The following is a 57,671-nucleotide window of genomic DNA, read 5'->3' as shown; positions in this document are numbered from 1 at the left end:
AAACCAGCCCCTAAGAGGGGCTGGTTGCTTTCTTACCTGTTGCTTTTAAAGCGTTTCGCTTACGCGAGTTGCTTAGAAGCGTTGCGTGTAACGAACGTAAGTGATACGACCGAACGCGTTGTACAGGTTGAAGTTGTAGTCACGTGAACCACGTGCTGCAGCCGAGGTGCCGAACTGAGGCAGTTTCTCGAATGCGTTCTGAACACCAACGGTGAAGCGGCCATCCCACGGTGCATCATAAGATGCTTGTAAATCGTGAGTTGTCCAAGTACCGATGTGACCTGCACGTACTACACCATCAGGGTTGCTCGCATCAGAAGTAACAGTGTTGTACTGGTTACCGATGATGTTGATGTTCCACGCGAACGTGAAATCACTGAACATGTAGCTGTTGTTGATGTTGATACGCTGACGTGGAACACCTGGGTCGCGAACCAAGTTACGGCCGCCATCTAGGCTGTAGTCAAGCATATGTGACATGTACAGGTTGTTAACTAAGCGACCAGCTGAACCGAAGTCGAAGTTGGTGCGCAAGTTAATGTCGATACCTGAAGTATCCAAATCACCTTCGTTAACGAAACCACGAGTTACAGAAACGATGCGGTTTTGTGCATCGAAGTTTACTTCTGTACCTGGAGGTAAGGCTTCACCGGCACGTGCCAAGTTGATTAGCTGCTGTGAGCTGATAGCACGGATACGGTTTTCGATGTTGATGTTGTAGTAGTCAACTGTGAAGTTCAACCAATCGGTAGGCTGGTAAGCAACACCGAAAGAGTACTGAGTTGAATCTTCTGATTCTAGCTCAGGGTTTGCGATAACAAACGCGTTGATTTGACATACATCAGAAGTACCACCAGTAAACGCCTGACACGTGATCGGGTCATTTACGCTGTCAGCTGAGAATGAACGCTGCTGAGTCAGGATGTCTAGAGTCGGAGCACGGAAGCCCAGACCGTAAGAACCACGAATCAACAAGTTATCCATTGGCTGATAACGGAAGCTTACTTTTGGTGAGAAATCTGAACCGTAGTCAGAGTAGTCATCGAAACGACCTGCTAAAGACAGTTCTAGATCGTAAGTTACTGGTAACAAGAACTCGAAGTACGCAGCAGTTACGTCACGGCTACCACCAGCAGAAGAACCTGATGAACCACCAACTAGACCTGCAGCAGACTGTGAGTCATAGATGTCAGCATAAACTTCTTCACGGTGCTCAAGACCAACGAAACCTTGAATCATACCGCCGCCGATTTCCATTACGTCGAAGCCAGCAGAACCGTAGAACTCATTGATGTCGAAGCTAGAGATGCGTGAAGTAGTTACAACACCAGCGTCAAGAACGTTCTGAGGGTTATCAGAAGGGTTCTGAATGTCATAACCGAAGCGGCATGAATCTGGATCGAATGAACCGTCATCACAGTAGCCTGGGTTAAAGTTGTTTACGTTAGACCAAGCAGTTTGTGCTGCTAAGTAACCATTACCGATTTCGTAAGTTTTGTTACGAACACGACGCCATCCGAAGTCTAAATCAAGACCGAATGCACGACCTTCGAAACCAACTAAGAAGTCAAGGTTTTCGTTGTCTACGTCAGAGTCACGGTTACCCATGGCTGCGAAGCGGTGGTAGATAGCAACTGGTGCTAATGGACCAACAACGTCTGGGTTGTATACAACCGCGTTCGGGTTGTTTGGATCATAGAACCATGAATCTGGGTTCGTTGGGTTGTTGTATGAATCTGTAGGAGTTAACAGATTATCATAGAACACTGGGTGGTTGATGTCTGGGGCTGGTGCATAGCGACCGAAAGACGAAGTCTTCGCAACGCTTGCATTTGAGTAGAAAGACCAGTCATCGTTGATCTGATGATCAGCTTTAACGAATAAAGATTCGTTAGAAGTAGAAGCTTCGTTCGCGTTAGTCGCGTTGAAGTTATACAAACAGCGTGAGCCGTCAGCTGATTCAAAGAAGTTAGCATCATTACAACCGCCAGGGATTGCCGCAGTACGGCCATCACCGAAGTTGATGAAGTTGTTACCATAGGTAGAAGCACCTGGCTGTACCCAAGGGAACGCGTTTTCGAAGATGATTTCACGTTTGTTCCAAGAAACACCACCGATGATGCGTGTAGTATCGCTTGCAGAACCGAAAACAACTGAACCGTTTTCACGGTCGCCGCCTTCACGTGGAACGCTTACTTCAGCAGCACCAATCGTTGCTTCTACGCCGCTGAAATCGCGACGAGTAATTACGTTGATTACACCACCGATAGCGTCAGAACCGTATACCGCTGACGCACCGTCAGACAGGATTTCGATCCGCTCAACTGCACCCATAGGAATTGAGTTCAAATCCTGTGAAGAACCAGTTGAAGGAGACATCGTTAAACGACGGCCGTCAACAAGTACCAAGGTACGGCTAGAGCCAAGACCACGCATGTTGATCATTGACACGCCCTGCGCAGAAGAACCTGACTGCGGACGGAATGAACCAGCGCTGTTGAAAGTTGTGTTACGAAGTAGGTCGGCTACTGAAATCTCACCAGACAGTTCGATTGACTCACGGTCAATAACAGTAACTGGCAATGCGCCTTCCATGTCAGTACGCTGAATGCGCGAACCAGTAACCTGGATCCGCTCAACGCGTTCTGCACGCTCTTCTTCTTCTTGCTGCTCATCTTGAGCGACGGCTGCGCCAGTCACTGCAGTTGCAGCAGCACCAAACATTAGTGCTAAGCGGATAGACTTAGCCAGTTTATTATTGGTGTACATGTATTTTCTCCCTGGATCACTTTTTGTGATTTTTAGGTTTATTGCGCACAAAGGTTTCTTTGTACTTCTGGTAGGGACGCAAATTTACATCCCAATCGTTTCGATACTAATGCAAAAAAAACAGGGGGGCAACACCTTAAATGTACGAATTGTCACAATTTTGTGCACCGGATTGCGGCCTCACAAAGTGACCACGTTCCGTTTCAATTCCCCTGCGGATGTCAGAAATACAGCAGTTTTTATTATTTTTTCAACCACTTACTGCATGATTGCGATGTTTACTAGTGAGCCTTGATAGGTATTCTCAACTCGCTTGCAGACACCGACTTCCCTGCTCTGACGCTCCGAATATAGCAAACCGCATACAGGATGCAAGGGTTTACCCGCAAAAATTGTTAACGTATGTAAACAAATGTGACCAGTTTTGCCCGAAAGAGGCGTTGGTAAAGTGCGTAATCCTGTGCAATCACACAACTTTTGTCGGCGCGAACCACATACTTTCTGCAGTGCGGCGAGATCCGCCGCCTTACCTGACGTGCGGTTAGTTTCGGTACAATGCTTGTACTAAGGCCGTCAGTTGGGCTTGCACCACTTGATTCATATAATCGAATACAGGTGCATCTGGGGGCACTTGCGCCAGTTTATACGCATTGGCTTCAGCTTCTTTGAGGTAATCGTCCACATGCGAACTGCGGGTTTTAAACAACCCGGGTTCAAACCATGCTTCGGTGAGCTCAGGTGGGTGTCGTTGCGCCCGCTCACGCAGTCGTTCAAATACAGCTTCAGTTTTGGCAGTAGATTCGCTAATGCTGGCAAACATAATGTCTCTTCTTTTGTAACCAACCCAGTGCGTTGGGCTGTCTCGATATTGCTGTAACCAACGCAGTGCGTTGGCTACCCGGTATGGCGGCGCAAACTTTGTCGCACCGAGTCTGGTAACGGTGGCAGCGAGGCCTTCGGCAACAAGTAAGTTGCCAAATTCATAAAATCGGCAAAGATACGGTTCTTTTCTGTGGTGCGCTTCAAGTACTCATGGCCAGACGAGCCGCCGGTACCAATCTTCGATCCCAACATGCGTTGCACCATCATGGCATGGCGATAGCGCCAAATGGTTAAATTCTCATCTAAATCTACCAGCGAGTTGAGTACCTGATAGGGCAAGTTAAAGGCCGGTTCTTCTCGGTACATTTCAATAAACAACGCCGCTTGCAGGGCTTTCTGCGACAAGCGCACCCTGCCCTCGTCACGCATTACCTGATACCGTTTGGGATCAAACAAGGCCGCGAAATTCTCACGGGTATTCTCAAGTTCCGCTAACTCTTGGGCGCGCTCTTCATCGCTGAGCAAACCATTCGATTCAACAATGGCGCGGTCCCGCTCAATTTGCTCCTCGATTGCCCTTTCATAATGCTTCCAGAAGCTGAAATCTTGCGTTTCCAAAAAAGGCATACGGGCCAACCACGCATCAACCCGCTCAAACAAATCGGGCTGTTCTTCTAACGATTCCAAATACGCCCGGTCGCTATCATTAATGCGGTTGTAAAACGACGCCTGATCAAACGCGATACGTTTATCCCGTTTTACCCCTAGGCTAATCTCGATTTCTTTAAACTGGATACTCTGAAACCCAGAGGCAGGAACCAAATAATCTCTAAATTCAAGAAAGTCCTGGGCAGTCATGGTTTCCAGCACATCGATTTGATGATTCAGCAACTCTTGGATGGTCACAATGCGCTGCAAACGATGAACGACCGTCATTAAAGCTTCGTCAGGTAAGTGTTCCGCGCGGAATAGCCGTAAAATCGAGCGCATTTCATGAATAATTTGTTTAAACCACAGCTCGTAGGCTTGGTGAACAATAATAAACAGAGTTTCGTCGTGCGCTTCCGGCCCATACTCAGGGCTCACCGGCTTTTGAGCAGACAATAGTTTATCGAGGCCCAAATACGCCCCGTAATACACCGGCTCTTTATTTTTCTTCATAAAATCAATCTCTTTTCAACGCTAACGAAACAACGAGGGAGTTCATTTCTGTGCCTTAAAAGGCATCTTTACGTTTATGCTACGGAAAAACCCACGCGGGAACAACGCTTGTTTCCATTGTTCAGAAAAACAGCAGGCAAACTTGGGTCCCTTGTAATCAATCAAGCCATCAGGGATAATTCGCCGCGGTGGCCCCATTGGTCCCCTCGCAACACGAACCATCGAACCCGGTCAGGCCCGGAAGGGAGCAGCCGTAGGTGGGGTAGTGGGTGCCGAGGTGTGGCTGGTGGGGTCACCCCTTTCTGGCTTGTCAGAAATCCTTTATTGCGGCGTTATAATTGCTGCTCAATCGGTCACATACCATTTAGGTATGCTCCCTCAATCACATCAATTATGCCTCAACAATTACGCCCCAGGGGCGGAACTCTGTTTTGCTTTGTCTATGCTATTTGCCGTTCTGGCCTGACCAGTGTTATCGTTCCCTCACATCTATTTGAGGAATGGTTATATGTCACAACATGAATTTGTTTCAGTTTACGAGCAGGATAAAGTGATTCGTATTCATCTAAATCGCCCTGCCAAGAAAAATGCGCTTACCCAAGATATGTATCAGGTCATGACCGATGCGCTGCGTAACGCCAATGAGCGCGATGATATCGCTGCCGTTGTGATTAGTGGCGAAGGTGATTTGTTTTGCGCGGGCAACGATCTGGGTGATTTCTTGCGTCACGGCGAACTGAAATCGGACTCTCCAGTATTTCAATTCTTAAGCACCATCTCTCAGGTCGATGTCACTGTCGTTGCTGCGGTGCAAGGTGCCGCCATTGGCATCGGCACGACCCTGCTGTTGCACTGCGATCTCATTTACGCGGCCGAAGGCACCACCTTTGTGATGCCCTTTGTCGATATGGGACTCGTTCCTGAAGCAGGTTCAAGCCAGTTAATCCCGTTACTCTGCGGACACGCCAAAGCAGCCGAATTGCTATTACTCGGCGCGCCTTTTGATGCGAAAAAAGCGTATGAGTTAAATATTGTAAATCAGGTGGTTCCGGGAAGTGAATTGTTGAGCACGGTTGAACACGTGGCCTCAGAGCTTGCTAAAAAACCGATTCAGTCTCTGCGTTTATCGAAAAAGCTTCTCAAAGCTCAACCGGAAGCCATTAACGATCGCATTCAACGGGAGCTTAAGGATTTCTTAGTGGTGCTCGCCAGCGACGAAACCCAGCAGATTATCGCGGCCAAAGCCAAGCGTTAAAAAACCAGACGTTGAGGTCACATACTCTGGTGGTATGTGACCGATTGAGGGAGCATACCTTGATGGTATGTGACCGATTGAGCCGCGATTATAACGCAGCTATCGGAGCCTTCTGACAAGCTAGCTCCCTCTGACCACTTCACTCAAAGCGCCGGCAGAAGCTTCGAGAGCAAGGCATAATGGTGGCGATTGAGGGAGCATACCTTGATGGTATGTGACCGATTGAGCCGCGATTATAACGCGGCTATCGGAGCCTTCTGACAAGTTAGCTCCGTTCTTGCCAGGCTCTCTTGGAGCCTTCATACAACGGCAGAATCAAATCAAGAGCCGATTGGTCAGCACCCTGCTCTAGTTCCATTTGGTTGTTGCCTTTTGGGGTGACACGGTCGCCCCACACAATGAGGCCAGCGCCGCACGTTAAGCCACCGCCAAATACCGCAGAAATAATGCTATCGCCCGCTTTCACCATGCCCGTTTCTAGGGCTTCGCAATAAGCAATGGGTAGTGTCGCCGACGATGTGTTGCCGTATTTTTGAATATTAATCATGGTTTTCTCTTCCGGCACCTTGCACATCTTGGCCAGAAAATCGATCAGGCGCTTATTCGCTTGGTGTGGAATGAGTACATCAATATCATTCACGCTGAGGCCGGTTTCTTGAAACACCCCGTCAACTGCAGCACTCATTCCTTTTACCGCACGTTTAAAAATCTCCTGACCTTCAAAGTTAAAATCCATTACCCCATCAAAGTTGTAACGGTCAAAACTCATCCCAAAATCAAGCGAGAGCACATCGCGCGCATCCGCATCGCAGGAAATTTTAGAGCTGATCAAACCCACTGGCTTATCGCTTAATTCAAGCACCATGGCACCCGCGCCATCACCAAAGAGCACCGCGCTTTCACGCTTTGTCCAATCGAGGATGCGGGTTAAACGTTCAGCGCCGATAATCAACACTTTCTTATGCATGCCCATGCGAATCGTAGAGGTAGCGAAGTGCATGGCATAAAAGAAACTGCTGCAGGCTGCGTTTAAATCGAACGCAGCGGCATTTTTGGCACCGATATCTTGTTGCACTTTCGAGGCCACATTGGGAATGATTTCATCCGGGGTGCAGGTGCCCACAATGATGAGGTCAATTTCAGCCGGGTCAACATCTGCCGCAGCCAGCGCATTACGCGCAGCCACTGTCGCCATCGCCGAAGTGCCGACAGCACTCACACGACGCTCTTCAATTCCAGTTCGGGTACGGATCCACTCATCTGAGGTTTCCATAAAGGTCGCCAGATCATTGTTGGTCATAATTGCTGGCGGTACACATTTACCCCAACCGGTAATTTCTGCAAATTTCATTCCCACTACCTTTTCAATTCGTTTTCAGTGTTCCACTGCACTGAGGATGACTCATTCCTTATAATCGTATACCTTATTGGCCAATATCCAAAATACTCTTGGAAGGACCACGCCGTGAAAGCCACGCTGTATTCGATTAAACGCGTTTATTTTTGTGTGTTCGCAGGGCTTTGTTTAAGTGCCTGCACCAGTGCGCCCGCACCAACGCCACCTGCATTACAACTGAGCGTTCAATCATCAGTTGTACTTGCCACACCGCAGCCGATTCAGCTCACCGTGAGCGATCGACGGACACAAAATCATATTTTGCGCATAGAACATTCGTTAGACCATGCCGAGTTTGCCACGTCAACGCAACCGGTGGCTACTCTGATCAGTGAGGAATTGCAGCGAACATTGCCGATCGTCGGACAAGCCGACACCCATTTACACATCTATATCGAACAGGCCTTGGTGCGCGCAGTGCGCCGAGGCAACGAATATGAGCTGCAACATGAGGTTGTATTAAGTGCCGTTGTCACCCAAGGAAATAATGTGGTGCGCAGCGAAATGACCACAACCATGGGCCCGCAAACGGTGCGGCGGTTAGATTATGGTCGCATTGAGCGTGACATTAATCGCAATATTAATGCCACCCTGAGCGCACTTATGAAAGAATCGGAACTTCAGCAGTTTTTATTAGTCGGTTCTCCATAGCGTTGAAAACCTTAGCGCCTTGCCGCTTAGTCATTTTTTAAGTTTGATAGGAGCACACATCCATGACCCGTGTTTTTTCTTTTGTCATGATAACCCTTGTTACTTTGGGGCTTAGCATCGGTGCCACTGCTCATGCAGACGATGCCGATATCCAAAAAGATAATTTGTATCCGAAAGTCCGTTTTGTCACCAGCATGGGTGATATGGTGGTTGAACTTGATCGTTGGCGAGCGCCATATACCGTCGACCACTTCCTGCGCCACGTGGTGAGCGGAAGCTACAACGGCACCTTATTTAATCGCGTCATCGACGATTTCGTCGTACAGGGCGGTGGCTACACCACCGATTGGGAATCGCTGCCAGACGGTCCCACCGTTATTAATGAGTCCGGTAATGGCCTGCGCAACGAGTTTGGCACCATCGCCATGGCTCGGCAAAACGATCCCCACTCCGCCCGCCGTCAGTTCTATTTTAACGCCAAAGATAACGACAGCCTCAACCCTAGCGCGCGTCGCTGGGGTTATGCGGTATTTGGTCGCGTTATCGAAAATGCCGAACTTATCTACGAGATCGCCGCAGTTGAAACCCATACCCACGAAGAAACCGGTTTTCCCGATGTGCCTGTAGAGCCCGTCGAATTGATACGGGTTGAACTTCTGCCCGACGAGCAGTAATTCGTGGCCCGGTACACGGCTCCTGCAGGCGCGCCCAAAGGGTGGCTAGAAATCTTCGAGTTTTACAGCCAACGTCGCCTTGTCACCATATTTCTATTTGGCATCGCCAGCGGCTTTCCCTGGGTGATGATCGGCTCGGGATTAAATGCATGGCTCAATGAGTTAGGTTTTACCCGCTCCATGATTGGCTATTTTGGCGCCGTATTTGCCGTGTACTCCGTAAATTTCCTCTGGTCACCTATTGTCGATCGGGTGCGCGCACCTTTTTTAAGTGCTTGGCTAGGGCACCGACGCGGTTGGATTTTGCTGTGTCAGATAGGCATCATCGGCACCACTATTGCCATCGCCTCGGTTGATTTTCAAACTCAGTTACATTTAGCTGCCATTTTAGCCTTGGCCATCGCTGTATTTTCTTCCACCCAAGATATCGGCATCGACGCCTATCGTATTGATTCTATAGGCGAACATGAAGCCCATGTGCAAAGCGCTGGGGCTGCCATGGCCACCGCTGGGTGGTGGACCGGATTTGCCGGCCTCGGTGCCGTGCCCTTTTTGCTATCCGATTTCCCTGGGTGGGATTGGCCACATGTATACATGGTGCTCGCCGCTATGATGGCTTGCTTAACTCTCGGCGTCTGGCTTGCGCGGGAGCCAAAAACCCAGCGCAACGTGCAACAACAGGAATCTGAACTTCACTATCAACAAGCCGCCGCACGCAGCCCCGGTAAAACCTTGGCCATGACAAGCTTTGCCTTCGCCATGTTAATCGCGATTAGTTTGGCCATCACCGGACAAGTCAGTCACTTTAGCGCGTGGGTCACCGAAGTTACCGCCCTCACGTTGCCTAAAACCATTTGGTTTTTGTGGTTCGGTATTGTTTTGGCGTTTTTAACTGGGTTAGTCATGGCACTGGTTCGACTGCAGCGCGAATCAGAAAAAGCCAGCGCCGCGGAACTGCTCCCGGTTCAGCGTAAACATCGCATTGCCGCTTGGATCATCGTTACCCTTATCGAGCCGTTAGCTGAGTTCTTCCGCCGCAGTGGCCCGCGCTTTGCACTATCGGTGCTGCTGTTCGTCCTGCTATTTAAAATTGGCGAAGCGTTCTTGGGGCGCATGTCGATTGTGTTCTACCAAGAGGTTGGCTTCACCAATACCGATATTGGCCTGTATTCAAAATTGATGAACTGGTGGGTTACCATCGCCTTTGCCCTGATTGGCAGCTACGTGAATATGCGTTTTGGTATTCTTAAAGGCTTGTTTATCGGCGGCTCTGCCATGGCACTGAGTAACCTATTGTTCTCGGCGTTAGCCATTGTCGGCCCGAACAAAGCGCTATTTATTGCCGCCGTGGTCAGCGACGGCTTTACTTCAGCATGGTCTACCGTTGCCTTCGTTGCCCTGATCAGTCTGCTCTGTAACCGAGCCTTTACCGCCACCCAATATGCCTTAATGGCGTCCGTTGGCACCCTAGGACGCACCGTACTTGCCTCCTACAGCGGCGTTGTCGTCGATTGGCTCGACGGCAATTGGGCCCTTTTCTTCTTCCTCACCACCTTGATGGTCATCCCCAGCCTCCTGTTCCTATGGAGCATCCGCAAACCCATCCAGCGCCTCGAAGACGAAAACCACGCCCGCTCCCGCTAAACAGAGTTGCGCCCCTGGGGTGGAACTCTGTTTTGGTTTTGCGTTGGTTGGGGGGCTGGCGTACTATGAGAAGAGTCGGAAATGAGGTGTGAAATGGCAACGTGGGTGGTGGTTGGTTCGGGAGCGTTAGGCTCGTTATGGGCGCTGGGTTTGCAGCGCGCAGGGGCAACTGTAACTATCTACTCGCGTCATCTAGAAGATCACGCTGGATTAACTCTATCGCGCACTTTTGATGCCGAGAAAATAACGGGTGAGTTTCCCGTGATTAACAGCGCAAGCGATGCCCCTGAAGGCGCCATTTGGTTGGTGATGGTTAAGGCATGGCAACTAGCCCCCTTGCTCGAAACGCTGCAACTTCCAGTGAATACCCCTTTGATTGTCAGCCACAATGGCATGGGCGCTGCAGACGATATTTTGCAAGCGCAAGCGCCAGGAACTGTGTTCGATTTAGTGACCACGCACGGGGCTTGGCGGCAGCAACGTACGCACAGTTACCACGCGGGAACTGGACAGAGCTGGATTGGTCCGCGCCACGCGTCGGGTACCCCGCCGCCTTGGCTCGAGGAACTAGAGAAAGCGCTTCCACCGCTGCATTGGCAGCACGATATCGCACACAAACGCTGGCAAAAGCTAGCCATTAACTGCGCCATTAATCCGTTGGCGACCCTCGCCGATGCGGTCAACGGCGTTCTTCGCGATGACATCTACGCACCGCAGTTACGCGCCATCTGCGAAGAAATTGCTAATCTTAACCCAGCGTTAGACGCCGATGAGCTGCTGACGCAAGTTCGCGATGTCATCCGGCATACGGCCGGAAATCGCTGCAGCATGCTGCAAGATATAAGTGCCCAACGACGCACAGAAATTGATTATTTGAATGGATTTGTATGCCGTGAGGGTGAGCGCTTGAATGTGGCGACACGTGAAAACTGTCGCCTGTGGCAAGCCATTAGCGATTTAGAACAAGCCGATAAAAACCTATAAAAAAACCCGCCCTACACTCGGGGCGGGTTGTTCCATCGAACCGCTTATTTGTCTTCGATAAAATCGACAACTTCCAAACCAAACCCAGAAAGCGCCGAGTATTTCTTCGGTGAGCTGAGCAAGCGCATTTGATGCACACCTAAATCCGCCAAAATCTGCGAGCCTACACCCACATTGCGTGATTCGTTGCTCTGGGTCGCGCTTACATGCACTTCCCCTTTGTCTTCCTGCTCAAAAAAACGTACCTGATTAATTAAATCCCGCGGTGTTTGCTGCCGACCGAGCAACACAAACACACCGCCTTCTTCAGCTATTCTTCGCATAGCCCGATACAGCGGCCAACTGCGACGGCTAGCCCGCTCCGTCGCCAATAAATCATTAAAGGTATCTTGCAGATGAACCCGCACGTTGGTCGGTGTTGAGCCGTCAATCTCGCCACTTACCAGCGCAAAATGCACCTGGCCGTCTACCGTATCTTGATACGTCACCAAATCAAATTCACCGTAGGCGGTAGGCAGTTTGCATTGGCCCACACGCTCTACCGTGTGTTCGGTGAGCGAACGGTACTCGATTAAATCAGCAATAGTGCCAATTTTAATACCGTGCTCTGCGGCAAATTTCTCTAAATCCGGACGCCGCGCCATGGTGCCGTCTTCATTCAGAATCTCGACAATTACTGAGGCAGGCTCGTATCCGGCCAAGCGCGCTAAGTCGCAGCCTGCTTCCGTATGCCCAGCACGGTTTAACACGCCACCTTGGCGCGCCTTGAGTGGAAAAATGTGCCCCGGCATCACTAAATCTGTGGGTTTGGCGTCTTTAGCGACAGCTGCACGCACCGTGCGCGCCCGATCTGCCGCCGAAATACCCGTGGTCACCCCTTCTGCTGCTTCAATCGACACCGTGAAATTAGTCGCATAAGGTGAATTATTCTGTCCCACCATTAACGGTAAACGCAGCTGTTGGCAGCGATCTTCGGTAAGGGTTAAGCAAATCAAGCCGCGCCCAAAGCGCGCCATAAAATTAATCGCTTCCGGCGTTACACACTCTGCCGCCATAATGAGGTCGCCCTCATTCTCACGGTCTTCATCGTCCATCAGAATAACCATCTTGCCGGCTTTAATATCCGCAATAATCTCGGCAGTGGTGTTTAAGGTCGACATTTACGATTCCTCGTTAGCTTGGGCAGCATCGGGCTGCCGTAAAATTAGTTTCACATCGGGACCCACACGGGTCGCCTCAACTAGATCCCAGCTTAGCACGTCGTCCATGCGCGTGAATTCTGGGAGTTCCACCAAGCTCAATCCATCCGGCCCTAAAAATTTGGGCGCTTGGTATAAAATTAGTTCATCCACCAGATGCGCCTGCATCAGGCTGCCCGCCAAACGGGCGCCGCTTTCTACCCACAGGGTATGAATGTTGCGCTCGCCAATCTGGGCGAGTAATAGCGGCAAATCAATACGCCCTTGGCTATCGCTTTGGACCACCCATTCCTCCACATGCGCAGGCAGTTTCTGCCCCGAGGGCTGCAATCGCACCAAGCAAACCGGTTCACCATCATTAAGGATACGTGCATCACGCGGTACTTCGGCGCGCGCATCAAGCACAATGCGCAGGGGTTGCCGCACCGGCATATCACCATAACTATGATCGTCGGGGAACTGGTCAACGCGCACATTCAGTTGTGGGTTATCTTTCAGCACTGTGCGCGCACCAGTGAGAATCGCGCCCGCCTGAGCCCGACCCAGCTGCACATCCGCGCGCGCCGCTGGGCTAGTAATCCACTGGCTCTCGCCATTCGCCAAGGCAATCTTACCATCCATACTGGCCGCAAGCTTCACCACCACAAAGGGGCGATTGCGAGCAATGCGAGTGAAAAAACCACGATTGAGCGTGTAGGCTTCATCGCCACACAAGCCTACATCAACGGTAATGCCCGCCTCGCGCAGGCGTGCGATACCGCGCCCTGAAACCTCAGGGAAAGGATCCGTCATAGCCACCACAACCCGGGATACGCCAGCGGCAATTAGGGCATCCGCACAGGGCGGCGTGCGTCCATGATGGCTGCAGGGTTCGAGGGTAACGTACACGGTGGCACCGCTTGCTTGATCCGCCGCAGCTTTTAACGCATACACTTCCGCATGTGGCTCCCCCGCCCGGGCGTGGTAGCCTTCGCCCACGATTGCGTCCGGCCAGCGTTCGTCTTGAACGCGCTCAGGATGCACAATGACGCAGCCAACATTGGGATTGGGATGGGTGGTAAAGCGACCGTAGCTGGCCAAAACCAGCGCACGGCGCATGTAGAAATAGTCGGCAGCTGAAAAGTGGGGGTTAATCGTCAAGACGGGCGATCTCCTCGCCAAAGTCCCGAATATCCTCAAACGACCGATACACCGAGGCGAATCGAATATAAGCGACTTTATCAAGCTGCTTGAGCTGTTCCATCACTAAAGCGCCAATAAGCTTACTGGAAATTTCCCGCTCGCCCGTGGCACGCAGCTTAGACTTAATGCGGTTGATGGTTTTCTCCATCGCTTCCAAACTTACCGGACGCTTTTCCAAAGAACGGAGCAACCCAGCGCGCAACTTGTCTTCGTTAAATGGCTCACGAGCGCCATTGCTTTTAATCACCCGAGGCATGACCAACTCGGCACTTTCAAAGGTGGTAAAACGCTCTTTGCATGCATTACACTCGCGCCGGCGGCGCACAGACATGCCGTCCGCCACCAACCGCGAATCAATAACCTTAGTATCTTGTTCGTCACAAAATGGACAATGCATACACGCCCTTAATTACCGAGTTGCTCGCCGCTTACTTTTTGTAAACTGGGAAGCGAGCGCACAATGCCTTCACTTCGTCACGCACACGCGCTTCAACCGCCGGATCGCTTTCACCACCGTTGCTGGCAAAGCCATCGAGCACGTCACAAATCCAGTTCCCCACCTGCTCCGCTTCCGCTTCTTTAAAGCCCCGACGGGTAATCGCAGGCGTTCCAAGACGCAGACCTGAGGTGACAAACGGCGAACGCGGGTCATTCGGAACCGAATTCTTGTTCACCGTAATATAAGCACGCCCGAGCGCCGCATCGGCGTCTTTGCCGGTAATATCTTTCTTAATTAAATCAACCAAGAACAGGTGATTTTCAGTTCCGCCAGACACAATATCATAGCCGCGTTCTTGCATCACGCGCACCATGGCTTTGGCGTTCTTGAGTACCTGCTGCTGATAGGTTTTAAATTCAGGCTGCAGAGCTTCTTTAAAGGCCACCGCTTTTGCCGCGATCACGTGCATTAACGGGCCACCTTGATTACCCGGGAAAACCGCACTGTTTAATTTCTTATGCAGGTCGGCATCGTCTTTGCCACTCAAAATCAAGCCCGAGCGCGGACCAGCTAGGGTTTTATGGGTTGTGGTCGTAACCACATCAGCGATTGGCACTGGGTTTGGATACAAACCTGCCGCCACTAAGCCCGCGACGTGAGCCATATCCACCAACAAGTAAGCGCCTACTTCATCGGCAATATCACGGAACTGCTGCCAATCGACAATACCCGAATAGGCCGAGAAGCCGGCAATAATCATTTTTGGTTTGTGCTCATGGGCGAGCGTGCGCACCTGAGCGTAATCGATCTCACCGGTAGCTGCGTCTAAACCATACTGCACCGCATGATAGTTAATACCTGAAAAGTTGACGTGAGAGCCGTGTGTGAGATGGCCACCATGGGCCAAGCTCATACCTAGAATAGTGTCGCCCGCTTTACACAGAGCCATAAAAGCAGCGGTATTGGCTTGCGAGCCGGCATGGGGCTGCACGTTGGCATACTTGGCGCCGAATAATTCTTTCGCACGCTCGATGGCCAGATTCTCCGCCACATCTACATGCTCACAACCGCCATAGTAACGCTTACCCGGATAGCCTTCCGCATACTTGTTGGTAAGCTGAGAGCCTTGTGCTTCCAGCACTCGCGGACTTGTGTAGTTTTCTGAAGCGATCAGCTCAATGTGCTCTTCCTGCCGAACCACTTCAGCCTGCATGGCTTCCCACAGCTCCGGATCGAAACCGGCGATAGTCATCTCAGAACCAGACATGCGTACTCCTAGATAAGCAAAAAATAGAGGCGAAAATGTAGCGCTAATACTACCAAACAAGCGACCAAAACAGAACACAGTTTTACCCAACAACAATTCCACCCCAGGGGTACAACTCCAATTTCATCGACGAAACCATAATTGTGCCCCAGGGGCATAACTCTGTTTTCGTCCGACACCCGATCCCCCACAGCCCTTATCCCGCGCAGAAACAACAGTTCCACCCCTGGGGCATAACTCTGTTTTTGTCGGCGGTGTCGAAGTTCCACCCCTGGGGCACAACTCTGTTTTTGTCGGTGAAACCCTGAGTGTGCACAAGCTATGCAGTTTTGCATTTTTATTTTATGCTTGAGAAGTCAGCAACACACTGACTAACAACAACAATAAGGAGTTAACTCATGAGTGAAGTAACTGAAACGGTACCACCAAAAGCACCACCCGGTGGACAGATAGCGCCCATCAGCGTCGGTGATTGGTTTATTACGTTGATTATCACCGCCATCCCACTTATCGGCTTTATTATGCTGTTCGTGTGGGGCTTTGGCAGCAGCACCCATCCGAGTAAGGCCAACTGGGCAAAAGCGACTCTACTGCTCTTCGTCGTCGCCTTCGTTCTGTTCTTTATGTTCTCGTTTATTTTTGGCATTGCCTTCATGGCCAGCGGGTATTAACAGTTCTGCCCCAGGGGTGGAACTCTGTTTTTGTCCGTTGTGGGTTTCGCGGTAGGCGTTGTATGGCGCGGGGTTGGGAGTTGTACCCCTGGGGCGTAACTGTGTTTTTGTCAGTTGTGCCCCTGGGGTGGAACTCGGTTTTTGTCGGGTTAGCGCCAGTGGTAGGAGACGCCGATGCGGAATTGGCGACGGGGCTCGATAAAGCCAGGGCGTTGTTCGTAGCTTTTGTCGAGCATGTTGTCCATGCTCACGTAAAGTTGCCAATTGTAAGCGAGGCTTTGTTCCCAGCGGGCGTTAAGCAGCCAGTAGCCTGCAAAGCGTTCTCCCGTCCAGCTATCGGCTAAGCGCGAGCCGCTCATATAAACATCCGCTGACAGCACGCCCTCCGCAAATCCATAGCTTGCGGTAACGTTAGCAAAACGATGGGCCCGATACAGCAACGGCTCCCCCGTCTCTCTATCCAACGTGTTTTGCACCGTGGCATGGGCCCGCAAACGCCAAACCCCTTGTTGATGTTCCCAACGTCCGGTTAACCCTTGGCTTCGAGCCGACCCAATATTCACGGGCTGCCACAACCAAGGATCATCAGCACTCGGCTGCCACGCAATTAAATCGTTAAACTCATGACGAAACAGCTCAGCTTCCACGTGTCCCGCACCGGTATCATATTGCGCAAACGCCCGATACGAGCGCGAGCGCTCGGTGTTTAAATCTGGATTGCCCCCGGTCGGCCAATACAGATCATTAAAGGTGGGATGGCGGTATCCACTCGCCTGCCCCACGCCAAGGGTCCAGCGCGGTATCTGCACCCAAGCAAAATCCACATGATGAGAACCTTGCAACGAGAACCCCGTGGTATCTTCCACACGCCCACCAAGATTCACTTGCCAATCTGCATAATCCCACTGATATTGCAGCAAAGCGGCCGTGCTGCGGCGCCGCTCTTCTAACAAAGCGACATGACTCAAATCCACTTCTTCTTGTTGCCAATCAAGCCCCAACGACAAGAACTGATTTCCCGCCGCCAAGGTTTGCGTTTGTAACCAGGAAATATGCTGGCGTTCGGTTGCAAACACATCATTCACGCCCGACCATTCAGCATCACGTTGATCCACCGTGCGCATGCGCTCGCGAACCTCGCCGAATTGCCACTCATGGCGCAAACCCGGCCGCCATTGCACCGTCACCCCGCCCTGGGTGCCCTGCTGTCGCGTGCGATTTGCAGGGTGACAGACTTCCCGCTCAAAGGTATCGGCAGAAAAACATGGCTGATCATATTCAGCCACGCTCTGGTTTTGCAGGTAGCGCAAACTAAACGACACCCGTTCTGAGGCGGTAAAAGAATTATTAAACAACAGGTTAGTGGCCTGCGCCCCATCCATGTCTTGGCTGCCAAATTCCGTATCCTGGGTAAGATCATAGCCCTCAAACAAGCGCCGCGACACCGCCAAATGATGCCGACTCATAGAGGTCACATGGCTTGCCGAAGCCGACACTTCTCGATAGTTATGAGCCCCATGACGCACCCTAACTTCGCCGCCAGATTGACGCGCCCGGCGGGTAATAATGTTGACCACCCCGGCCATACTATTCGATCCATACAAGGACGAACGCGCGCCGCGCACAATTTCAATGCGCTCTACTTCGTCAGGATGAATATTCTGTAACGCAGCCGTTCCCAACGTCGGGCTAGTGAACGGCTGACCATCAAGGAGCACCAATACTTGGGCGCTGCTACTGCCTTGCATAAAAATGGAGGTTTGCCCGCCAAAAGCGCCACTGCTATAAACCTCAGCGCCAGCAATTTGTCGTAACAGGGGAAGAATGGAGCCCCCTTGCAAGCGCGCAACTTCATTGCGGGTAATCACTTGCACCGGCACCGGTTGCTCTGTCTGCGCTTGCGGAATCCGAGTTCCCACCACAGAAATACGCTCTAGCTCAGGCGCTGTCGAAACACTTGCGGCCAACAACATCGATAACCACATAAATCCCCCAAATAACGCAAACGACAGATACAAAAACGCTCGTTCCCAGCTTCGCAGGAACGAGCGCTACACCAATCTACTTGGTAATTTTCTTATATTTAATACGATGCGGTTCCATCGCATCAGCACCAAAGGTTTTCTTCATGTAGGCTTCGTAATCGGAGTAGTTACCTTCATAGAAGGTCACATTCCCTTCGTCACGATAATCAAGGATGTGAGTCGCCACCCGATCGAGGAACCAACGGTCATGCGAGATCACTAAGGCTGCACCCGGGAACTCCAACAAGGCTTCTTCCAAGGCCCGTAAGGTTTCCACGTCCAAGTCGTTGGTAGGCTCATCGAGTAGCAATAAGTTACCGCCCGCTTTTAGCAGCTTGGCTAAATGCACCCGGTTACGTTCACCACCCGAGAGCTCGCCAATACGCTTCTGCTGGTCGTTACCGCGGAAGTTAAAACGGCCCACATAAGCCCGGCTCGCTACCTCGTAGTTGCCGATCTTCATGATATCTAAGCCTTCGGAAATTTCTTCCCACACCGTTTTGCTATCATCCATGTGATCACGGAACTGCTCTACGGAGGCCAGCTCAACGGTTTCACCCACTTCAATGGTGCCTGAGTCGGGCTGCTCTTTGCCGCTAATCATGCGGAACAAAGTCGATTTACCGGCACCGTTCGGACCGATAATGCCGACAATGGCGCCCTTAGGCATGCTAAAGGTTAGGTTGTCGATAAGCACCCGCTCTCCGTAGCTCTTACGCAGATTGGTCACATCCAGCACCTTGTCGCCCAAACGCGGTCCAGGCGGAATAAACAGCTCGTTGGTTTCGTTCCGGGCCTGATAATCGTTCGATTGCAGCTCTTCAAAGCGTGACATGCGCGCCTTGCTCTTAGCCTGACGCCCTTTCGGATTCTGGCGAACCCACTCCAACTCTTTCTTAATCGACTTCTGACGCGCCGCTTCAGTGCGCTCTTCTTGTGCCAAGCGCGCTTCTTTTTGCTCCAACCATGACGAATAGTTGCCTTCCCACGGAATACCATAGCCGCGGTCAAGCTCAAGAATCCAACCCGCCACGTTGTCGAGGAAGTAACGGTCATGGGTGATCGCCACTACGGTGCCTTCGTAATCGTGCAAGAAGCGCTCTAACCACGCCACTGATTCGGCGTCCAAATGGTTGGTCGGCTCATCCAGCAAGAGCATATCTGGTTTGTCGAGAAGAAGACGGCAAATCGCTACCCGGCGTCGTTCACCACCAGACAAATGTTCAATTTTGGCATCCCACGGCGGCAGGCGCAGGGCATCGGCAGCACGCTCTAGGGTGTTTTCTAGGTTATGGCCGTCTTTCGCCTGCAAAATAGCTTCCATCTCGCCTTGCTCTTTTGCCAACGCATCAAAGTCTGCGTCTTCTTCGGCATAAGCGGCATAGATAGCATCCAAGCGGTTGAGAGCGTCTTTGACATCCGCAACCGCCTCTTCCACAATTTCCCGCACGGTTTTTGCCGGATCCAGTTGTGGTTCCTGAGGCAAATAACCGATTTTAATTCCCGGTTGCGGCCGTGCTTCACCATCAAACTCTTTATCAACACCGGCCATAATGCGCAGCAAGGTTGATTTACCGGCCCCGTTTAAACCCAACACACCGATTTTCGCGCCTGGGAAGAAGCTCAGTGAAATATCTTTAAGAATGGTACGCTTCGGGGGCACCACTTTGCTCACCCGCAGCATACTGTAAATATATTGCGCCATTACCAATTGGTTCCTGTATTCACATCAGAAAATTGTCGCGATTGTACCATAGCCTGATTCGCCTCGGCACCGCCCTACAACGCGAAAACGATAAATCTTATTTTGTGCCAAAAATTTTATCACCGGCATCGCCTAAGCCCGGCAGAATGTAACCATGCTCATTCAAACGTTCGTCTTGCCCTGCCGCGTAAATCGACACATCCGGGTGCGCATCCAATACCCGCTTAACCCCTTCAGGCGCGGCTACTAGCACCAGTACTCGAATTTCTTGGCAGCCTTTGGCTTTGAGCATATCTAACGTCGCCACCATGGTCCCGCCGGTGGCAAGCATTGGGTCGATCACCAAGGCCATGCGTTCGTGAATACTGCCCGCAAACTTCTCATAGTAAGGCACGGGTTCTAAAGTGGCCTCGTCGCGATAAAGTCCAACCACACTCACCTTAGCACTCGGGATCAGTTGCAACACACCATCTAACATGCCGATGCCCGCACGTAAAATAGGCACCACAGTGACTTTCTTGCCCTTCAGACGCTGCACGGAAATGTCGTCGCCGCCCCAGCTCGTAATGGTTTGCTGCTCAAGCTCTAAATCTTTGGTGGCTTCATAGGTAAGTAAATTGCCCAATTCGTTAGCGAGTTCACGAAAGGCTTTGGTGCTAATGTCCTGCTCCCGCATTAAACCAAGTTTGTGTTGAATAAGCGGGTGGGTGATGACATGCAAGGCCATTATCTGCTTCCTTTTCTTATCTAATTTTAAACATTATAACTGGCGCAGCGCACGGAGGGTATCGCGCACTTCCAGCACTCGTGCGGGCTCATTGCGTTGACCTTGATAGCCATGCAACGGCATATCCGGACTATCGGTTTCTAAGAGTAGACGCTCTAGCGGAACCTGCGCCAATGTGCGGCGGGTTTTTTGCGCCCGTTGATAGGTGATCACACCACCGACCCCGAGATAAAACCCCTGATCAATCCATGCCATCGCTTGCTCATAGCTGCCGCTAAAAGCATGCACCATGCCCTGCTGTATACCGGCTTTGCGCACTGCAGCAAGCATGGTATCGAGGGTTTTGCGGTGATGCAAAATTACCGGTAATTGCTGCTCCGCAGCAATAGCGAGCTGTTGGGTGAATATAAGTTTTTGCTTCTCAAAGTTATCCACTGTGGCATCTAAACCAATCTCACCCACAGCTATCGCACCATGGCTTAACTGCTCCGCTAACGTCTTTAAATCCGCCTCTTCATGGGCATCGATAAAATACGGATGCAAGCCGAAGGCAATCGACCAATCTGTGTATTTGGCGGCCATCGCTTCAAGCCGCGCCCATTGCGATGCTTGTACGCCAGGGACCAAAAACCGCGACACGCCAGCATCCCGGGCACGGGCCAGCATGGCATCGCGGTCGTCATCAAAATCGGGGAAATCGAGGTGACAGTGGGCATCCGTGACCACATCTAAATTGGGACCAGGAAGAAAATCCGCACACCAAACCATGGCGCTACGTCTCGTCGGATTCTACCGGCACCTCAATCGGGCGGCGGCGGCGCAAAATTGCAAATGAAATCAGAATCCCTGCTAAAAATGCCATGGCCAGCATAACAAGTTGGTTTTGCAGTGATGCCCGATGATAGGGCCGTGATTGGGCAGTGATGCGGTCATAATCAAAGGTGATGCGCACAAAGCCAAGCAGCTGTGCGCCAGCCCCGTCGTGGTCCATCACAGTCGCTACCATGGGTACCGCCCAGAGCGAATCAGGAAGGCTCAATAAATAGTGATGAATTGGGAGATCATGCCCTGCACGCACAATCGAGCGACCAAGCTCATCTTGCACACTGACTTCCAAAATGGCCTCTTGCCCCTGTAAGTGGTGGGCAAGACTACGCAAGCCGTCATGGTTATCTTCCAAAAACCAGATACGCGCCTCATGCTCCGCCTGCAGAAGAATTAAGCGCGCTAAATTCTCGGTATGGGCTGCTAGTACGCGGTCACCCTCATCGCGACTTTGCCAATAAGCAGTAGCAATATTCGCCAGCAATAACACGGCTAAAAAACCTAGCAGGCCGCGCCGATACCAACGTTCCCCGCGCACCAGCCACGGGCGTTTTGCTGAAGGCTGGTCAGACGTTAGGGCTTTTGCTGTCGAATGGGGTATATTCATAGCGGCAACTTTAGCTTAGCGCGCGTCTGCAAGCAATAATATCCTCTGCGAGCGCCGCCGCTTTTATACAGGAACCACGGTATGCATGCATTACCCGACATTCATAAGCCCGGTCTCGTTGTGTTCGATATGGACTCCACACTGATTCAGATGGAAAGTATCGACGCTATCGCTGAAGCCGCCGGATTTGGTGAGAAAGTCGCCGCGGTGACAGAAGCGGCGATGCAAGGCGAGTTGGATTTTGTTCAAGCATTACACGCGCGGGTGAAGTATCTCGCTGGTGTGAAAGAATCGCTGATTTGGAAAATGGCAGATAACTTGCCTTATAGCCAAGGCGCCGATGACTTGCTGCGTTTCTTCAAAAAACTGCGCTGGCGAATTGCCATTGTGAGTGGCGGTTTTACTTGGTTTGCCGACAGCGCCAGCATGCGTTTTGGTGCAGATTACGTGGCCTGTAATGTGCTTGAAGTGAAGAACGGCGAACTCACCGGGCGCTTATTGGGGCGAATCATTGATGGTCAAGCCAAAGCCGATGCCCTCAATGCATTGATGATGCAATACGGTATTCCTCGTGAGCAAACCATTGCCGTGGGCGATGGTGCCAATGATATTCCAATGCTCGAAGCAGCGGGCTTAGGCGTGGCCTTCAACGGCAAACCTGCCCTGCGCGAAGTTGCCGATATTTGTATCGAAGATTCATTAGTTGGGCTAATCGATATTTTAAAATAACGCATTAGCGCGATGGCACATCCACCCCAAAGGCATCGCGAATAAATGCCGGGCTGAGTACCTCCTGTGCTCGGCCTTCGGCGAGAATCCCCGAACCATACTCCTGCGCTGACAGCACCAGAACGTGATCACACCACTGCTGTGCGGCGATCAAATCATGCATCACCACGACCACGGTCGCCCCCGCTTGGGCATGATCATGCAATACTTGCATCACTTGCACCTGATGACGCGGATCAAGGCCCGCGGTCGGCTCATCGGCGAGCAACAATGGTGGCGCCCCTACCAGCACGCGCGCTAACAACACCCGCTGCAATTCCCCGGCAGAAAGCTCCGTCACTTTCCGCTGCGCTAAATGAAGACAGTCGGTACGAGCCATTGCCTCGGTTACGGCGTGCGCTGAATGCTTTACGCGCGCCAGCTTCACCACATCTTCAACCCACATCGACCACGCAGGCACAACGTTCTGCCCCAAGTAACCGAGGGTGCGCGCGCGTTGCTCTGGCGACCAGCCTTGCACTGACTGGCCTTGCCAACAAATTTGCCCGCGCTGCACTGGCTCAATCCCAGCCACCAGTTTTAACAGGGTGCTTTTACCCGATCCGTTCTCACCGAGAATACCGATTAGTTGGCCGTGCGGTAATGTCGTGCTCAAGCCAGTGAATAAGGGCGCGCGTTCATAGCTAAAATGCACATCGTGCAGCTGTAAACTCATAAGCGGTACCCCCGCTTTGCCCGCAACAAGAGGAATAAAAAGAAAGGCCCGCCGATAAAGGCCGTCATCACCCCAACTTGCAGTTCACGGGTGGTGGGAAGAAGCTGCACCAGCATATCCATCCAGAGCACAAAAAGAGCGGCCGCTAACATCGAGCTGAGCAGGAGTTCTCTTGGGTTTCCTCGCACCAAAGGTCTGAGTAAATGCGGAATAATCAAACCCACGAAGCCAATCACTCCGGTGACCGCCACTGCACCGCCCACCACAATCGCCGTTCCCAGTAAAATCCAGAAGCGCTCTCGGGCCACCGCAAAGCCCATAGACGCTGCGGTTTCTTCGCCTAAGGTAAGCCCTTCCAAAAAACGTCCGGAGCGTAATAACAGAAAGCTGCCCGGAAGCAATGTGACTAGCACTAAGCCCACCTGACTCATATCACGATAGGCGAACGAACCGAGTAACCACAGGTTAATTTCCTGCAGCGCAAATGGACTCGGTGCCATACTAAGCGCCAACGCAATCAGCGCCGAAAGAAACGCCGACACCGCCACCCCAGCCAAAATTAAGGCGGTAATGCTTGCGCGTAAGCCTGCAATAGTCACCACTACAAAGAGCGCCAAAGCGCTGCCGAGCATGGCACTCAGCGGTAACAACAAGCTGTGCCAGCCTATCCAGCCAAAATACAGCACCACCACCGCCGCCAGAGCTGCGCCCGATGACACCCCGAGAATGCCGGGTTCCGCTAATGGGTTGCGCAATAGCCCCTGCATAGCCGCACCCGCTAAACCTAAAGCGGCGCCGACAAAAATGGCTAACAGTACCCGCGGTAAACGAATCTCCAGCATGATTTGTTGCGCGACGGGATCGGTACCGCGCACGGCATCCCACAACGAGATGGGCATGGTACCGATGTTTAACGCCAGTAGCGCGCTGATGGGGATAAGGGCGGCAAAAAGCCAACGATGGTAGGTCATGGTACCGCCTCCCCGAGTACAGCCAGTACCTGTGGCAATTGCTGCGCCATGCAGCCGCTCAAATCCCGCGGTAGCTGAATAACCTTTACGTCATCGCTTGCGATATAACGCTGGAAGCTCGGGTGGCGCAGGTTGATATGCGCCAGATCAGGGCTGGCCTGCTCAGCACGCTCGACCACAACGATGTCTGGCTGCCAAAGCAGCAGATGTTCCAGAGAAACACTGACTAAACCACGGCCCTGTTGCGCCGCTAAGTTCTGCCAACCAAGGTGGGTGGCAACATCGTGCCACAGGGTATCGGTGCCGAAACTCCATTGGTTGGCGAGATAGTAAAGGACGCGAGGTGCGCTGCTCGGCACTGTGTGTGCGTGGCCGGTGCTTGCCGGTTCAATACCACCGAGCAAAGCATCAGCGAGAGACTGGTTCAACAAACCATTGCCCTTGCTGTGGCCGTCGGTGACCAGTTCATGTAATGTGCGAGCCACCCCAACCGCTTGGGCGACACTTGCCGGCTCATCCAGCACCACCACATTTAAATTCGCTTGTTCTAGCGCGCGCAGTCGGTAGTGCGCCGTGAAGGTATTTGCCAACACAAGATCGGGGCCGAATTCCAGAATAGCTTCAAAGCGGGCGCCGTGCTGCCGGCTTGGATATAGGGTAATGATTCCCTGCTCCGCATAGGGCTGTAATTGCTCGTCTAGGCAATAATTAAGGGAAACCACACGCATGGGTGTTTCTGAATTCGCGGTTAGTAGAAATATCGACGTCATCGCGAGCAGTAAAAACAGTGCCTTGCAGACACCAACCTTCCTTTTTCGGTAAAAACCTTGTTGAACGTGGGTTCCCCTCACCGCGCGCTTCCCTTATTATTTTGTGAGACACTGGACTCAGCAGAGTTCGTGGCCATCGCGCAGCAATTTCTGCGCCGACAAAGCCACACATCGCTTAACCGGAGAGCCCGTTACCATGGCAAAAGTAAAACAAAAAACCGCCTACGTCTGCACCGAATGTGGTGCTGATTACCCACGTTGGCAAGGGCAATGCTCTGAGTGTAACGCATGGAATACCATTAGCGAAGTGCGCTTAGGTGCAGCAACGCCGCGTCACCTGCAAAGTTCCGGCCGCACCGGTTTTGCCGGACTTACGGAAGCACGCGTGCAAACCCTCAGTGATGTCGATTTAGCTCAGGTTCCGCGCTTCTCAAGTACCTTTCAAGAATTCGACCGTGTGCTCGGCGGCGGCATTGTGCCGGGCTCAGCTATATTGATCGGCGGCTCACCAGGGGCCGGTAAAAGTACCCTGCTGCTGCAAACTATGTGCAAACTCGCGCAAACCATGCCAGCGTTATATGTCACCGGCGAGGAATCGTTGCAGCAAGTGGCCATGCGCGCCCAGCGCCTGAATTTACCCACCGATAAACTGCGCATGCTGGCGGAAACCTCGGTGGAAACCATCTGCCAAATCGCGGACCAAGAAAAGCCGAAAATCATGGTCATCGATTCCATTCAGGTGATGCATTTAAATGATATTCAATCGGCGCCGGGCAGTGTCTCGCAAGTGCGGGAAACCGCAGCCTATCTCACCCGTTACGCCAAGCAAAATAACGTGGCTATTATTATGGTCGGCCATGTCACCAAAGATGGTTCCTTAGCGGGGCCTAAGGTACTCGAACATTGCATCGATTGTTCGGTGATTCTTGATGGCGATAGCGATTCACGCTACCGCACCTTACGCGGCACCAAAAACCGCTTTGGCGCAGTGAACGAACTAGGCGTATTCGCCATGATGGGCGATGGCCTGAAAGAAGTGAAAAACCCGTCCGCCATATTTTTGAGCCGAGGCGATGAGCAAGGTACCGGCTCGGTCGTGCTGACTTTATGGGAAGGCACCCGCCCGCTGTTGGTGGAGATCCAGGCATTAGTTGACCATTCGCAGTTATCCAATCCGCGCCGAGTTGCTGTAGGCACCGAGCAGAATCGCTTGGCGCTACTCTTGGCAGTGTTACACCGCCACGGTGGGTTAATGCTCGGTGATCAAGATGTGTTCGTCAATGTCGTCGGTGGCGTTCGTGTCACCGAAACCAGTGCCGATTTGGCCCTGTTACTCGCCATCGTGTCGAGCTTTAAAGACCAACCACTCCCGCAGGAACTCATCGTATTTGGTGAAGTGGGCCTATCCGGAGAAATCCGCCCCGTGCCTAACGGCAGCGAGCGTATCAATGAAGCCGCCAAACACGGCTTCAAACGCGCCATTGTGCCTATCGCCAACGTCCCCAAAACCACCCCAAACGGCATGACCATTCAAGGCGTCAAAAACATCGCCGAAGCCCTCGAACTCCTGTAACCGCCCCGGCCTGCAGCGCTACAACAGAGTTCCACCCCTGGGGCGGAACTCTGTTTTTGTCGGAGGTTGGGGTTTGGTTTAAACCTCGCGGGTGTGGCGGAAGCTGATGTCGGGGAAGCGCTCGGTGGTGAGCGATAAATTGGCCATGGTCGGGGCGATATAAGCGAGGTTGTCGCCGCCATCAAGGGCCAAATTGTGTTCAGCCTTGCGTTGGAATTCTTCGAATTTCTTCGCATCGTCAGAATACACCCAGCGGGCAGTCGCAACCTGTACATTTTCGTACATGGCATCCACTTTATATTCTGAGCGCAGACGATGCACCACTACGTCAAACTGCAACACGCCCACAGCGCCAACAATCAAATCGTTGGAGGCAAGCGGACGAAACACCTGCACCGCACCCTCTTCTGAAAGCTGCACCAACCCCTTTAACAATTGCTTCTGCTTCAGCGGATCTTTTAACCGAATGCGGCGGAATAGCTCCGGAGCAAAGTTCGGAATCCCGGTAAATTTAAAGGAATCGCCCCACGTAAAGGTGTCACCAATTTGAATGGTGCCGTGGTTGTGCAAGCCAATGATATCGCCAGGCCACGCTTCATCTACGTGCTCCCGATCACCGGCCACAAAGGTCAACGCATCAGCAATACGCACATCTTTACCAGTGCGCGCATGCTTCATTTTCATGCCCTGATGATAACGGCCCGACACAATGCGCATAAAGGCCACGCGGTCCCGGTGTTTAGGGTCCATATTGGCTTGAATTTTAAACACAAAACCAGAAAAACGCTCATCGGTACTCTTTACGACTTCGCCAACTTCAGTTTCTCGCCCTTGGGGCGTAGGCGCCCAATCTACAAGCCCGTCGAGCATGTGGTCAACGCCAAAGTTACCCAGCGCCGTGCCGAAAAATACCGGCGTAAGTTCGCCTTCCAAAAACAGTTCTAAATCAAACTCGTGGGACGCACCTTTAACCAGTTCAATTTGCTCGCGCAATTCTTCCGCATACACACCCACGCGCTTATCCAGCTCTGGATTATCCAACCCTTTCACCACATCCAGTTCTTGAATACGGTGGCCTTGGCCGGTTTTGTAAAAAATGGTTTCGTCGCGGTATAGGTGATACACGCCTTTGAAGTTTTTACCCTGACCAATCGGCCAAGTAATAGGCGCACACATGATTTTTAAAACATCTTCAACTTCATCAAGCAGCTCAAGAGGGTCACGGATATCCCGATCGAGCTTGTTCATAAACGTTAAAATAGGGGTGTCGCGCAGACGCGTTACTTCCATCAGTTTGATGGTGCGGTCCTCAACACCTTTGGCGGCATCAATGACCATCAAACAAGAGTCCACCGCGGTAAGGGTGCGGTAGGTATCTTCAGAGAAGTCTTCGTGCCCCGGCGTATCTAACAAGTTCACCAAAGATGCACGATAGGGAAACTGCATCACCGAGGTGGTCACCGAGATGCCCCGCTCTTTTTCCATTTCCATCCAGTCGGATTTCGCGTGCTGCCCCGATTTTTTGCCTTTCACGGTACCTGCTTTTTGCAGCTTCTGTCCGTGCAACAATACTTTTTCAGTAATCGTGGTTTTACCCGCATCCGGATGCGAAATAATTGCGAATGTGCGGCGTTTTGCCACCTCTTTTTGTAACTTGCTCATGCTTGAACCGCTTCACCTAAAGAAAATCCGCGCAATTGTAACAGTAACCGGGCCATTGCGCACCCGTCACAGCGCGATCACGGTGTTCATGACCCCATAAAAAAAGGGGCCAAACAGCGGCCCCTTTTTCAACGCTTATAAACTCTTAGAAGCGATACGCTACTCGGCCATAAACAAAGCGGCCTGAACGTCCAAACGGCGAATAGTTCGAGAACGACGTAGCGCCTGTTGTATTGAGCTCAATCGGGTTTGGATCCGGATAGGTGTCGAAAATATTATCCGCACCTAAGGCAATCGACCAGTTGTCACTGATGTCATAACGGCCTTCTAAATCCACCAGAGTTTTCGCACTTAACTCGAAATCAAGGGCTGGGTTGTTGTTCGGCGACAACACTTCACCGTAGCGGGTGATCCGCATGGTGGCCGACCAGCTATCCAAATTCCAGTTCGTGATAAAACCTAACTTGTTCTTTGGCGTCCCTTTTTCAAACGTAAGCACGTTGGTACGAGCAAACAACGTCGGAGCCGGATCAAGGGCTTCGAGCTCAGCGGTTGCCGGGGTGCGCGTCACCTTCGTCCGGTTGAAATTACCGACCAAGTTGAAGTCAAAGGAACCGGCATTCTCTGTCATCCATGGCCAGCTCACCACCACATCCACCCCTTGGGTTTCAGTGTCGACACCATTGATGAAGAAACGACCACCACCGATGCCAATAAACCCTTGATCCTCAAGGTATTCACGCACATTTTGCTGCACCAAGTTTTCCGACAAGACGATGCGATCATCAATGTCGATACGATACGCATCGACGGTCACCGACACATTGCCAAAGCGCATCACCGCACCCACCGATAAGTTAATCGACTCTTCAGCGTCGAGTGGCCGCGCACCTAAGGCAACAGCGACCGGATCAGCCACTGGGAACGTGGTGATATCAAAGGGAACGCCATTGATAAAGTTGGTGGATGTCGCGGTAAAATACTGCTGTTGTAACGACGGTGCACGGAAGCCATTTTGCAACGACGCCCGCAGCGCAAAATCATCCGAGATATCGTAACGGGTGGCAATTTTACCCGTCACCGTATTGCCGAAATCGGAATAATCTTCGAAGCGCAACGCACCGGAAACCAACCAATCCAGGGTTACTTCCGCTTCTACATCCACATAAGCACCTACCGCCGTGCGGCTTTCGCTAATAGCGTTGCTCGGACGGAAGCCAGGGAACACCTGAGACCCCGAAGCGGTTGGGTTGCCATTGAGGGTAACGCCCCCGTTAATGTAAGAGGCCGGCTCACCCGCGGTAATACGATAGCTTTCGCGACGCGCTTCAACCCCCATGGCTAAGTTCAACGGCGACGCAAGGCCATCTACATCAATAAAGCGCACACCCGATAGGTTGTACACCAGTTGGTTGTAGCGATAGCCACCCGCATCGAACTCAGTGGGGCTGTTCACGCCCATGGAGCGGTTCAAGGTATTTTTGATGGTAAACATCATTTCGTTTTGGCCAAACACGAGCGAGGTATCCATCGCCCACTCACCCGCCTGCCACTCGTAACCGGCTGCCCAGCTCATATCTTCCACATCGGGCGCAATCAGCGGCAAGAAACCATCGGGATAGATTTCAGGCACGTTACGCGCATCCCGGGCGGGACGATAGAAACCTGCCGACACCGCTTGACGGTCCTGATACGAGGCCCAACCGTAAATTTTTGAACCATCGTCCAAATTAATACCGGCATTCGCAAATAGCGTCAGTTGCTCAACTTCAGGCTCGCCATACCACGCATTAAAGCGGTCAAAGGTTGCCTCGCGCGGGTCGAACTCGCCATTCACCAACGGGTATTGCTGACGATAATCCCAACCGCCGCGCTCGGTGCGCTCTTGATCTTTATATTCGAGGGCTAGTGTTAAGTAGCCGCGATCGGTGAGCGGCAAACCTGTCCACGCGTTCAAGGTAATGGTTTCGCCATCGCTACGACTGCGCGTAATTTCGCTCGGCGCGCTCCAGGTCGCTCCCGCAGGAGGCGGCGTGGTTGGAGTGGTGTAACTGGTATCGCGCCAACCGTATTGCAGCGATACCGAACCGCCCTCACGGGCCTCGCGCAAGCGCACGTTGATAACGCCGGCAATGGCGTCAGAACCATATTGGGCCGATGCGCCGTCGCGTAAAACTTCAACCGATTGCACCGCACCAATGGGGATGGTGTTTAAATCCACCGCTGAGGAGCCGCGGCCGACTGTGCCATTGACGTTCACTAATGCAGCAGAGTGGCGGCGCTTAGAGTTCACTAGCACTAAGGTTTGATCTGGTGAGAGGCCGCGCAATGTTGCTGGACGCACGGTGTCGGTTCCGTCGGCAAGACCTGGGCGCGGGAAGTTAAATGATGGCAGCGCGACCGATAATGCCTGATTTAATTCAGTAATACCGGCTCGCGCTAAATCCTCACCGCGTACAATATCGACCGGAGCAGTCGACTCTTCCGCGGAACGGCCGGCCACCCGGGTACCTGTCACTACAATTCGTTCAACACGTTCGCTGCGCACCTGAGTTTCGGCATCGGCACTTGCTTCCTGAGCCGCAACGGCATGGGGAGCGAGTGCCGCAGCAACCACTAAAGCGAGCGGCTTCATCTTAAATTTACGCATATGTTTTCTCCTGGAGCATCATTGTTGTTTTATCGCGCTGCATTGAGCAGGCCACAGCGCTGGCTTTCTATTTTTCAAACTAACGTTTGAATAACATTAGATATGACCTATTTTTAGCAATAGTCAAGTTGCCTAAGGTTGTACAACTTATTGATGATCGCGATAAATTTCGCGCTAAACAGTGAATTTCTGAGCGTTGCGCGCTTTATAACAATCGATTAATAATTACGCGAATAAACCGGTTTCGATCACAAAGTGCTTGCGGGAGTACAGCGGGGCGGTATAATTCACGCCGTTATTGCAGGGGTGTAGTTCCAATTGGTAGAACAGCGGTCTCCAAAACCGACGGTTGGGGGTTCGAATCCCTCCACCCCTGCCAACGCATTCAAAAAAGGCAGACTCATTGAGTCTGCCTTTTTGTTTGGGGTTGGGGTTTAGGGGCTTGGTCTCAGGAACACTAAATACCCTGGGTCATGTCGAGCCCTAAACACCTTGGAGTTGGCGCTTAGGGGGGTTAGCGGACTTAGAAGGCTTAGAGGCCTTAGAAGGCTTAGAGGCCTCGCGGCCCTGATTGCCAACCGCGCTAACCACTAAGACTGCTGATAACCCGCCAAAAAATCATCCCATTGCGCTTCCTGCCAGCCGAATTTCTCGTTTTTATCCAGCTCTTTACGCAATGACCGCAGTAAACGCTCGCAGTTGGCCTGCTGCCACTCACCCGGCTCGCGACGTTCGCACTTATCAAAGTCAATCAGCCACACTTTCTCATCGCTATCGAGCATAATATTGTGGCAGTTCAGATCCGAGTGGTAGACACCATGGCGATGCATCTCGCGCACCGCAGCACCCACTTTCTGCCAAATCTCGGCTTCGAGAGGGCCTTGGTCTGTCATAATGCGGAAAATATCGCGGCTATTTGGAATCATTTCAATCAACAAATCCGCACGGTAGATCAAACCGCTGCGCGCATAACGAGCGGCGCATGGACGGGGCACCGGCAAGCCTTCATCGGCCATCCACTGCAATAATTGAAACTCGCGCATGGCACGACTTTTTTCCACCGGCTCTAGCCAAAACTGATCGTGCAGAATCTTTCCGACAAGACCGCCACGATAATAGTGACGCAGCACCATCGCGCCCTGCTCGCCTTCCACAAACCACGCAATATTGCGGCCCTTGGAGCTGCCCATCACGCGGTCCTGTTGTTGCCACCATGCGGGCTGAAAGTGATGCTCTTCTGGCTCAGGGCTCCGGGTCGGGTCCCACCAAAAAACCGCCTCTGGCGTTTCTTTCTTTTGTAATCCTGACATGGCTATCCTAACCTAAATTTTACATTTATTGACTGGTGTATTGTGCGGTATCCGATGGATAATTGAAACCCGCTGATGTTTTACGAAAACTTTAGGATAACTTCATGAAGATCGCCCATATCATTCTCACCTCGTCATTTGCTGGAAGTGAGCGCTACGCCGTGAGCCTTGCTCATTTGCAGGCGCAGGCGGGCCATGAGGTGCATCTTATTTTGCATCAACGCGGACGCAAGAATAGAGTTAATCCGATAGCACCGCGAGTCGATGAATCCGTGCACGTGCATTACGTTTCTGGCATTCCGCCAATTGCCCGCTGGCTTACCCGCAAATTGCTGCGGCAAATCAAACCCGACGTGGCTCACGGCCACTTGAGTAATGGCTGCAAGGCGTTGCACCCGATGCAGGGCGAATTGAAACGGATTGGCTCATTGCACGTACATTACAAATCTCAACAACATGCCAAACTCGATGGTCTGATAGCCATTGCCCCTTGGCAAATACCGCACATGCCCGACGATATCCGCAAGAAAACCGTGCATGTAGATAATTGGATTGCGCCTTTTGACGTTGATCCCGACGCGCGACGCCGCATTCGTGCAGAATATGGCGTGGGCGACGATGAGATTTTAATTGGCACCGTGGGTCGGTTGGAGCCGAGCAAGGACCAGATGAATTTAGTCCGCTCATTTCGACGGGCGGAAATCTCGGGATCACGCCTTGCCATTGTTGGCCACGGTTCACAAATGCCAGCACTAGAAAAAGCAGGCGGCGGACAGGTTATTTTTCCAGGCTACGTGACCAACGTGCGGGAATGGATGTCGGCCTTTGACGTGTTTGTCAGCACCGCACGCAGCGAACCTTTTGGACTGGTCTTTTTAGAAGCCATGCAAATTGGACTTCCGATTATTGCCACCCGCACCCAAGGTGCATTGCATTTAGGCGAGCGACAGCGCAGCGCCGGCGACCCCGAGTTCGTGCAGCCCTTACTACCCATCGGCGACTCCCTCGCTCTGCAAAGCGCCCTGATTCAGCAAGTAAAACGGTGCAAGCAAAACGGCTGCCCACGCATCGACTACGGCATGGCAAAATACGCCCCCGCCGCCAGCATCCAAGCCATCACCAACTTCTACAAATCCTAACCCGCCCATGCAATAGTTTCGCCCCAACAGTTCCGCCCCTGGGGTGGAACTCTGTTTTGGCTGTGCGTGATTGCGCTGAGGCTGATATACTCGAATAATTGTCGCTCGAAACATTGCAAGAGAGGAAAAAATGAGTCAACCGGTCAATATTTTGTGCATAAAATGGGGCAATAAATACGGTCCCGATTATGTAAACAAGCTGTACTCGATGGTGAAGCGCAACATCACGCTACCGTTTCGCTTTGTTTGTCTTACCGACGACGGCGAAGGCATTGATGAGCATATCGAAGTAAAAGACATTCCTCAGGTCGGCTTTAAAGATTTTGACGAGCGCGCACCGTGGTCATTTGGTCATGGTTGGCTCAAAGTAACGAGCTTCGCAAAGCCCCTTTATGACTTGGTTGGCCCAACATTATTTATCGACCTCGATGTCGTAATTGTCGATAACATTGATTGCTTTTTTGAGCCTGAAGGCGAGTTTCGAGTTATTAAAGAATGGGACAAGCGCGATGAAACCGGAAACACCTCGGTCTACCGATACACGATCGGCGCGCACCCAGATCTTATTGAAAAGCTGAAAGAAAACAAAGAGGCAGAGCTTGCGAAGGTACGTAACGAGCAAGAGTATGTCACTAGCCACTTAGCTAAGCAGGGCAAGCTTCAGTATTGGCCTCCAGGCTGGTGCGTTAGTTTCAAGCGCCACTGTATGCCAAAAGGAATCGCAAGTTGGTTTAAGCCAGCTCAAATTCCGAAAGGGGCGAAAATTGTTGCATTCCACGGCAAGCCAAACCCGCCTGATGCGATCGCGGGCCGCAGCGGTAAGTGGTATCGCCGCGTGTTGCCGGTGCAATGGGTTGCTGATAACTGGAAGTAAATTAAGACGTGGTTCGGCTCATGACGATCGCGGTCTCGCGTTCGTCGCCGGGCACGACCGGAGGGTAATAGCCCGGCCGCCGACCAATCTCTTTGAAGCCATTCCGCTCATATAACCGAATCGCCGACTCGTTATGCTCGCGCACCTCAAGAAAAAGCATATCTTTCTGCTGCCCCTGCTCGTCACTAGCAAAAGCGATTAAATCATCCATCAGCAATTGGCCGTAGCCCTTGCGGTGATGCGCCGGCGCAACGGCTATATTCATCAACATAATCTCGTCGAACAACACGTGCGATACTGTGTAACCCACAAGCCGATCATGCAGAAAAAGCCCCATCACACGATAGCGCGGCCCAAATGAATTGCCAAAAACATTGGCGCCCCACGGCACGCGGTGAGCGGCACGCTCGATGGTCATCATATCAGGGCTCAGCCCGTGAATGGGTGCAATTACCAACGCCATAACGACCTATCCCCTCTGCTCGAGAGCGGGTTTCAGCAGCGCCCATAAAGCCTTTTTTTCATCCACATTTAACACTTTCTTCGCGTAAGCGTCACAGTTCACCTGCACCAGTTTATCGCCTGTCGCGCTGATCAAAGACGGCTTACTGCCAATATAACTACCCAAATCATTAATCCAGGGGTAGCGATCAACCGGGAGCTCGTGGCTAAATTCAAGCGCCCAGGGACCGAGTTTATAGAGATGCGGGATTCTGGCTTCAGGCTGCTTCGGAGGTTGACCCGGGTTCGGGGTTTCGGGCTGCTTCGCAGCGTCAGCCGGGCTCGGGGCTTCGGGCTGCTTTGCAGCGTCAGCCGGGTTCGGGGTTTCGGGCTGCTTCGCAGCGTCAGCCGGGCTCGGGGCTTCGGGCTCCAGCTCCACAAGTTCAGGTTGTGCTTCCTTGCGCTGCAGCTGCGAACCCGCGTTTGATACTTCAGGCATATCAAAAAAGAGCGCAGCATCAATGCCAAGCGCTTGAAGTACCTCACGTTGTTCAGCTGTCCACATTAGCGCACCTCCCCCGCGTATCCACAATTTATATAGTATCGCGGATACCTCAATGTAGCCAACGCATTTACCACGAAAACAGAGCTCCGCCCCTGGGGCAGAACTACTGTTTCGAGCGGTATTTGTCGAACCAGTAAATCACGTAAGCGGGTTTTGCCATGTGGTTTGATGGGCGTGTGTGCAGGGCATGAGACGCCCCGGGAATACGCACCATCGCCGTATCAATACCGCGCAGCTGCAATGCTTGATAGTACTGCTCGGTTTCCGAAATCGGCGTGCGATGATCCGACTCGCCAGTAAACAATAAAGTCGGCGTCGTCACATTGCCCACGTAGGAAATCGGCGAATGCTTCAGATAATGCTCAGGATCATCCCACGGCAATGCCGGGAACCAATACTGAGTAAAATAATTATACATATCAGCACTTAACACAAAACTATACCAGTTAATCACCGGGTTTATTGCCGCTGCGGCCGCGAAGCGATCGGTATGGCCGATAGCCCAAGTGGTCAGCACCCCGCCACCGGAACCGCCAGTAATAAAGAGCTCATCTTCATTAATGAAGCCCCGCGCAACTACCGAATCCACACCATCCATCAAATCATCGTGGTCATGGCTCGGGTAATTGTGGTGAATTAAATTGGCAAAGTCTTCGCCGTAACTCGTTGAGCCGCGCGGATTCGTGTAAAGAACCACATATCCCTGAGCCGCCATTAACTGCAACTCCATGGCAAAGTAAGGGCCATAAGCCGTGTGCGGGCCGCCGTGAATTTCCAGAATCAACGGGTAAGTTTTGCTTTCATCAAAGCCCGGCGGATAAATAATCCAGCCATGGATCGGCTTCTCATCCACCGACGACTCGTACCAAAACTCTTCAACTTGGCCGATATCGCGCTTCATTAATAAGTCGCGGTTTAAATCGGTAATCATGTTAATGCGCACTGAGCGTCGTGGCTGGCTCAACACCGCTAACTCCGCCGGGCGCTGCGTGCTCGCCTGCGTGAATACCACACGATCATCAGCAAGCACCGCAAAATCACCGCCCGAGTAAGGACGGCTGTAAGCCAACCCGCCCACTTCATCGGTTAGTTCGCGTCGATCACCGCGCAACGGCTGATGCGCCAGCGTGCCCTTGCCCTTTGCGTCGTAATAAATGTAAAGGCCGCGCGAATCCGACGTCCACTTAAAATCACGAATATGTTGGTCAAGGTCCGCCGTAAGCGCCCGCACATTCGAGCCATCGATGTTCATCACATAAAGGCCATGATTCTGGTGTGCCAAGCGGCGATCATCAACACCAGCGAAGGCAATCATACGACCATCCGGCGATACCACGGGGCTATGATCCGGACCATCTCGGTCAGTCAACTGAGTGAGCTTACGAGACTCGATATCCAAGCGGAATATTTCCGAGTTAATCGGCTGCGACTTCCAATCTTCATAGAGATTTGCACTGAAAAACAACGATTTGCCATCAGCAGAAAAGCTCATGCTGCCACCGTGGTCAAAGTCGCCAGAGGTCAGCTTAATTGGCGTGCCACCTTCAGCTGGCATCATATAAATATGACGATAGCCGCTCGGCAGATAGCCCCGGCCATCCGCACGGTAATTCATATCTTCAATAAAAACAGGCGCTTCCGCCCAGTTTGCGCCATCAGGACGACCCGGCAGCGAAACCGGGTTTGCGCGACGCTGAGGCTCAAACATAGAAAATGCAATCCAGCGACCATCTGGCGACCAAGTCAAATTCCCGGGCCCCTGCTGCAGATGGCTAATTTGGGCTTGGCGTCCCGACTCCACCCAATACATATGAATCTGCCCGTCTGCCACATAGGCAATCCGCGAACCATCGGGCGACCACACCGGCTGCGATGCATTCTGCTCTTTTGAAGTAAGCGCCTGTAAATTCGAGCCATCTGCATTCACCGTCCACAAGGTACTGCGGCGACGGTCCTGCATGCGGTCCATCCAATTACGTACAAACACTATCGTCTGCCCATTTGGCGCAGGCGCCGGATCTGAGGCAAACTCTAATAGAAACACATCATCGTATTGCAACGGTCGAACGTTGTTTTCCGCCAGCGCCGAAGCACTCAGCAGCCACAACGCCACCAGGATCAAAACTGAATTTAATAATCTCACGTACTTTCCCCTCTTGTTGAGATACCCCGATACTACCCTAGCTTAGCGCCCCCGCAATCAAACTGCGACCAACTCCTCCTCCCACACGCTCGAAAACAGTTCCACCCCAGGGGTACAACTCTGTTTTCGTGGTGAGTTCAATAGTTCCACCCCTGGGGCGGAGCTGGGTTTTTGGGTAAAAAAAAGGCTCACCGGGAGGGTGAGCCTTTGAGGAAGCGAGGTTTAGTGGTGATTAAATAAAATGCCACCGCTGCTGTCGCTTGAAACGTCAACATTCGGTTGCGGCATATCTGAGCGTACAAAGCGAATCCATAGATCACACCCAGTTTGCTCAATTTGATCCGCCACAATGTTGCCGGTATCACCGGTACTCAAATCAGCTGAGAACCGATCACGACGCTGCGTGGATGAACCTTCAAACACCCAGGTAATATCCGCGCTCAGCACCTGATTATCGGCGTTGTAGGTGCCGAACAAAGTATAAGCCAACTCCGTGCCGGGGTAGTCTCTGCCGGTGCCACTTACCGATACAGATGTTGAATAATCCACATCCAAATCGATATAGTTTTGCAGCAAGTACTCACGATCAACACAGGCCAGATAGATAATCCAGTTAGCTTCATCCGCCGGCAACGTAGTTTCACAAGATACTTCCGATGCGCCCGATAGATTACCTGCAGCGTCGTACGCCACAATACTGTAACAGTACTCAGTTTCCGCAGTTAAGCTCAAGGATACGTACTCGGTGCTCTCAACGTCCGCGATAATCACCGGTTGGCGATCAGGAACATGCCAGAACACTAAATAGCCTGCGACGCCGTGATCATCCGACGATGCATCCCAGCTCAAGCTCAAAGCTGTGGTCGACGAAGCTTCGATGGTTAAGTTCGTGGGTGCAGAAGGCGGCTGCACATCCGGCATAGGCGCCGTTGCACACACTTCAGCACTACGCGCTGAATGCACACCATCATAGTTTACAGAGCTCACCTGATAGCAGTACTCCTCGCCGGCAACGCGGTTTGGATGTACAAACTGGGTAGAGCTCAATCCGCGTGATACGATTTCGCCCGATTCATACACAAAGTAGCGAGCAACATACTCCGGATGGCTCACACTCCAGCTCACCATAGCCCGCGAACTGCCCTCAAACTCAAGAGCGATCGTATCTGGCACTGGCGGCTCTGGCATCGGATCTACGGGTACGCCGTCACACATAGGACGACCCAGCTCTAAACCAAACTGAGTATCAACAATTTGATAGTCCACGTCGAGCGAACGTCCGAATAGATCGGTATTACCACCCGCACGGCCCCACAAACCAGTATATGCATCCAGGTCCCAGGCACAGCCTGTTTCGGCTGGACGCTCAACAATGCGCGCCCCCGAATAACCGAGCCCTTCAAAGTAAGGACCGTCTTCACCGGCGATGCGATGGGTGACCCGAATGCCTAAACCAGCGTCCGCGTGAACTGCCTCTTGCGGCCACTCTTCGAGCATCCAATCACCGCTCAAGCCATAGCCCGCGATACTTTCATAGCCTTCACCACGCACATAATGGAAGCCGAGCGTGTAATCACTGTGCGACATCACCATTGGCATCAGCATCAACGGCGTATCCATCCGCGCACCATACATAATGGTCAGCTCAGGCACGACCGGAACTGGACCAATAAAGTAAGGCGCCATCGGCAGTGTGATCTCAGGAACTAAGCCCATAAGCTCTTGTTCACCCACTTGATCACCAATGCGTAACATCAGCGACGCGGTGATATCCGCATGGGTCAACATGCGCATTTCTTCAAGAGGCCATTTCACGGTTAATTCAGGCGTGAGGCTATGGATGGTAATCGAACCGGTGAGAGCAACCTGATCGTAGGTCGTGGTCTCATCCTCGTCGGCATCATAGATAATATGATTCACCGAGAACGTCATTTCATCATCGTCGGCTGCAACCAGTTCCACACCTTGTGGAAGACTATTGGGGTCGACGACTTCGGCACGATTGGTCAAGGAGACGTGGGTAAAACCATCCACAAAGACATCATCGAGAGTAACCCGAATAGTCCGCACCTGAGTGGGCGCGCCCGGAACCTCGATAATATTGGTTACCCGACGAACAAAAAATATCTGCTCTGAATCCGCAGCGATATCATCAGCCGTGGTGGTTGAACCACCTGAGGACACAATCACATCGCCCACAGCGAAGTTACTCACATCCGCGCCTACTTGGAAGGTAATTACAAGATTCGCCGAGTCGTAGTTCATGATGGCATCTACTTGCGCTTCGCTGAGCACCACCACATCATCGGCCATTTCTGGATCCATATCCTGCAAGAAAGTGGCCGATACAACCGACGAACCTTGCGCGGTAAAGCTACAATGCACATCGTCGCTACCGGGGCACTCACCCCACGAGTGGAAATCCCAATCTGCAGCAGGTGCAGCTGACACAGTCACTTCACTGCCCGTGCGTACCGTGAATGAACATGACCGGCTTTCCTCACACACCATAATGCCGGTATCTCCATCAACCGACACTTCAAAGCTACCTTCACCAAAGCGGTTCATGGTGAGCGTCGTCTCCGGTGAGGTTTCCATGACGATCACCGTACGTTCTTCCGATGCGCTATTGCCCGCGCTATCGGTGGCCGTGTAGGTGAGAATATAGGTATCCGCGACCTGCGTATTCACCTCTCCTTCGACTTCCACTTCCACTTCGCCATCGACATTATCGATAGCCTCAGCGCCTGGATCGACAAAGGGGTCGCCTTGCATCAACTCCATCGGGTTGTCACCGAGCAGCGTAATTTGCGGTGGTTCGATATCCTCGAAAGTGGCAGTCACCGTGCATGCGGCGGTAATTTGGCCTGTGGTGTAAGTTTCACCATCAAGCGAGCCATTACAGCCTGTCACTGAATCGATAGCAAAGCCATCGTCGGCGGTTACCGTAAATGTGGTGGTACTCCCCTGCTCAACAGTTCGCGTGGCTGGATCGATCGATCCACCTGATTCAGCAACCGCTGTTACCGTGAATGTGGGGGTTTCATCAGGTTCTTCAGGACTGCTGCTACTACCAAAGCAGCCTGTTAACGCTAGAACAACTAGAATTCCGACGAGATTTCGCCAGATACTACTCTCCGTGTATTTCATAGTGCTTTTCCTCAATTGCCGAGTGTGTTTTTTTTTGCGTCATTATGTGACGCAGTTTCGAGCTCCTCTTAAATGAATAACTGTATAGAAAATAGACACTATTTCTTAAACCTCAAGCCCACAACCGAATACTTTTCCTATCCGCCTCAAACTCCGCACCTTTTTCCCACAACAGTTCCGCGACACGTTCAACAGTTGCGCCCCTGGGGTGGAACTCGGTTTTTGGGCATAAAAAAGCCGGGGAGATCCCCGGCTGGTTCCACAAATAATATTCAGGACAGCATTAGAAGTGGAATGAAACGCCTAAACGCATCGCGTCGGTATTCTGGTTGGTGAAACCATAGCTTGCGTCGACAGAGAAACGAGGTGCTGCGTAGTAGCGAACGCCAACTTCTGCGCGCGACTCATTTTCGCGATATACGCGAGCACGTTGCAATTCAACGCGCAATTCAAAGGCTTCGCTTGGACGAATCGCAACACCTGTGAACACCAAATGGTCAAGGTTGCTGCCTGATGCATCAGAGCTATAAGCGTTGAGGAAGCCCGCGCCTGCGTAAATTGATGAACGCTCGTCGATCATATAGCGCGCGCCCAAAGAAACTTCCGTCTCTTCATAAGTCGCACCATCGCGAGAAACTGATTCATAATCACCGCGAACGAAAAGCACATCGCTTAAAGAACGACTGAACTGGCCGCGGAAGCCAGAGAATGTCGCTTCTGAAGAGCTTTGCTCCATTTCAGAGTAAGCCACGCTGGCGTAATCGAATGAAGGCGCAACTGACGCCTCGTCTGCATTTGCGTTTGCCGCGAATACAACAGAAGACAACAAAGCGGTCGAAACTAAACTTACTGCAAACTTTTTCATGATTTAACTTCCTTTTTTACAACTAACATCGATGTATTTATCCATGCTTGGACGGTTCGCGCCCGTTGAAGTCACTTCACACGGAGGCGATTTGAGGGCACTCTAACAATTGCGAGAAGGCGAAACAATGTGGATTTGTCATTAAAATGTAAGAGATTGTAAACGTCTAAAAAATAAACAATTTTCCGATTTTAAATAGCGAACACTTAATAAACAAAAAAGGAGCAAAAAGCTCCTTTTTAAAAGCGGTTTTTTTGCTCAGCTTACCAATGGAAGGTAAAGCCGATTTTAAGACGATCTGCGCCGTCACCGAAAATATAAGCAGCGCCGAATGACGCACGATCGCTGACGAAGAAACGCGAACCTAAAGCAAAATCCGTCTCGCCAGAATCAAATAAATCGTAATGAGACAGCTCACCGTACAACTCAACGTGCTTGTTTAGACGGCTTGCGACGCCGCCAAATACTTGCCAACCGGTGTCTGAGTCTGACGCCCAGCCAACATCAAGCTTGCCATAAGCCAAACCAGCGCCACCATAAAGTGCCGTTGAGTCATTCATCGCTTTCTTAAGACCCAAGCCAATACGGGTTAGATCTGCACTCAAACCGCCTTCGCTGTATCGTTCATGTGCCGCACGGAAGAACGCTAATTCATTCATTTCAATTGATAAATCTAAGCCAAATCCATCCGTGCTATCGCTTTGATCAACACCTAACTGCATATAACTTGCGCTAGCATACGTGAAACTTGGGCCTTCGCTTGCCTCAGCGTTAGAAACGAACATCGTTCCCGCAAGAGCCATAGCGACAGCTACCGCGCGGTGTCTAAGAGGTTGCTTAAAATGCGTCGGTATTTGTGGGTCCTGATCGTGTAACGCTCCGCTTCCTGACTCCAAATATGATAGGGAAGTCGCGCCGAAGCAGCCGCATCACAGCTATTGTCTAAGCGATCCCAACTTCTCTGATACTCTCCCGATTCGAGTGAATCGAACTCGCGTGCAAGTCTTTGTGCTCTGGACTTTGCGTTGTTCATTCGTCGCTCGCTCTCTTGAAGCTGCAGACGCCGCGTATAGAAATTCTGCATCAAATTATTACAGTAATTCCAGTTTGCTGCCGCGTCGCAAAATTGAACATTACGCTCCATCGTCTGTAAGTTGGAAGCCTCCATGTTCATTCTAGGCACTTCTCGCCTTAAATGTTCGACAATTTCGTTGGCTTCACGTTTTTTCGCCGCCAGACGCGAAGCTATAGAATCAACCCGTTCCAAGTCCGCCAAGCAGGTACGCGCCAAACGCCGCTCTTCTTGCTCTGCCTGAACTGGGCTCATAATGAGAATGGCAAGTGTTGCCATAGGGATTATTGCAATTTTCATTCGTTCACCTCACCAAAAAACTAGACCATATCCGGTGGTTTATCCACTTTACATGCACCGGGAATACTTGACTGAAATAGTCAAGTTATGCGATGCTAACGCCATCGAGTTTATGGGTGAGAATGAGTTATGAAACTGACATCAAAAGGTCGATATGCCGTCACTGCAATGCTCGATGTAGCACTGCACGGACAGAATTCGCCCGTGACTCTTGCCGACATCTCTGAGCGTCAGGATATTTCACTGTCTTATCTTGAACAGTTGTTTGCAAAACTGCGTCGAGCCGAGCTTGTGAATAGTATTCGTGGGCCAGGCGGTGGCTATCTATTGAACCGCGACCCTTACCAGATTTCAATCGGCGAAATTATTCACGCCGTGAATGAGAGCGTGGATGTCACCCGCTGTCAGGGCAAATCCAATTGCCAAAGTGGCAGCCGCTGCCTCACCCATCATTTATGGGCCGATTTAAGCGACCGAATCTCCGATTTCTTGCACGATATTAGCCTCGGCAGCCTCACCGCCGACGCTGACGCCGCTGCCGCAAACAAAACCACCCGCGACCGCATTCCCGTACAAACCGCCTAACCCAATCGCCCGCTCTAAACAGTTCCGCCCCTTGGGTGGAAAACTCTGTTTTTGACGGGAGTTAGGCGTTGGCGGCAAGCTCACGAATTCTGCCAACGATGGCGCGTAGGCCGTTGCCTCGGGTAGGGGAAATATGGCGCTCTAAATCAAGCTCTTTGAAGAAGCCATCGATATCGAACTGCATGATTTCGGCCGGCGATTTTTCGTTGTAAGCCGACATCACCAATGCCAACAAACCACGCACAATGACTGCATCGCTATCTACTTGAAATACAAGCACATCGCCTTGACGCGACGGTAGCAACCACACGTCACTTTGACAGCCCTTTACCTTCAACTCATCGGCGCGCGCTTCTTCCGGTAACTTCGGCAGCGCTTTTCCAAGATCAATAATATATTGGTAGCGCGATTCCCAGTCACCGAGAAACTCTAGGTCATCCACAATTTCAGAAGGTTCAGGTAATTTCATCTGCAAGTTCCTAAGGGTACAAAACATCAGTTCCACCCCTGGGGTGTAACTCTGTTGTAACCAACGCGGTGCGTTGGCTACGGGGCAAACAAGGGCACCGAAATTGAGTTCCACCCCTGGGGTGTAACTCTGTTTTCGTCCGCATATCATTTCCGCGCAGCCCACGCCAGGCGCGGGTGCATGAGTTCCACCCCTGGGGCGGAACTCTGTTTAAAAGAAGAGGCCAGCTTCGAGTTGGGCCTCTTCGCTCATTCGGTCGCGTGACCAAGGCGGGTCGAAAACGAGGTTCACTTTCACCGATTCCACATTGGGCACCATGCCCACCCGGTACTCTACATCGCCCACTAAGACGGGTCCCATGCCGCAGGCTGGGGCCGTTAGCGTCATATCAATCAGCACATTGTTGCCGTCGATTTCCACTTTATAAATCAGTCCAAGCGACACCAAATTGATTGGAATTTCAGGGTCATACACGCTCTCGAGCGCTTCCCAAACCTGTTTCTCATCAATCTTATTATCGTCTGGCGCATCGAATGAAAGCACGGTTGGCTTGCGACCAAGCGCATCGGCATCGGTGCCATCAATGCGATACATATTGCCGCGCCATGTAATCGTGTAATTACCGCCAAGATCTTGGGTAATATTCACGAATTCCCCGGCAGGCAATGTCAGTGGCTCACCCGAGGGAACGCGGCGCGCTTTCACTTCACGCGATAGGGAAACAATTTTCTGCATGCGTTACGATTTCACGCTAAAGCTTTCGCCGCAGCCACAGGCCTCAGCGATATTAGGGTTGTTGAATTTCAGCACGCCATTGATGCCTTCTTTCACATAATCAATTTCGGTGTCGCGCAGCATCGGCACGGCGGCACGAGCAACCGCGACAGTAAGCTTGTCGGTAACTTGTATCACTTCATCGTCCGCTTGTGGCGCGTCTGCAAAATCAACGACATAGGCATAGCCTGTGCAGCCGCTTTCACGGGTCGCGAAGCGAATAATTTGCTTTGAATCACCGAGCTTTTGCTCAAAATGACGCGCAGCAGTCGGTGTTACGGTGATCACACTTGCTGTGGGAACGAAGGTTTCTACAGCCATTGCTTACTCCAAAATAGTTGAAACATGGAGTTCTACCCCTGGGGCGGAACTCTGTTTACCAACGCGGTGCGTTGGCTACAAACCCCACCAGTTACGCGAGCATATCGCGGGCTTTGGCGAGGGCGGCGAACAAAGCGTCGACCTCTTCCAGTGTATTGTACACCGAGAATGAGGCGCGCGCTGTACCCGGCAGGCCAAGTCGCTTCATCAGCGGCTGGGCACAATGGTCACCAGTGCGAATCGCCACACCCTGTTTGTCCAAAATAAAGCCCACATCGGCCGGATGCGTGCCTTCAAGTACAAAACTATACACCCCAATTTTCTCTGGGGCCGCGCCCACTAACCGCAGGCCTTTAAACTCTTCACCAAGCGCCACCGCCCGATCTAACAAGGCGCGCTCGTGCGCTTGAACATCAGCCACGTCGAGGGTTTGGAACCACTCAATCGCTGCCGCCAGGCCTACAGCCCCTGAAATATGCGGCGTGCCCGCTTCTAAACGATGCGGTAAGGCGCCCCAAGTGGCGTCTTGATAACTCACTTCGGCAATCATCTCGCCGCCAGTGAGCCACACGGGCCAATCGGCAAGCAACGAACGACGACCCCAAAGTACACCCACACCGGTTGGACCAAACATCTTGTGCCCGGAAAAGGCATAAAAATCGCAGTCGAGATCCGCAACTTTCACGCCGCCATGAGCCACGCCTTGGGCGCCATCAATGAGCACCAAGGCCCGCGGTGAACGCGCACGCACTTCTTTAATCAAGCTGCGTACTGGATTCACGGTTCCAAGCGCATTCGACACCTGCGGCATGGCCACAAACGCGGTCTTTTCACTTAACAACGCAATAAACGCGTCGGCATCCAACGCGCCGTTCTCCAAAATCGGTACCACCTGCAAGCGCGCACCTGCCGCTTTACAGGCCTGCTGCCATGTGACCAAGTTGGCATGGTGCTCCATTTCCGTCACTAGCACTTCATCGCCAGCTTGCAGCCGTTGCGCCATGCCCTTCGACACTATATTAATGCTTTCTGTGGTGCCGCTGGTCCAAATCACTTCTTCGCGACCGGCTGCACCAATAAATCCTGCAACCACATCGCGCGCCCGCTCATAGCGCCGCGTCGATTCGTCCGACAACGCATGCGCACCCCGGTGCACATTCGAATTGCACTCGCTGTAATAGCTCACCAGCGCATCAATCATGTGCTGGGGCTTTTGCGTTGTCGCTGCATTATCAAGGTAAACCAAAGGCTTACCATTCACCTGCCGACTTAAAATTGGAAATTGTGCACGAATTGCCTGAACATCAAGAGCCATTGCGCGTATCCATCTCAACAAAGCGCGCACGCAACTGCGGCTCAAGCCACTGCGCCAAGGCTTTGCTTGGCATTTGCTGCACCAATTCCTGAATAAATCCAAAATTCAGCATCACTAACGCCTGCTCCCGCTTAATGCCGCGGCTGAGCATGTAATACAAGGCTTTATCGTCGATCTCAGCAACGGTCGCCCCATGGGCACATTGCACGTCGTCGGCATAAATTTCCAGCTCTGGCTTAGTGCTAATATTCCCGCCGCGCGATAGCAACAAATTGCGATTATTCAGCTCGGCCAAGGTTTTCTGGGCGTCGCGGTGAATATGAATACGGCCATTAAACACGGCGCGGGCCCGGTCACCGATGATGCCACGGGCATTTTCTTCGGTGGTACCATTGGCCACGGCGTGCTCAATATTGGTATGTAAATCAAAGTGTTCGCGCGGACCTAACAAATACACTGCATTGAGTTTGGCATGCGCATGTTGCCCCGCATGAATTACATCGTAATCCAAACGGCTCAACTGGCTGCCATAACCGACCAGCGTGCTATTCAAACGCGCTTCGGTGCCCAAACTAAAGTGCGCACCGCCAATATGAATGGCATCGCCGCTGTGCAGGGCAAAGCGGTAATGCTCCAAATGAGCCTTTGCGCCCAACGCATATTCAGCAAACGCCGTGTTCACACTAGCGCCGGAACCGGCACCATGTTCAATCACGCTTACCGACGCGCCGTCGCCAATGCGCACGAGCACTCGGTGATGCGTCTCCGCACCTGCCGTCACCACATTCACAATGCGCAGTGGACGGGCGATACTCGCGCCAGCGGCCACGTCAATCACCAACCCATCGGTTGCAAGCACATCGTTCACTAATCCAAACAAATGCGTGCGCGGCTTCACCGTGCCAAACACCTCGGTGGCAGCCGCTTGCATGGTTGAGTCGGTCAGTCCGCCGATGCTCAACCCTGCCGGTAACGCGGGCATGTTGCCCTGCAATTTACCGTTCACAAATACGAAATCGATCGGCTCAAGGCCGTCAATGTCAGGTACCGCTGGCGTGTCATTCGACAGCGCTGGCAACGTCATATCTTCTAACGGATGCAACGACGTATACCGCCACGCTTCGGTGCGCCGGGTCGGCCATTTCTGTTGCTTAAGTTCCGATAAGGCACTCAAGCGTGCAGACGAAAGCTCATCGTTTTGTGCGGAAGCGACAGCGTCGGCACGGTCGATGACCTGTGCTAACCAATCACTCATGCGCCCGCCTCCTCAGATTCCACTGGCTTACCTAGCCATGCGTAACCCGTTGATTCCACTTCTTTTGCAAGCTCAGGGCCACCGCTTTTCACGATAACGCCATCAGACAAAATGTGCACATAATCAGGCTCGATAAAATCAAGCAAACGCTGATAGTGAGTAACCACGATAAAGCTGCGCTTACCATCGCGCTGGCTGTTTACGCCATCGGCGACCACTTTCAAGGCATCGATATCGAGACCAGAATCGGATTCATCAAGAATGGCTAACGCCGGCTTTAACAAGATTAATTGCATGATCTCGTTACGCTTTTTCTCACCACCCGAAAAACCTTCGTTCACTCCGCGTTTTAAGAAATCCAGCGGCAAATTCACCTGCTTACAGGCCTCTTTTGCCATCTTCAAAAATTCAGCGGCAGTAAGTGCTTCCTCACCGCGCGCCTTACGCATGGCGTTCACTGACTCTTTCATAAATTCCATATTGCTGACGCCTGGAATTTCGACCGGATACTGGAACGCCAAGAACAGACCTTTTTGCGCCCGCTCTTCAATTTCCAGCTCCATCAAATCGTCGCCATTCATTTCAATGCTGCCACTCACGAGTTCATAGCCATCGCGACCTGACATCACATAACCAAGCGTACTTTTACCTGCGCCATTGGGGCCCATAATCGCGTGCACTTCACCCGGCTTCACTTCAAGGTTTAGCCCTTTTAAGATGACTTTGTCTTCCACACGCGCATGCAAATCTTTAATGGTTAACATCATTTACCCCACTGAACCTTCAAGACTAATTTCCAGAAGTTTGCCGGCTTCTACCGCGAACTCCATCGGTAATTCTTTAAATACTTCCTTACAAAAACCGTTCACGATCATCGATACGGCCTTCTCGGCGTCCAGCCCCCGCTGCTTACACAGGAACATCTGGTCGTCGCTCACTTTCGAGGTTGTCGCCTCGTGCTCAACAATTGCCGACGGATTCGAACTTTCAATGTACGGGAATGTATGCGCCGCACACTTGTCGCCAATCAACAGCGAATCACACTCGGTATGATTACGCGCGCCATCAGCGCCAGGCCCCATTTTCACAAGGCCACGATAGGCGTTGCTGGAATGGCCCGCGGAGATCCCTTTGGAAACGATAGTCGACTTGGTATTTTTGCCCAAGTGAATCATCTTGGTGCCGGTATCTGCCTGCTGGCGACCGCGCGTTAAGGCAACTGAGTAGAACTCACCTACCGAGTTATCGCCCTTAAGAATACAGCTCGGGTACTTCCAGGTTATCGCGGAGCCCGTTTCCACCTGCGTCCATGAAATCTTCGAGTTTTTATGGGCAATGCCGCGCTTGGTCACGAAATTGTAGATGCCGCCTTTGCCGTTCTCGTCGCCCGGATACCAGTTTTGCACCGTGCTGTACTTAATTTCTGCGTCATCCAGCGCCACCAGCTCAACTACCGCCGCATGTAACTGATTTTCATCACGTTGTGGAGCCGTACAGCCCTCAAGGTAGCTCACGTGGCTGCCTTCATCGGCGACAATCAGGGTACGCTCAAACTGCCCAGTGTTCAGCTCGTTAATGCGGAAATAAGTGGATAGTTCCATCGGACAGCGTACCCCTTTCGGGATATAAACGAAGGAACCGTCGGTAAATACCGCGCAGTTTAGGGCAGCGAAAAAGTTGTCGCCCTTGGGCACAACCGAGCCGATATACTTCTTCACCAGCTCTGGATATTTTTGAATTGCTTCGGAGATAGGACAGAAGATAACACCCGCTTCTTCAAGCTTTTCACGGAAGGTGGTAACCACGGATACGGAATCGAATACTGCATCTACCGCGACCCCTGCCAGCATCTTCTGCTCGTGCAAAGGAATACCCAGTTTTTCGTAAGTGCGGATAAGCTCAGGGTCAACCTCATCGAGAGATTTCGGCTTATCTTTCATGCTCTTAGGCGCTGAGTAATAAGAAATAGACTGATAATCGATACGCTCGTAGCCCAGGTGCGCCCAATCAGGCTCTTCCATTTTTAGCCACGCGCGATAAGCCTGCAGACGCCATTCAAGCATCCACTCGGGTTCATTTTTCATCTCGGAAATGCGACGGATGACATCCTCATCCAACCCGGGCGGGAAGGTATCAGACTCAATCTCGGAGACGAAACCAGCGTCATACTTACGCGCTATCGCCTTCTCGATTTGCTCACTCATGCCAAAAACCTCATCGTCAGCTGACTCTAAATTTGGCGTGCATTATACCATTTCCCGACTATTTTACTCAAGTAATACCGGGTGTTTTTCTGGGTTGGAGGGTTGGGTGGACGCGGCTGGTTGGTTTGACGTAGCCAACGCATCGCGTTGGCCCACCGCCGCGCCCATACCACCCCGCCGCCAGCAGTTCCAAAACATAGTTACGCCCCAGGGGTACAACTCTGTTTTCGTCCGTTGCCCAAAACCGCGTTTTCCTTATCCCCGCCGGGCTAGAACAGTTCCGCCCCTGGGGTACAACTCGGATTTCGTCCCTTATTCTGATGTGATAAAACAGTTGTGCCTTAGGGGCAAAACTCGGTACAGGTGGAATTCGCTTTCGTAAACGTCCACACTTTTTTACAATTTGCTGCAGAATTTAGGCCTACACTGGATTTATAGATAATTCGTTATCCAACGAGGAGGTTGCATTATGAAAGCTAGAGCAAAACATTGGCTTAAAGCTACTGGGTTGGCCATGCTTCTACTTGGAGCAGGCGCTGTCGTTGCTCCTTCAACTGCACAAGCCCAGGCGTTTGAAAGGGACTGGAAGGTTTCAGTACACACGGGCCGTGCCAGCTTGGATCGTTACACTCTCGGAGGAGGCACATGGAATTCGGTCACCGACGATAGCGGCACCATTTACGGTGGTTCGGTCTCCTATTTCTTCCATCCGAATTTCAGCGTGCGCGGGACCTACGAACGCGGCAGCGACTTCAGCACCGTCAATAGCTGCCCTGATAACGGCACCTGCCCAGCCATTCTGATCACCGAACGGGGTGATGTTCGCCATACCGCGATAGCGCTCGTTCCTGAGGTTTCACTTACCGACAACATCGATATATTCAGTTCACTCGGTTATGGCATGACCCGAAAAAGCGCAGGCCCCACACTCGATAACTACAGCGATAACGACTTCGTTTACGGCGCTGGAATTGGCTACCGCCTCGACCGCCGCTTCTACGTTTCCGGCGAATACCAACGCTCCGGCTCAGACTACGATGTATTTCGCATCGCCTTTAGCATTCGCTTTTAACTCAACAAAATTCGCCCAACAAAGTCCGCAAAACAGAGTTCCGCCCCTGGGGTGGAACTCTGTTTTCGTCCGATTGTAAAAACCGCATTTTCCTTATTACAGCTGGGCTAGCGGAGTTCCGCCCCTGGGGCATAACTATGTTTTTGTCGGCCAAGGATAAAGCCAAGGTGTGAGGATGTTGGGGAAGAGCGTCCAATCAAGTTGCGGAAAATCGCTCAATTCAGAGGGCGGTAGAACATAGCTATGCTCAGAGCCTTTCCACAAAAAGCGAAGTGCCATGGCATGCAGGAGCAAGCGCGGCGCCGAATCACCTTTGTATCGGGTGTCACCAAAAATCGGGGCGCCAATACTCTTTAAAGCCACGCGTAATTGGTGGGTTTTTCCGGTTACAGGACGCAAAATATATAGTCGCATGCCGGTGTTGGTGCCGTGGCTGAAAAAATAAGTCACTGCGGGGTTGGTTTGCGAAGTTTTCAGCATCCAGCTTCCGTTGCGCCCTTTCGCCATATCGCCTTTAATCGCGCCCTGCTTTTTACGCGGTTTGTTTCCAGCCAAGGCAATATAAAACTTCTCAATTTCACGGTTCTCGAAAAGCTTTCCAAACGACGCCGCAGCACGGGCCGAACGGGCAACAATCAGTAATCCGCTAGTATCCTTATCGAGCCGGTGTACCGGGAACAGATCTTCGCCTGTGAAATCATTTAGTTGCGTGATCAACCCTGGCTGCTCGCCATCTTGATGCATACCGATACCCGATGGTTTTGCGATCACATAAAAATCGGGATGGGTGGCAAAGATCATAACAATTCCTAAGTAGCGAACCACGTTGCGATACTAACCCGTGTCACTCTTTTTCGCCACGAAAACAGAATTAAGGTTCTGCATGAAGATGGAAATCCCATCCTCTTTCAGTGTGGTCAACAGCATGTGCACGTGATTGCCCATGAGCACATAGGCATGCACCTGCACCATCGCCTCCTTGGCATACTTTTCCATGAGACTTAAATAGGTGCGGCGCAGAGGCTTGGAGAAAAATATCTCCTTACGATCTACGCCGCGTTGGTAGATATGGTGGGGTGTCCCTACCACACAATATCTTGGTTTTGTCGACATACTTGGCCCTACCTGGCCGGTGACAATTAAAGTTCGGCACTCATCCTGAGACATCCGAACCCGCCATGAGCAATCCGTGCTCGAATTTGATTATGGTCGGTTTTCGACCAATGTCATGCACTAGCCAAGTTTTTGCGCCATTGCGCACAAAAAACTGAATTGCTGATCCGTCGAAAACAGGACGAAAACAGAGTTGTACCCCAGGGGCGGATCTCTGTTTTCCGCGCGGAGCAAGGGCTACAGAGAAGTCGGTGTCGGACGAAAACAGAGTTGTACCCCAGGGGCACAACTGTTTAGTTGCGGGAGGTGGGGGTGTGGGTGATGTCGCGGATGATGTCTTCGACGCGTACCATTTCCTGGGTCATTTCATTAGCTTCTTCAAGCCATTTCAATGCGTTACGGGCTTCGTCGGCAAACTCTTTTGCCTCTGAAAGCTGTCCCGTAAGCTGATGCCACTGAGCGCAATTGGCAAACAAGTTCGCAAAAAGCCGGTAATCCCACTGATTTTCATGCCATTCCACTTCTTCAAACAGCTGTAACGCCGTATTCAAATAAGGCTCGGCAGCAGCTAAATCGCGGTTACTCAACAGCAAACGCGCCAACCGCTCATTACTAGAAATCACACAAAAATCAGACTCATAGCCGGGATTCCCTTCGCGCTGCAGCTCCCGCGCATGCAAGGACTCAGCAAAGTGCAAACGGGCCTTATCAAACTTAAACTGACGCTCAGCAATCTCACCTAAAAAATGATGCGCCCGGGCTATATCCACCTGGTCACGCCACTCGCGATACTCTTTGTACATCGCCTCATGCAACTTGAGCATCTTAAACGCAGTGTCATAAGCCTCTTGCAGCCGACCTAAATCCGCATAAAGGTTGCTGATCAGATCGTACACATAGCCCACAGAAGCCCATGAAAAATCGTCATTTTGTTCTTCATGAAAAACCTGTGAGTAATGCAAACAATCTTCAAATGCCGCCAACGCCTCTTCGGCACGACCACTTAAGCCATACACCCGGGCCAAATTTTCAACCGTGCGATGATAGCGGCGCAAAATCTCGTTGTTCGCACCCTTTTCCATCAACTGTGTGATGCGCTCGACGCCCTCAAGGTAATAATCAGACGCCGCACCATACTCCCCCAGCTGCTCATAGCAAGAGCCAGTATTATTAAATAAAGACAATAGGTTAAGTGAGAAATTCTCGAATTCCTCATCGCTCAGATCATCGGGCTCACCGTTCAGCAAAAACTCAAGCGCGCCGCCATAGTATGACAACGCCAACTCGAACTCTTCGGCCTCGTGATGCTGCTGCGCTCGCTCCAGAACCTCGTTAAAATCCAGCTCTTCTTCCACCTAAATTTGCCCCTAGGTTATTTCCATCGTCACATTCAACCCCCATTCTAGCGCACCCGGGCATCTAGTTCCCATCCCTGTGATCAAGATCAATCGCGCTGCGCAAATTTTGTGCAACACTGAACATTCAATCACAGCAAGGAGATTCACCATGAGCACCTCACCCGTCGCACTCGTCACTGGCGCCGCAGCTGGAATCGGCAGAGCAACCGCCTTAGCTTATGCGCGAGCGGGATGCGATGTCGTTGTCGCGGATATCCAAGAAACCGCGTTAGCTCAATTAGTTAAGGACCTCCAAATCATCGGTGTCGACGCAATAGCAATAACCGTCGATGTCTCGGATATCGACGCGGTGCGCGCCATGCATAAGCACATTATGGAGCGTTTCGGCCGTCTCGATTACGCCTGCAATAATGCGGGAGTTGAGGGCGAAAATGCGCCAACGGCAGACAGTTCCCTCGAAAACTATGACCGCATAATGAACATCAATGTGCGCGGACTTTATGCCTGCATGCAAGAGCAGCTCGCCATCATGAGCGCGCAGGGGCGCGGATCTATCGTAAATATGGCCTCTGTGGCCGGACTCATCGGCTTTCCTGGACTACCCGCCTATTGTGCGTCAAAGGGTGCCGTGGTGCAGATTACCAAAACCGCCGCCGTCGAGTACGCGGAGCAAGGGGTTCGCGTGAATGCAGTTTGTCCCGGCGCTATCAAGACCGACATGATCGATCGCATTACGCAGCAAGATCCTGAAACCGAAAAACAATTTGCCGCGCTGCATCCGATGAATCGTATGGGCACGTCCGAGGAAGTGGCAAACGCCGTTGTGTTTTTATCACTGCCCGACGCTTCATTTATTACCGGTCAGGCGTTGGCGGTTGATGGCGGAATGGTCGCTCGATAGTGCTTGCATTGGTGGAGATTACGGTGCCATCTGGCAGTAAAAATGTCATGATTGCGCCGCCATCTTCCACGAACGTGACGCGAATGGTACAGTCTGCGCGAATCCGTGCTGTTTCGTAAGTATTCCCATCAAGCGTCCCATTGCAGCCGGTAATACTTTCCAGCACCCAACCCGAGGCGGGCGTTGCCACGAACGTTGCCCGTTCGCCATCGGTGACGCTCATTGAGCGCGGCGACAATTCGCCCTCCCCGGCAACGATACTCGACACCACAAATTCCGCCCCGCCAATCTTCTCAACAGCGCAGGCCGACAACAGAAAACTGACACCCAACAAAGTCAAAACACGCATCCAATCACCTCCACACACAGCTTAACATATCCGGACAAAAACACAGTTGCGCCCCAGGGGTGGAACTCCCCTAGCCCTGCTGCAACGCGGAAAATGCACTTTTCCATGACGGACAAAAACAGAATTCCACCCCTGGGGCACAACTCTGTTTAGAACTGCTGGCGGAGGGGCTAGTTGTCGCGATTAGCGAATGCGGAAGGTGGTGATAGCGGGCGTGAGTTCGGCGGTATCGGTATTATTACCGCGGATCCAGTGAGCGTCGATGCGCTCGAGGGCGCTATAGGTTTCAAATAGCTGCACGGTCGCTTGGGTTAAGTGACGCGGGCGCTCGCAGGTGAACATCAAATCAACGGTAACATCGGCGTGCCCCTCGTTGGCTTCATCGAGCTGATCGCTGTCGGCCGTACCGCTTTGCAATGTGCATTCCGCGCGCTGAGGAAATTGCATCCACTCCCCAGATGCCAAAAATGTAAGAGCCGCCCCAGCATGGGCCCGCTCCTCTTCATCGCGTGGATAATGCTCAAAACCAATCACGTCACCGGCAGGGGCATGAAAAAAGAGCGACACATCGGTGTTATCAACAAACAACGACATTTGCCCCACCCCATGCGCGTGCCCGCCCGCGCCATGATCATGGCTGTGACTGTGGTTATGCCCGTGGTCGTGGCTATGGGCATGGTCGTGGCCAAAGTGGCCAAAGTGGCTAAACGCGTACCATCCCGCCACTAGTGCGCCAGAAACACCAAGAGCAACAACAGCTTTCTTCATTTTAACCGCCCCCACACAAAATCGAAGTTCACTCACGTTTGTTATCGTATAACATCACGGTATTCTGACTAAATAGTAGCGGAACTTACGCTCATCGACAATCGCCCAACCAACAGTTCCGCCCCTGGGGTACAACTCTTATTTCATCAGTTGCTAATTTAACCGCAGGCCTTGAACCATAAGACATCGTGAGTTCCACCCCTGGGGCGCAACTTGTTTTGCGTGGTTGATCAGTGAGCCTTGGTTAGAACTGCTGTCGGAGGGCGCGCACAAAAAAAGCCCCGAAGGGCTTTTTTTACAAGGTGGGGTAGTCAGCCCCGAGGCTACTTACCCCCGAGCCGGGCCAAAGGCTACTTCCCATCAATACGCATCGCTTTTAGGCGGCGGCCGGCAGCGGACTCGTTCACATTTAAAATGTGGTCACCGATTCGCTCTAAACGATTGAGGATATCGATGAAGGTCACGCCGGAACGGGCATTGTACTCACCCGCTTCTAACCGCGCGTAGTGATTATCGCGCGCTTCATCACGCACCTTATCAATAATCTGTTCAAGCTTAATGGCCTGATCCAGCTTCACGGCGTAAGGCGCCTTCATTGAATTCGAACGCATCTCGACTACCGCAGCGCCCACGGCCTCCATCATCTTCTTCATTTCCTCAAGCGCGGATTCAGGCCAGCCAGTGGTGTCCTCCAAACGCTCAGAAATCTTCGAGATCTGATAGAAAATATCGGCAATGCGCTCAAGGTCGTTCACCATCGTCTGCATAAAGCGCATACGCCCGGTGAGCTCATGCTCCATACTCGAGTGCTCACTAATGCGTACCAAGTAGTCAGAAATTTCAATCTCTAACTGATCGGTAACTTCCTCATATTTCGCTATTTTCTCGAGCAATTTAGCGCGGTCAGCCTTAGGGTCAAAGAGTAATTCACTCAACGATGCATGCATCTTGTCGATTACATCAGTAAAGTGCTGCACCTCTTTCTGCGCTTGCTCCACAGAAAGACCCGGCGATGTCATCGGCCCTGCGCTGATATATTTGAGGTGAAATTCGTCTTCATCGCCTCCGCGATCAGGCTGAATATACTCCACAAATTTCACTAGCAGCGGCACAAAGGCAAACAACAACAACACGTTCAACACGTTAAATGACGTGTGGAACAGCGACAGCGCAAGGGTCGCATTAGCCCGCGATTCCGCAGCTCCCTCCATCACCGAAATTGGCGTCGAGGCAAACTGGTTAACTACGAAATCCATCAGGTGCAAGAACGGATAGATCAGGGCTAACATCCACAGCACCCCTATCACGTTAAAGAAGAAGTGGAACCTCGCGGCCCTCTTCGCATGCACGTTCCCGACAAGGGCCGCAATATTCGCCGTCACCGTGGTACCAATGTTCTCACCCAAAATCATAGCCGCCGCAATCGGGAAGGAAATCCACCCCTCAAACAGCATGACCAAGGTAATCGCAGTGGCCGCCGACGACGATTGCGTGAGCAATGTCAGCACCGTCCCCACGCCCACGAACAGCAACAGTGACATGAAGCCATAATCTGTCCAAGCGTCGAGGAACATGAAGATTTCGGGGTTGGTGTTAATGTCAGGCACCGAGCCCTTAATAAACTCCAAACCGATAAAGAGGATACCGAACCCAACCATCGCCTCGGCAATGTTCCGTAAGCGGTTGTTTCCGGAGAATAAAAAGGCAAAGAAAACCCCGATTATAGCGAGTGCAATCGGGGTTATCTGAAATTTAAAGCCAAATAATGCAACCATCCAGGCCGTTATCGTCGTTCCGATATTGGCCCCCATAATCACACCCGTCGACTGCACAAACGTGAGCAAACCGGCGTTTACGAAACTCACGGTCATTACCGTGGTGGTGGTCGAGGACTGGGTAATAGCTGTGGTAGCAAAACCAGTAGCCACGCCAGCTGCTCGGTTGCGGGTCATGCCGCTGAGGATGCCCTTCAGCTTGCTTCCAGCAATTTTCTGCAACCCTTCGCTGAAAATCTTCATACCGAAGATAAAGATACCCAACGAACCAATTAACTGAAGGAAATCAAATAACGAGTAATTCATAAGTGTTTGCGACTCTTAAAGCAGAAGCCTTCCAAAGCGCTAACCGAGCGACGGAAGCATTCGGGCCGCTTCTCCTATATTTGTTTTAATCATCCTAGGTCGGCGCATTATATCGTTCATGGTCGCCGAGCGAAACCATAAATGTAGCCTGTCACAATTTTGACGCTTTTCAAGT

Annotated in this window: 52 protein-coding genes, 1 tRNA gene and 1 other RNA gene; 15 read left to right on the top strand and 39 right to left on the bottom strand. The window is 51.9% G+C overall.

Annotated features, from left to right (window positions below; all coding sequences use genetic code 11):
• Window positions 1-72: 72 nt before the first annotated feature.
• From HXZ99_RS00270 to HXZ99_RS00260, 3 genes are all read right to left on the bottom strand, one after another.
• Window positions 73-2,769: a TonB-dependent receptor plug domain-containing protein gene (locus HXZ99_RS00270; protein WP_194755286.1), complete on the bottom strand. Its 2,697-nt coding sequence runs from the start codon at window positions 2,767-2,769 to the stop codon at window positions 73-75.
• A 541-nt stretch (window positions 2,770-3,310) separates the two neighbouring features.
• Window positions 3,311-3,589, bottom strand: coding sequence for a primosomal replication protein PriC (gene priC, locus HXZ99_RS00265; protein ID WP_194755285.1), 279 nt, complete (start codon window positions 3,587-3,589; stop codon window positions 3,311-3,313).
• Window positions 3,590-3,663: 74 nt separating this feature from the next.
• A complete protein-coding gene (locus HXZ99_RS00260; RefSeq protein ID WP_194755284.1) occupies window positions 3,664-4,752 on the bottom strand; it encodes a tryptophan 2,3-dioxygenase family protein in 1,089 nt (362 codons plus the stop codon).
• A 195-nt stretch (window positions 4,753-4,947) separates the two neighbouring features.
• Between HXZ99_RS00260 and ffs the strand changes: the two genes are divergently transcribed.
• Window positions 4,948-5,044: signal recognition particle sRNA small type (gene ffs / locus HXZ99_RS00255), an RNA gene on the top strand.
• A 216-nt stretch (window positions 5,045-5,260) separates the two neighbouring features.
• Window positions 5,261-6,007 (top strand): enoyl-CoA hydratase-related protein, encoded by a 747-nt coding sequence (locus HXZ99_RS00250; protein ID WP_194755283.1) that lies wholly within the window; start codon window positions 5,261-5,263, stop codon window positions 6,005-6,007.
• Between the two features lie 265 nt (window positions 6,008-6,272).
• Here the strand turns inward: HXZ99_RS00250 and HXZ99_RS00245 are convergent, their stop codons facing one another.
• Window positions 6,273-7,358: a ketoacyl-ACP synthase III gene (locus HXZ99_RS00245; RefSeq protein ID WP_228517474.1), complete on the bottom strand. Its 1,086-nt coding sequence runs from the start codon at window positions 7,356-7,358 to the stop codon at window positions 6,273-6,275.
• Window positions 7,359-7,472: 114 nt separating this feature from the next.
• On the opposite strand from HXZ99_RS00245, the gene HXZ99_RS00240 reads away from it, so the two are divergent.
• The 4 genes from HXZ99_RS00240 to HXZ99_RS00225 all read left to right on the top strand — a co-directional run bounded on the left by HXZ99_RS00240 (window position 7,473) and on the right by HXZ99_RS00225 (window position 11,356).
• Entirely contained in the window at window positions 7,473-8,054 is a 582-nt protein-coding gene (locus tag HXZ99_RS00240) for a YajG family lipoprotein (RefSeq protein ID WP_194755281.1), read from the top strand.
• An 86-nt stretch (window positions 8,055-8,140) separates the two neighbouring features.
• Window positions 8,141-8,728 carry a peptidylprolyl isomerase gene (locus tag HXZ99_RS00235; protein ID WP_194756023.1) on the top strand — a complete coding sequence of 196 codons (588 nt, stop codon included), beginning with the start codon at window positions 8,141-8,143 and terminating at the stop codon, window positions 8,726-8,728.
• Window positions 8,729-8,731: 3 nt separating this feature from the next.
• The gene (locus tag HXZ99_RS00230) at window positions 8,732-10,372 is read left to right on the top strand and encodes an AmpG family muropeptide MFS transporter (RefSeq protein WP_407928483.1); all 1,641 of its coding nucleotides are present in this window, start codon (window positions 8,732-8,734) and stop codon (window positions 10,370-10,372) included.
• A 93-nt stretch (window positions 10,373-10,465) separates the two neighbouring features.
• Window positions 10,466-11,356 (top strand): ketopantoate reductase family protein, encoded by an 891-nt coding sequence (locus HXZ99_RS00225; protein ID WP_194755280.1) that lies wholly within the window; start codon window positions 10,466-10,468, stop codon window positions 11,354-11,356.
• Window positions 11,357-11,400: 44 nt separating this feature from the next.
• On the opposite strand, the gene ribBA is transcribed toward HXZ99_RS00225, so the two are convergent.
• From ribBA to glyA, 4 genes are read right to left on the bottom strand one after another with little or no spacing between them, the layout of a single operon-like run.
• Window positions 11,401-12,516, bottom strand: a complete 1,116-nt coding sequence (ribBA, locus tag HXZ99_RS00220) for a bifunctional 3,4-dihydroxy-2-butanone-4-phosphate synthase/GTP cyclohydrolase II (protein WP_194755279.1) — start codon at window positions 12,514-12,516, stop codon at window positions 11,401-11,403.
• On the bottom strand, window positions 12,517-13,695 hold the full coding sequence (ribD, locus tag HXZ99_RS00215) for a bifunctional diaminohydroxyphosphoribosylaminopyrimidine deaminase/5-amino-6-(5-phosphoribosylamino)uracil reductase RibD (protein WP_228517473.1): 1,179 nt from the start codon (window positions 13,693-13,695) through the stop codon (window positions 12,517-12,519).
• Window positions 13,685-14,134 carry a transcriptional regulator NrdR gene (gene nrdR, locus HXZ99_RS00210; protein WP_143234805.1) on the bottom strand — a complete coding sequence of 150 codons (450 nt, stop codon included), beginning with the start codon at window positions 14,132-14,134 and terminating at the stop codon, window positions 13,685-13,687. Before nrdR ends, ribD begins: the two co-directional genes overlap by 11 nt.
• A 31-nt stretch (window positions 14,135-14,165) precedes the next feature.
• Entirely contained in the window at window positions 14,166-15,443 is a 1,278-nt protein-coding gene (gene glyA / locus HXZ99_RS00205; protein ID WP_194755278.1) for a serine hydroxymethyltransferase, read from the bottom strand.
• A 398-nt stretch (window positions 15,444-15,841) separates the two neighbouring features.
• Here glyA and HXZ99_RS00200 point away from each other — a divergent pair, with 398 nt between their 5' ends.
• Complete coding sequence (locus tag HXZ99_RS00200; RefSeq protein ID WP_194755277.1) at window positions 15,842-16,114, top strand: hypothetical protein; 273 nt, start codon at window positions 15,842-15,844, stop codon at window positions 16,112-16,114.
• Window positions 16,115-16,263: 149 nt separating this feature from the next.
• On the opposite strand, the gene HXZ99_RS00195 is transcribed toward HXZ99_RS00200, so the two are convergent.
• The 5 genes from HXZ99_RS00195 to HXZ99_RS00175 form a co-directional block, all read right to left on the bottom strand.
• Window positions 16,264-18,099, bottom strand: coding sequence for a TonB-dependent receptor domain-containing protein (locus tag HXZ99_RS00195; RefSeq protein WP_194755276.1), 1,836 nt, complete (start codon window positions 18,097-18,099; stop codon window positions 16,264-16,266).
• Between the two features lie 76 nt (window positions 18,100-18,175).
• A complete protein-coding gene (gene ettA / locus HXZ99_RS00190; protein WP_194755275.1) occupies window positions 18,176-19,843 on the bottom strand; it encodes an energy-dependent translational throttle protein EttA in 1,668 nt (555 codons plus the stop codon).
• Window positions 19,844-19,940: 97 nt separating this feature from the next.
• Window positions 19,941-20,570, bottom strand: coding sequence for a uracil phosphoribosyltransferase (upp, locus tag HXZ99_RS00185; protein WP_194755274.1), 630 nt, complete (start codon window positions 20,568-20,570; stop codon window positions 19,941-19,943).
• A 33-nt stretch (window positions 20,571-20,603) separates the two neighbouring features.
• Window positions 20,604-21,338 (bottom strand): TatD family hydrolase, encoded by a 735-nt coding sequence (locus HXZ99_RS00180; protein ID WP_194755273.1) that lies wholly within the window; start codon window positions 21,336-21,338, stop codon window positions 20,604-20,606.
• Window positions 21,339-21,342: 4 nt separating this feature from the next.
• Window positions 21,343-22,002, bottom strand: coding sequence for a hypothetical protein (locus tag HXZ99_RS00175; protein ID WP_194755272.1), 660 nt, complete (start codon window positions 22,000-22,002; stop codon window positions 21,343-21,345).
• A gap of 81 nt (window positions 22,003-22,083) precedes the next feature.
• On the opposite strand from HXZ99_RS00175, the gene serB reads away from it, so the two are divergent.
• Complete coding sequence (gene serB, locus HXZ99_RS00170; RefSeq protein ID WP_194755271.1) at window positions 22,084-22,731, top strand: phosphoserine phosphatase SerB; 648 nt, start codon at window positions 22,084-22,086, stop codon at window positions 22,729-22,731.
• Between the two features lie 4 nt (window positions 22,732-22,735).
• On the opposite strand, the gene HXZ99_RS00165 is transcribed toward serB, so the two are convergent.
• From HXZ99_RS00165 to HXZ99_RS00155, 3 genes are read right to left on the bottom strand one after another with little or no spacing between them, the layout of a single operon-like run.
• On the bottom strand, window positions 22,736-23,446 hold the full coding sequence (locus HXZ99_RS00165) for an ABC transporter ATP-binding protein (protein ID WP_194755270.1): 711 nt from the start codon (window positions 23,444-23,446) through the stop codon (window positions 22,736-22,738).
• Window positions 23,443-24,417, bottom strand: coding sequence for a FecCD family ABC transporter permease (locus tag HXZ99_RS00160; protein WP_194755269.1), 975 nt, complete (start codon window positions 24,415-24,417; stop codon window positions 23,443-23,445). Before HXZ99_RS00160 ends, HXZ99_RS00165 begins: the two co-directional genes overlap by 4 nt.
• A complete protein-coding gene (locus tag HXZ99_RS00155) occupies window positions 24,414-25,145 on the bottom strand; it encodes an ABC transporter substrate-binding protein (protein ID WP_194755268.1) in 732 nt (243 codons plus the stop codon). The genes HXZ99_RS00160 and HXZ99_RS00155 overlap by 4 nt, the downstream gene beginning before the upstream one ends.
• A 238-nt stretch (window positions 25,146-25,383) precedes the next feature.
• On the opposite strand from HXZ99_RS00155, the gene radA reads away from it, so the two are divergent.
• On the top strand, window positions 25,384-26,760 hold the full coding sequence (gene radA, locus HXZ99_RS00150; RefSeq protein ID WP_194755267.1) for a DNA repair protein RadA: 1,377 nt from the start codon (window positions 25,384-25,386) through the stop codon (window positions 26,758-26,760).
• 78 nt (window positions 26,761-26,838) lie between these two features.
• On the opposite strand, the gene prfC is transcribed toward radA, so the two are convergent.
• Both prfC and HXZ99_RS00140 read right to left on the bottom strand, forming a co-directional pair.
• Window positions 26,839-28,422, bottom strand: a complete 1,584-nt coding sequence (prfC, locus tag HXZ99_RS00145; RefSeq protein ID WP_194755266.1) for a peptide chain release factor 3 — start codon at window positions 28,420-28,422, stop codon at window positions 26,839-26,841.
• A 145-nt stretch (window positions 28,423-28,567) separates the two neighbouring features.
• On the bottom strand, window positions 28,568-31,072 hold the full coding sequence (locus tag HXZ99_RS00140; RefSeq protein WP_194755265.1) for a TonB-dependent receptor plug domain-containing protein: 2,505 nt from the start codon (window positions 31,070-31,072) through the stop codon (window positions 28,568-28,570).
• Between the two features lie 302 nt (window positions 31,073-31,374).
• Here HXZ99_RS00140 and HXZ99_RS00135 point away from each other — a divergent pair.
• Window positions 31,375-31,451: transfer RNA gene (locus HXZ99_RS00135), tRNA-Trp, on the top strand.
• 211 nt (window positions 31,452-31,662) lie between these two features.
• Here HXZ99_RS00135 and HXZ99_RS00130 read toward each other — a convergent pair.
• Entirely contained in the window at window positions 31,663-32,382 is a 720-nt protein-coding gene (locus HXZ99_RS00130; RefSeq protein WP_194755264.1) for a 3-deoxy-D-manno-octulosonic acid kinase, read from the bottom strand.
• Window positions 32,383-32,486: 104 nt separating this feature from the next.
• Here HXZ99_RS00130 and HXZ99_RS00125 point away from each other — a divergent pair, with 104 nt between their 5' ends.
• Together HXZ99_RS00125 and HXZ99_RS00120 are read left to right on the top strand one after the other, a co-directional pair.
• The gene (locus tag HXZ99_RS00125; RefSeq protein ID WP_194755263.1) at window positions 32,487-33,521 is read left to right on the top strand and encodes a glycosyltransferase; all 1,035 of its coding nucleotides are present in this window, start codon (window positions 32,487-32,489) and stop codon (window positions 33,519-33,521) included.
• A gap of 130 nt (window positions 33,522-33,651) precedes the next feature.
• Window positions 33,652-34,395, top strand: coding sequence for a glycosyltransferase (locus tag HXZ99_RS00120; protein ID WP_194755262.1), 744 nt, complete (start codon window positions 33,652-33,654; stop codon window positions 34,393-34,395).
• 1 nt (window position 34,396) lies between these two features.
• Here the strand turns inward: HXZ99_RS00120 and rimI are convergent, their stop codons facing one another.
• From rimI to HXZ99_RS00085, 7 genes are all read right to left on the bottom strand, one after another.
• The gene (gene rimI / locus HXZ99_RS00115) at window positions 34,397-34,858 is read right to left on the bottom strand and encodes a ribosomal protein S18-alanine N-acetyltransferase (RefSeq protein ID WP_194755261.1); all 462 of its coding nucleotides are present in this window, start codon (window positions 34,856-34,858) and stop codon (window positions 34,397-34,399) included.
• Window positions 34,859-34,864: 6 nt separating this feature from the next.
• Window positions 34,865-35,401 carry a superantigen-like protein SSL4 gene (locus HXZ99_RS00110; RefSeq protein WP_194755260.1) on the bottom strand — a complete coding sequence of 179 codons (537 nt, stop codon included), beginning with the start codon at window positions 35,399-35,401 and terminating at the stop codon, window positions 34,865-34,867.
• Between the two features lie 103 nt (window positions 35,402-35,504).
• Complete coding sequence (locus tag HXZ99_RS00105) at window positions 35,505-37,544, bottom strand: S9 family peptidase (RefSeq protein ID WP_194755259.1); 2,040 nt, start codon at window positions 37,542-37,544, stop codon at window positions 35,505-35,507.
• Between the two features lie 222 nt (window positions 37,545-37,766).
• Window positions 37,767-40,694 carry an immunoglobulin-like domain-containing protein gene (locus HXZ99_RS00100; protein ID WP_194755258.1) on the bottom strand — a complete coding sequence of 976 codons (2,928 nt, stop codon included), beginning with the start codon at window positions 40,692-40,694 and terminating at the stop codon, window positions 37,767-37,769.
• A 283-nt stretch (window positions 40,695-40,977) separates the two neighbouring features.
• Window positions 40,978-41,559, bottom strand: coding sequence for a hypothetical protein (locus HXZ99_RS00095; protein ID WP_194755257.1), 582 nt, complete (start codon window positions 41,557-41,559; stop codon window positions 40,978-40,980).
• 263 nt (window positions 41,560-41,822) lie between these two features.
• The gene (locus HXZ99_RS00090) at window positions 41,823-42,362 is read right to left on the bottom strand and encodes an outer membrane protein (RefSeq protein WP_194755256.1); all 540 of its coding nucleotides are present in this window, start codon (window positions 42,360-42,362) and stop codon (window positions 41,823-41,825) included.
• A gap of 8 nt (window positions 42,363-42,370) precedes the next feature.
• Window positions 42,371-42,931: a hypothetical protein gene (locus tag HXZ99_RS00085; RefSeq protein WP_194755255.1), complete on the bottom strand. Its 561-nt coding sequence runs from the start codon at window positions 42,929-42,931 to the stop codon at window positions 42,371-42,373.
• A gap of 129 nt (window positions 42,932-43,060) precedes the next feature.
• On the opposite strand from HXZ99_RS00085, the gene iscR reads away from it, so the two are divergent.
• Window positions 43,061-43,516 carry a Fe-S cluster assembly transcriptional regulator IscR gene (iscR, locus tag HXZ99_RS00080; protein ID WP_194755254.1) on the top strand — a complete coding sequence of 152 codons (456 nt, stop codon included), beginning with the start codon at window positions 43,061-43,063 and terminating at the stop codon, window positions 43,514-43,516.
• A gap of 61 nt (window positions 43,517-43,577) precedes the next feature.
• On the opposite strand, the gene HXZ99_RS00075 is transcribed toward iscR, so the two are convergent.
• From HXZ99_RS00075 to sufB, 7 genes are all read right to left on the bottom strand, one after another.
• Window positions 43,578-43,985, bottom strand: a complete 408-nt coding sequence (locus tag HXZ99_RS00075) for a SufE family protein (RefSeq protein ID WP_194755253.1) — start codon at window positions 43,983-43,985, stop codon at window positions 43,578-43,580.
• A gap of 210 nt (window positions 43,986-44,195) precedes the next feature.
• Window positions 44,196-44,720: a putative Fe-S cluster assembly protein SufT gene (sufT, locus tag HXZ99_RS00070; RefSeq protein ID WP_194755252.1), complete on the bottom strand. Its 525-nt coding sequence runs from the start codon at window positions 44,718-44,720 to the stop codon at window positions 44,196-44,198.
• 3 nt (window positions 44,721-44,723) lie between these two features.
• Window positions 44,724-45,080 (bottom strand): HesB/IscA family protein, encoded by a 357-nt coding sequence (locus tag HXZ99_RS00065; RefSeq protein WP_194755251.1) that lies wholly within the window; start codon window positions 45,078-45,080, stop codon window positions 44,724-44,726.
• A 91-nt stretch (window positions 45,081-45,171) separates the two neighbouring features.
• Window positions 45,172-46,395 (bottom strand): aminotransferase class V-fold PLP-dependent enzyme, encoded by a 1,224-nt coding sequence (locus HXZ99_RS00060; protein ID WP_194755250.1) that lies wholly within the window; start codon window positions 46,393-46,395, stop codon window positions 45,172-45,174.
• On the bottom strand, window positions 46,385-47,650 hold the full coding sequence (gene sufD, locus HXZ99_RS00055) for a Fe-S cluster assembly protein SufD (RefSeq protein ID WP_194755249.1): 1,266 nt from the start codon (window positions 47,648-47,650) through the stop codon (window positions 46,385-46,387). Before sufD ends, HXZ99_RS00060 begins: the two co-directional genes overlap by 11 nt.
• Complete coding sequence (sufC, locus tag HXZ99_RS00050) at window positions 47,647-48,414, bottom strand: Fe-S cluster assembly ATPase SufC (protein WP_194756020.1); 768 nt, start codon at window positions 48,412-48,414, stop codon at window positions 47,647-47,649. Before sufC ends, sufD begins: the two co-directional genes overlap by 4 nt.
• 3 nt (window positions 48,415-48,417) lie before the next feature.
• Entirely contained in the window at window positions 48,418-49,854 is a 1,437-nt protein-coding gene (sufB, locus tag HXZ99_RS00045; RefSeq protein WP_194755248.1) for a Fe-S cluster assembly protein SufB, read from the bottom strand.
• Between the two features lie 469 nt (window positions 49,855-50,323).
• Between sufB and HXZ99_RS00040 the strand changes: the two genes are divergently transcribed.
• Window positions 50,324-50,926, top strand: a complete 603-nt coding sequence (locus HXZ99_RS00040; RefSeq protein ID WP_194755247.1) for an outer membrane beta-barrel protein — start codon at window positions 50,324-50,326, stop codon at window positions 50,924-50,926.
• A 135-nt stretch (window positions 50,927-51,061) separates the two neighbouring features.
• Here the strand turns inward: HXZ99_RS00040 and HXZ99_RS00035 are convergent, their stop codons facing one another.
• From HXZ99_RS00035 to HXZ99_RS00025, 3 genes are all read right to left on the bottom strand, one after another.
• A complete protein-coding gene (locus HXZ99_RS00035) occupies window positions 51,062-51,727 on the bottom strand; it encodes a pseudouridine synthase (protein ID WP_194755246.1) in 666 nt (221 codons plus the stop codon).
• 33 nt (window positions 51,728-51,760) lie between these two features.
• On the bottom strand, window positions 51,761-52,039 hold the full coding sequence (locus HXZ99_RS00030; RefSeq protein WP_194755245.1) for a transposase: 279 nt from the start codon (window positions 52,037-52,039) through the stop codon (window positions 51,761-51,763).
• Window positions 52,040-52,332: 293 nt separating this feature from the next.
• Window positions 52,333-53,394, bottom strand: a complete 1,062-nt coding sequence (locus HXZ99_RS00025; RefSeq protein ID WP_194755244.1) for a tetratricopeptide repeat protein — start codon at window positions 53,392-53,394, stop codon at window positions 52,333-52,335.
• Between the two features lie 151 nt (window positions 53,395-53,545).
• Between HXZ99_RS00025 and HXZ99_RS00020 the strand changes: the two genes are divergently transcribed.
• Window positions 53,546-54,298 (top strand): glucose 1-dehydrogenase, encoded by a 753-nt coding sequence (locus tag HXZ99_RS00020; RefSeq protein WP_194755243.1) that lies wholly within the window; start codon window positions 53,546-53,548, stop codon window positions 54,296-54,298.
• Here the strand turns inward: HXZ99_RS00020 and HXZ99_RS00015 are convergent.
• The 3 genes from HXZ99_RS00015 to HXZ99_RS00005 form a co-directional block, all read right to left on the bottom strand.
• Complete coding sequence (locus HXZ99_RS00015) at window positions 54,252-54,647, bottom strand: hypothetical protein (protein WP_194755242.1); 396 nt, start codon at window positions 54,645-54,647, stop codon at window positions 54,252-54,254. The genes HXZ99_RS00020 and HXZ99_RS00015 overlap by 47 nt on opposite strands.
• Before the next feature lie 183 nt (window positions 54,648-54,830).
• On the bottom strand, window positions 54,831-55,415 hold the full coding sequence (locus HXZ99_RS00010; protein ID WP_194755241.1) for a ZrgA family zinc uptake protein: 585 nt from the start codon (window positions 55,413-55,415) through the stop codon (window positions 54,831-54,833).
• A 350-nt stretch (window positions 55,416-55,765) separates the two neighbouring features.
• Window positions 55,766-57,496, bottom strand: coding sequence for a Na/Pi cotransporter family protein (locus HXZ99_RS00005; RefSeq protein ID WP_194755240.1), 1,731 nt, complete (start codon window positions 57,494-57,496; stop codon window positions 55,766-55,768).
• Between the last annotated feature and the right edge of the window lie 175 nt (window positions 57,497-57,671).

It is taken from the genome of Aliidiomarina indica (genome assembly GCF_015354615.1).
GTDB classification, from domain to species: Bacteria; Pseudomonadota; Gammaproteobacteria; order Enterobacterales; family Alteromonadaceae; genus Aliidiomarina; species Aliidiomarina indica.
This window is presented reverse-complemented; position numbering and strand designations above follow the sequence as displayed.

What these genes read in the sequence shown, in the direction of transcription:
- HXZ99_RS00130 (WP_194755264.1), bottom strand. Translation starts at nt 32,382, where the DNA reads ATGTCAGGATTACAAAAGAAAGAAACGCCAGAGGCGGTTTTTTGGTGG.
- prfC (WP_194755266.1), bottom strand. Translation starts at nt 28,422, where the DNA reads ATGAGCAAGTTACAAAAAGAGGTGGCAAAACGCCGCACATTCGCAATT.
- HXZ99_RS00155 (WP_194755268.1), bottom strand. Translation starts at nt 25,145, where the DNA reads ATGCGTGTGGTTTCCCTTAATTATTGCCTAGACGAGCAATTACAGCCC.
- upp (WP_194755274.1), bottom strand. Translation starts at nt 20,570, where the DNA reads ATGGCCTTGCATGTCATCACCCACCCGCTTATTCAACACAAACTTGGT.
- HXZ99_RS00245 (WP_228517474.1), bottom strand. Translation starts at nt 7,358, where the DNA reads ATGAAATTTGCAGAAATTACCGGTTGGGGTAAATGTGTACCGCCAGCA.
- HXZ99_RS00085 (WP_194755255.1), bottom strand. Translation starts at nt 42,931, where the DNA reads ATGAAAATTGCAATAATCCCTATGGCAACACTTGCCATTCTCATTATG.
- ettA (WP_194755275.1), bottom strand. Translation starts at nt 19,843, where the DNA reads ATGGCGCAATATATTTACAGTATGCTGCGGGTGAGCAAAGTGGTGCCC.
- HXZ99_RS00235 (WP_194756023.1), top strand. Translation starts at nt 8,141, where the DNA reads ATGATAACCCTTGTTACTTTGGGGCTTAGCATCGGTGCCACTGCTCAT.
- HXZ99_RS00020 (WP_194755243.1), top strand. Translation starts at nt 53,546, where the DNA reads ATGAGCACCTCACCCGTCGCACTCGTCACTGGCGCCGCAGCTGGAATC.
- HXZ99_RS00110 (WP_194755260.1), bottom strand. Translation starts at nt 35,401, where the DNA reads ATGTGGACAGCTGAACAACGTGAGGTACTTCAAGCGCTTGGCATTGAT.
- nrdR (WP_143234805.1), bottom strand. Translation starts at nt 14,134, where the DNA reads ATGCATTGTCCATTTTGTGACGAACAAGATACTAAGGTTATTGATTCG.
- ribBA (WP_194755279.1), bottom strand. Translation starts at nt 12,516, where the DNA reads ATGTCGACCTTAAACACCACTGCCGAGATTATTGCGGATATTAAAGCC.
- HXZ99_RS00100 (WP_194755258.1), bottom strand. Translation starts at nt 40,694, where the DNA reads ATGAAATACACGGAGAGTAGTATCTGGCGAAATCTCGTCGGAATTCTA.
- HXZ99_RS00015 (WP_194755242.1), bottom strand. Translation starts at nt 54,647, where the DNA reads ATGCGTGTTTTGACTTTGTTGGGTGTCAGTTTTCTGTTGTCGGCCTGC.
- HXZ99_RS00160 (WP_194755269.1), bottom strand. Translation starts at nt 24,417, where the DNA reads ATGACCTACCATCGTTGGCTTTTTGCCGCCCTTATCCCCATCAGCGCG.
- HXZ99_RS00120 (WP_194755262.1), top strand. Translation starts at nt 33,652, where the DNA reads ATGAGTCAACCGGTCAATATTTTGTGCATAAAATGGGGCAATAAATAC.
- HXZ99_RS00060 (WP_194755250.1), bottom strand. Translation starts at nt 46,395, where the DNA reads ATGGCTCTTGATGTTCAGGCAATTCGTGCACAATTTCCAATTTTAAGT.
- HXZ99_RS00075 (WP_194755253.1), bottom strand. Translation starts at nt 43,985, where the DNA reads ATGAAATTACCTGAACCTTCTGAAATTGTGGATGACCTAGAGTTTCTC.
- HXZ99_RS00195 (WP_194755276.1), bottom strand. Translation starts at nt 18,099, where the DNA reads ATGTGGTTATCGATGTTGTTGGCCGCAAGTGTTTCGACAGCGCCTGAG.
- iscR (WP_194755254.1), top strand. Translation starts at nt 43,061, where the DNA reads ATGAAACTGACATCAAAAGGTCGATATGCCGTCACTGCAATGCTCGAT.
- HXZ99_RS00035 (WP_194755246.1), bottom strand. Translation starts at nt 51,727, where the DNA reads ATGATCTTTGCCACCCATCCCGATTTTTATGTGATCGCAAAACCATCG.
- HXZ99_RS00270 (WP_194755286.1), bottom strand. Translation starts at nt 2,769, where the DNA reads ATGTACACCAATAATAAACTGGCTAAGTCTATCCGCTTAGCACTAATG.
- radA (WP_194755267.1), top strand. Translation starts at nt 25,384, where the DNA reads ATGGCAAAAGTAAAACAAAAAACCGCCTACGTCTGCACCGAATGTGGT.
- HXZ99_RS00095 (WP_194755257.1), bottom strand. Translation starts at nt 41,559, where the DNA reads ATGAAAAAGTTTGCAGTAAGTTTAGTTTCGACCGCTTTGTTGTCTTCT.
- HXZ99_RS00180 (WP_194755273.1), bottom strand. Translation starts at nt 21,338, where the DNA reads ATGGTTTGGTGTGCGGATTTTCTTCCTGGTCCCAATTTAGATGTGGTC.
- priC (WP_194755285.1), bottom strand. Translation starts at nt 3,589, where the DNA reads ATGTTTGCCAGCATTAGCGAATCTACTGCCAAAACTGAAGCTGTATTT.
- rimI (WP_194755261.1), bottom strand. Translation starts at nt 34,858, where the DNA reads ATGGCGTTGGTAATTGCACCCATTCACGGGCTGAGCCCTGATATGATG.
- HXZ99_RS00010 (WP_194755241.1), bottom strand. Translation starts at nt 55,415, where the DNA reads ATGAAGAAAGCTGTTGTTGCTCTTGGTGTTTCTGGCGCACTAGTGGCG.
- HXZ99_RS00030 (WP_194755245.1), bottom strand. Translation starts at nt 52,039, where the DNA reads ATGTCGACAAAACCAAGATATTGTGTGGTAGGGACACCCCACCATATC.
- HXZ99_RS00260 (WP_194755284.1), bottom strand. Translation starts at nt 4,752, where the DNA reads ATGAAGAAAAATAAAGAGCCGGTGTATTACGGGGCGTATTTGGGCCTC.
- HXZ99_RS00225 (WP_194755280.1), top strand. Translation starts at nt 10,466, where the DNA reads ATGGCAACGTGGGTGGTGGTTGGTTCGGGAGCGTTAGGCTCGTTATGG.
- sufD (WP_194755249.1), bottom strand. Translation starts at nt 47,650, where the DNA reads ATGAGTGATTGGTTAGCACAGGTCATCGACCGTGCCGACGCTGTCGCT.
- sufT (WP_194755252.1), bottom strand. Translation starts at nt 44,720, where the DNA reads ATGCAGAAAATTGTTTCCCTATCGCGTGAAGTGAAAGCGCGCCGCGTT.
- HXZ99_RS00165 (WP_194755270.1), bottom strand. Translation starts at nt 23,446, where the DNA reads ATGAGTTTACAGCTGCACGATGTGCATTTTAGCTATGAACGCGCGCCC.
- sufC (WP_194756020.1), bottom strand. Translation starts at nt 48,414, where the DNA reads ATGTTAACCATTAAAGATTTGCATGCGCGTGTGGAAGACAAAGTCATC.
- HXZ99_RS00175 (WP_194755272.1), bottom strand. Translation starts at nt 22,002, where the DNA reads ATGAATATACCCCATTCGACAGCAAAAGCCCTAACGTCTGACCAGCCT.
- HXZ99_RS00005 (WP_194755240.1), bottom strand. Translation starts at nt 57,496, where the DNA reads ATGAATTACTCGTTATTTGATTTCCTTCAGTTAATTGGTTCGTTGGGT.
- HXZ99_RS00090 (WP_194755256.1), bottom strand. Translation starts at nt 42,362, where the DNA reads ATGGCTCTTGCGGGAACGATGTTCGTTTCTAACGCTGAGGCAAGCGAA.
- HXZ99_RS00140 (WP_194755265.1), bottom strand. Translation starts at nt 31,072, where the DNA reads ATGCGTAAATTTAAGATGAAGCCGCTCGCTTTAGTGGTTGCTGCGGCA.
- HXZ99_RS00065 (WP_194755251.1), bottom strand. Translation starts at nt 45,080, where the DNA reads ATGGCTGTAGAAACCTTCGTTCCCACAGCAAGTGTGATCACCGTAACA.
- glyA (WP_194755278.1), bottom strand. Translation starts at nt 15,443, where the DNA reads ATGTCTGGTTCTGAGATGACTATCGCCGGTTTCGATCCGGAGCTGTGG.
- serB (WP_194755271.1), top strand. Translation starts at nt 22,084, where the DNA reads ATGCATGCATTACCCGACATTCATAAGCCCGGTCTCGTTGTGTTCGAT.
- HXZ99_RS00125 (WP_194755263.1), top strand. Translation starts at nt 32,487, where the DNA reads ATGAAGATCGCCCATATCATTCTCACCTCGTCATTTGCTGGAAGTGAG.
- sufB (WP_194755248.1), bottom strand. Translation starts at nt 49,854, where the DNA reads ATGAGTGAGCAAATCGAGAAGGCGATAGCGCGTAAGTATGACGCTGGT.
- HXZ99_RS00200 (WP_194755277.1), top strand. Translation starts at nt 15,842, where the DNA reads ATGAGTGAAGTAACTGAAACGGTACCACCAAAAGCACCACCCGGTGGA.
- HXZ99_RS00250 (WP_194755283.1), top strand. Translation starts at nt 5,261, where the DNA reads ATGTCACAACATGAATTTGTTTCAGTTTACGAGCAGGATAAAGTGATT.
- HXZ99_RS00040 (WP_194755247.1), top strand. Translation starts at nt 50,324, where the DNA reads ATGAAAGCTAGAGCAAAACATTGGCTTAAAGCTACTGGGTTGGCCATG.